Consider the following 41,272-nt stretch of genomic DNA (forward strand, 5'->3'; position numbering starts at 1 on the left):
AGTTGGTCACCAGGGCACCCACCCCCGGGACGCACACCTGTCCGCCGTGGGTGTGGCCGGCCAGGATCACATCGGCCCCGTGGGTGACAAACGAGTTGAGCACACGCTGATACGGGGCGTGAGCGACGCCGATGTGCAGTGCGGGTGCGGCGGTGTCGGACTCGAAGGAATCGGCGTCCTCCTGCCCGTCCAGGAGGCCGGTGAGCAGATCGAGACGGTCCCGTCCGATGTGCGGATCGTCGACCCCGAAGAACCCGATCCGCGTCCCGCGAATGGTGATCTCATCCACCCGGTTGTTGAGTGAGCGCCATCCCAGCGCCTCGGTGAAAAAGCGCTCGAGCCGCGGGGTATCGAGATCCTTGGAGCGGCGCGGTGCCGAGGCCCCTGAGGAGGAGGGTCCACGGAAATATCGCAGCCAGTTTTTCCGCACCGGACCGTAGTAGTCGTTGGAACCGTTGACGTAGACGCCGGGAACCCCACCAAACTCGGCAAAGGCCAGCTCGATCCCACGGATTCCGTCGGCATGGCCGAGATTATCGCCGGTGTCCACCACGAGGTCGGGCTGTTCGGCTGCCAGCGAGCGCACCCAGGCCTGCTTATCGCGCTGCCAGGGGGCCATATGCAGATCCGAGAGGTGCAGGATCTTGATCGGTTCGCTTCCCGCCGGAAGCACCGGGATCTCGACCCGACGCAGCGTGAACAGGCGCCGTTCCACCAGGCTCGCCCACGCAAAACACCCCGCGGCCGCGACGGCCAACACCCCCACCAGGGGAGTAATTCTGCCGGTCCGTCGGGCCATCGGGGTGCTCCTTGCTAACAGCTCTGCTTGGTTACGGTGATGGAGGCCGGCGTATTGGCCGGGTTCACCATCGTATTGGCGGCGGGGATCTGTGCGGTCACCTTACCGTCACCGGGCGGCGCGGTCGGGTCGGCCACACACTTCTGATCCACGCTGGTGAAGCCGATGCCCTGGAGGGCCGACTTCGCCTGATCGCCGGTCATGTTCGACAGATCCGGAACACTCTTCCCGGTGCCGTCACTGGGGCGGATGGTGATCGTGTTCCCCGAGGTGACGTTGGTGCCGGCGGCCGGGTCGGTACCCGCCACCATTCCCGCGGCCACACTCGAGAGAACCGGGTCACCCACCTGCACGTTGAATCCGGCGGCGGTGAGCGCGGCGGTGGCGTCGGCGACGCTCTGACCGCTCACATCCGGGACCGGGCTCTGCTGGGTCTTGGTCAGCGAGGCATCCGGCTTCGGGAAGGCGTCTCCACCGAACTTGCCGATGGTCGCGGTGGTGATCCCGGCAAACGCGCGGAACTTTGCCTGGAAGGCGCTGGTACCGTTTGCCTGCACGTTATACATCGAGGACTTGCGGCCGGTGCCGGGCATACCCTGCACGTTTCCGATCCAGAACGAGGTCACGGCCTTGGTGGTTCCACCGGTGATCCAGGTGTCATACGCGTCATCCGCGGTACCGGTCTTACCGAACTGCGGGGCACCGGGGACAACCGCGTTGGCGGCGGTTCCACCGGGACCAAACACGGCCTGCATGGCGTAGGCCGCGGTGTTGGCAACCTCGGGGGTTACCGCCTGGTCGCAGCTGGACTTCGGCACGGCCATGTCCTTACCGCCCGGGCCCACGATCTTGTCGATGGCAACCGGGGTGCAGAACTTACCCTGTGCGGCAATACCCGCGAAGGCACTCGCCATGGTCAGCGGGGCGATTTCGTTCGCACCGAGGACCGAGGAGGGGAGCTTGGAGAGCTCGCCACCGTCTGCGCGGTGGACACCGAGGGACTCGGCGGTCTTACGGATGTCGCACAGGTCCAGCTTGCTGGCCATGTTCACAAACGCGGTGTTGACCGAGCGTCGGGTCGCCTCATAAGGGGTGATTCGGCCCGATCCGCTACCGTCGTAGTTCTGGGGGTTCCAGGGCGCGGTGGTCATACGACCCCCGGGTTCACAGCTGTCCGTCCACCGGGTGTAGGACTGTCGGCTGGCGTCAACGGTGTCGTTGAGCGACTTGCCGGACTTCAGCCAGTCCAGCAGCACAAAGACCTTGTACTGCGAACCCACCTGGAATCCGTTGGAGCCACCGTAGTTGTAGTCGGTGTTGTAGTTGATGCTGGTGTGCGAACGGCTTGCCTGGCCCACCTGCTGGTCCTCGGAGAAGGTCTTGTTCTGGACCATCGCCAGCACGCGGCCGGTACCCGGCTGCACGGTCGAAGCAGCGGCACCGAGCTCAACGTTCGGCTTCTCCTCGGGAACCCAGCGATCCATCGCAGCCTGGGCGGCGTTCTGGATGTCGAGGTCGAGGGAGGTGTAGACGTCCATGCCACCGCGACGCAGGGTCGCACGCCGGTCATCCAGGGTCGCACCGAATTCGGGGCTGTTCAGGATGATGTTCTGCACGTAGTTACAGAAGTAACCGGCGTTTCCGGCGGCCTGACATCCGGTGCTCGGCGGCTTGAGGTTCGGCTCAATCGGGCTCGCCACGGCCTCATCGTGCTGAGCCTTGGTGATCTTCCCCTCCTTGAGCATCTTGTCGATGACGTAGTCGCGGCGGTCCTTGGTCAGCTTGTAGCCGTTGGCCGCACCATTCTTCTCGCTATCGGGGCGGTCGATGCGCAGACCGTTGGGGTCGTTGATGGTCGCGATCAGCGTCGCAGCCTGCTGGATGTTGACATCCTTGGCGGACACACCGAAGTAGTACTGAGAGGCTGCCTCGACACCGTAGGAGACACCACCAAAGTTGGCGATGTTGAGGTACCCGAGCAGGATCTGGTCCTTGGTGTACTTCTGCTCCACACCGATCGAATAGCGCATTTCGCGCAGCTTACGTTCGGGGGTCTGGCGGATCGCATCCTGATAGGCGGCGTCACGCTGTTCCTTATTGGTGATCTGTTCAGCGTTCTGCACCAGCACGTTCTTCACGTACTGCTGGGTGATCGAGGATCCGCCCTGGGTGCCGGATGACTTCACAAAGTTTGACAGAACGGCACGGGTGGTACCGATCAGGTCCACGCCGCCGTGATCGTAGAAGCGCGGGTCCTCGGTGGAAACCGCGGCGTCCTTAAAGTATTGGGAGACTTCGTCCCAGCCCACCTGCTGGCGGTTCTGGTCGTAGAAGGTGGCCAGCAGCTGGTGGCTGCCGTCCGAGGCGGTCGCGTAGATGTTTGTACGCTCCATCGGCGGATCAATGTCCAGGAAAGCCGGGAGCCCATCGAATGCGTTGATCGCACCCTTGGTGGACATGCCGGTCACGGCGAGGGCGGGGGTGACCGCTGCGGTCACGAGGATCCCCGCGGCGACGCTGAGACCGATGAAGCCCATCAGGCTACCCAGGACACCGCTACCGGTACGTTTTTCTTGAGGCATAGGATTCAGTTTAAGCGACATTGCTGAAAGAATCCCTATCCGGGTCCCGAACTTCATACTTATTAAGGAGAAACATGAATCGCTGGGAGTACCTCACCACGCCGCTCATGATCCACAACACGGCCGCGATCCTCAACAACTGGGGTAAGCAGGGCTGGGAGCTGGTTCAGGTGGTGAACGGACCCGAGGGTGGCCTGGTTGCCTACCTCAAGCGTCCGCTGATCGAGGAGGGGGCACAGGCATGAGCACCATCGCCGACCGTTTCGCCGAACTGGGTCTGAGCCTGCCCGAGGTCGCCGCTCCGGTGGCTGCCTATGTGCCCGCGGTGACCGAGGGAAACCTCGTATTCACCTCGGGACAGCTGCCGTTTGTCTCCGGCGCACTGCCCGAGACGGGCAAGGTGGGCGAAGGAGATGGGCTGGTCAGCCCCGAGATCGCTGCCGAGTATGCCGGCATTGCGGTGCTCAACGCGCTGGCAGCCGTGCAGGCGCAGATCGGTTCGCTGGATCGGATCACCCGGATCGTCAAGATCAACGGCTTCGTCGCCTCGGACCCCGAATTCTTTGGCCAGCCCGCCGTGATCAACGGAGCCTCGACCCTGATTGGCGAGATCTTCGGTGAGCGCGGGCAGCATGCTCGGGCCGCTGTTGGTGTTGCGGTACTGCCGCTGAATGCCCCGGTTGAGGTCGAGATCGTGGTGGCTTTCGAGTAGTTCCCCACACACCAGACGAGTGGCACTCGACCTCGGGGCCGAGTGCCACTCGTTTTGGGGCGAAGTGGATATTAGATACGCGGCGCTAGCGGGCGGCCACGTCCGCCGAGATGATCCGCATGACCGTGGTATCGGCGAGCGTGGTGGTGTCACCCACCTCACGCCCCTCGGCCAGGTCGCGCAGCAGGCGGCGCATGATCTTACCCGAACGGGTTTTGGGCAGCTCGGCCACCACAAAGATGTCGCGGGGACGAGCGATCGGGCCGATGAGCGTGGACACGTGTGACTTTAGTGCCGCCGACACCGCCGCGTGGTCCGCAGTTTCCTCGGCCTGGCTCTCCTTGAGGATCACAAACGCCACCACCGCCTGACCGGTGGTCTCATCGGTTGCCCCCACCACGGCAGATTCGGCGACAAACGGGTGTGCCACCAGTGCCGACTCGATTTCGGCGGTGGAGAGCCGGTGTCCGGACACGTTCATCACATCGTCCACACGCCCGAGCAGCCAGACGTCACCGTCGGCATCCAGGCGTGCGCCATCGCCGGCGAAGTAGGCGTTGGGGAACGTGCTCCAGTAGGTCTCCCGGAATCGATCCGGGTCGCCCCAGATGCCGCGCAGCATGCTGGGCCAGGGTTCGGTGATGGCCAGCAGGCCGCCGCTTCCCGGCGGGACCGGGGTCCCGTTTTCCTCAAGTACCGAAACCTCGATACCGGGGAGGGGAACCTGAGCGCTGCCGGGCTTGGTGACCGTGACGCCCGGGAGGGCCGAAATCATGATCGCACCGGTTTCGGTCTGCCACCAGGTATCCACGATCGGGGCGGTCTTGCCGCCGATGACCTTGCGGTACCACATCCAGGCCTCGGGGTTGATGGGCTCACCCACCGATCCCAGCAGGCGGATGCTGGACAGATCCGAGCGCTTGGGGATCTTCCGACCGAGCTTCATCGCGGCTCGGATCGCGGTGGGGGCGGTGTAAAACACGCTGACGCGATACTTTTCGATCAGCTCCCACCAGCGTCCGGGATTGGGGGAGTCGGGGGTTCCCTCATAGAGCACCTGGGTTGCGCCGTTGGCGAGCGGTCCATAGGTCACGTAGGTGTGTCCGGTGATCCAGCCCACATCCGCGGTGCACCAGTACACGTCGGTTTCGGGGTGGATATCAAAAACATTGCGGTGGGTATACGCGGCCTGGGTCAGGTACCCACCCGAGGTGTGCAGGATGCCCTTGGGTGCACCCGTGGTCCCCGAGGTGTAGAGGATGAACAGCGGGTTTTCCGCGGGGAACGCCTCGGGCTCGTGCACGCTGGATGCCGCCGGGACGCGCTCATGCCACCAGTGGTCCCGGCCCTCGGTCCACTCGATCTGATTGCCGCCGCGGCCCACCACAAGGACATTGCGGACGGTTTGCTGCGTGGGAAGGTCGCCGCGGGCCTCCAGAGCCGCGTCCACGGCGGGCTTGAGCGGTGAGACCTTGCCCTTGCGATAGCCTCCATCGGCGGTGATGATCAGGGTCGCCGCCGCGTCGTCCACGCGGGCACGAATGCTGTCGGCGCTGAAGCCGCCGAAGATGACCGAGTGCACGGCGCCCAGGCGGGCCACCGCGAGCATCGAGACGATGGCTTCGGGAATCATCGGCAGATAGATGGCCACCCGGTCGCCGGCACGGACGCCGAGATCGGTGAGGACATTTGCCGCGCGCTTAACCTCATCGGTCAGCTCGGCATAGGAAATCGCCCGGGTATCGCCGGGCTCGCCCTCCCAGTAGAGCGCGATCCGATCGCCATTGCCCGCCTCCACGTGCCGGTCCAGGCAGTTGTAGGCCACGTTGAGCGTGCCATCCTCGAACCACTTGGCAAACGGCGGGTTTTCCCAGTTCAGCACCGAGGTGAAGGGGCGCTGCCAACTGATCAGCTCGCGTGCCTGATCCGCCCAGAACCCCAACCTGTCTGCCTGAGCGCGAGCGTAGAGCGTCTCATCTGCATTTGCCTGCGCGACAAACTCCGGAGTGGGCTCGAATCGACGGGTTTCGGTGAGCAGATTATCAATCTGGGCATTCATGACGGCTAAATCGCTCCTTTGCGATGACGTGTTCCCACCTCGATGTGGGCCATGCACACACAGCGTACTCCGAAAAAACGGGTGCTCAGAACGTGTCCGCAGAATCCATCAAAAAGTTTTTTTGATGTGGATTCGGTTACGTTCCGCGGAATCATGCGGGAGTGCCCCTCGTGTCCCCCGAACTGGTGTCATCCACTTGGTGGACAGGGGTCGTCAAATCGACGTCGAGGGCGTACACTAAATCCAGGCCGAAATTCTTATTTCGAGCGTGCAGCGCACAACGGATTCCCCCCAATCCAGTGTCGCTTGCGGCGGCATCCATTCCCCCCAATGGATGCCGCCCTTTTATTTTTCCGGCGGGTTTTTCCGCGTCTTGCCGCCGCTGGGCAGTTGTCCACAGCTCGGATGGCTGTAGCGAGTAATCCACAGAACTCGAGCGCCCGGCGACTCCTGGCTTCGTCAAACCTACGCTCGTGGCATGACAGCACTCAGCGAAGTTTCGAGCCGCCCGCCCTCGCCCATCCTCGAGCAGGAGGCGCGGGCGCTGGACCAGCGCGTGGGCCTTGCTCGGCATTTCGGAACGCTGGCCACCCCACTCCTGCGCGCCGGGGTCAGCGATATCTTTCTGTCCGCGGAGGCCGGGGCCTGGTATGACCGGGGCGGAGGTCTAGAACCCGCGGATCACGACGTCCATCCGGAGGCCGAGGTGCGTGCCCTGGCCGTTCGGCTCATCGCGCTCGGCGGACGCCACATCGACGAGGTGACACCCTGCGTGGATGTCCGGCTCCCCGGGGGTGTGCGTGTCCACGCGGTGCTCCCGCCCGTGGCACCCCACGGCACTCAACTCAGCGTGCGGGTGCCCGCACTGAACCCGATCTCCCTGGACGGGTTGGCCGGGGCGGGGTTCTTTGGCCCCGACGGCACACAGGATGCATCGCCACTCATCATCGATCTGCTGCGTGAGCGCCGGAACATCCTGATCAGCGGGCCCACGGGGTCGGGTAAAACGACCCTGCTGGCCGCCCTGATCGATGCGGCGCCCGAGACCGAACGGGTCATCGCGGTGGAAGACGTGGCCGAGTTGGGGGTGCACCGCCGGCAATTCATTTCGCTGCAGGCACGTCAGGCCAATATCGAGGGAGTCGGACACCTCGGATTGCGCAGTCTGGTGCGTGAGGCTCTGCGGATGCGGCCGGATCGCCTGATCCTGGGGGAGTGCCGTGGGGCGGAGATTCAAGACCTCTTCTCCGCGCTGAACACCGGTCACGATGGGGGAGCGGGCACGATTCATGCCAATTCTCTCGGCGATGTCCCGGCGCGATTGGAGGCGTTGGGTGCGTTGGCCGGGCTTTCCCCGGCCGCCCTGGCCAGCCAGGCGGTCAGCGCTCTGGATTTCGTCTTGCACCTGCGCGGAGACCGTCCGCGAGGGTTGGAGGCCATTGGCCACCTTGAACGCGGACCATCCGGCATGCTGCGTACCGTGACGGTGTGGAGCGCGGCCCGATGAGCGAGCGTTCATCGATAACGTCGCGAAGCTCCTGGGCGCACGCACGGGGGCGAAACGATCGTCCCGAGTATCACGACGCCTGTGCTGCAGACCTGGAGCGACTAGCCGCGCTCCTGGGGGCGGGGCTCACTCCTGCCGTCGCCTGGGCCTCGGTGGTCACCCGGGCACCCGTGCCGCACTCGGATGCGTCGAACGGAGGCACCGCACGCCGCTCTGGGTTTGCGGCGGTCTTTCGGACGAGGGGGGCCGAGAGCTCTGGTATGGCCGGGCTCCGACGCGGGCACCCCTCGGCCCTACGGGCGGTACAGCGAGCGCTGGACATGGGCCAGGACCCGGCCTCCGCCCTCCTGGCGGTGGGGAACCGGGGACACCCTGCCCGTGGAAGGGAAAGGGAAAGGGGAAGTGGAGGTGGAGGTGGGGACAGCGGCGGCGAGCGAACGGGGAGCACGGGGCACCGTGGGCGCAAACTTCGGCGCGCGGCCCGTCCAGATTCCGGCGTCGATACCTCCCTCCCCTGGGCTCACCTGGCCGCCACATGGTCGGTATCCGCTCAGACCGGCGCACCGCTTGCCGAGGGAGTACGCGAGCTTGCGGCGGCCCTCCGGGCGCGTGCCCGACTGGGGCGCGCCTGTGCGGCCGAAGCCGCGGGGCCTCGCTCAAGCGCAAGGCTGGTGTGTTGGCTACCCGTGATTTCGACCCTGTTTGGTGAGGCCCTGGGATTCTCGCTTCTCGATACCCTCACCGGAACGGCACCCGGTCAGGTTCTGTTGGGGTTCGGGGTTGGCCTCAGCGCGATCACCGCAGTGTGGATCGGGTCACTGATTCGACGCGCACTGCGCGTCCCGCCCGAACCCGATGTGATCTTCGAACTCACGGCAACTGGCCTAGCCGCCGGCCTGAGCCCGGTGTCTGCACGGGAATGCGCGGAGCGTGCGCTGACTCGCTGCGGGCTCCCCGTCCCCGCGGACGCTCTCCGCTCGCTGCACGAGACACTGAGTCTCGCGGGGAGGGTCGGGATCGCCGCTCACGCCCTGCTGCGAGCCGAGGCTCAGTCTCTGCGTGATCGTCGCTCGTCCGATCTCCTCCGCGGGGTGAACCGTCTGGGCACCCGATTGCTGATTCCCCTCGGAGCGGGAGCACTGCCCGCATTCTTCTGTCTGGGTGTGGCCCCAATGATGCTTACCCTGCTCCACGACAGCCTCGGTACCGTGATCACCTGACCCCACCGGGAGCGGCCCCGGCGCTCTACTGCCCCTCGTCCGGGGCTGATATTTCGCGGATTTGGGCCCAACTTTTACCAATCGGAGACAACGCATAGACACGTTATGGCCGCACCCATAGGGTGTGAGTCATGAAGTGGACGCAACCCTGGTATGTGGCCTATGCACTCGTGGGCATGATGATGCTCGGGGTTGCACCGATCTTTATCCCGCTGAGCGTGGAAGACGGGGGTAAAAACGGCGCGACCCTCGTCGGTGTGGTCGTGGCAGCCTTTTATGCGGGTGGGCTCTTGGCTCCGGTTTTGGGATCGCTAGCCGATCGTAAGGGACTCCAGCGCGGCGTTTTCCTGTGGTCTTTCCCGGTTATGGCGCTGGCCATGATCGGGTTCGCATTCGCGTCCAATGTCTGGATCTGGGTGCCCCTGGCGCTGATCTTCGGCGGGGCCGGTTCCCTGGCGGGAACCGTGGCCGGCCTCTTCATTGTCGAGGCGCGGCCGATGAAGGAGTGGAATAACCGGTTGAGCTGGTTCCGGCTCGCCTACGGGGTGGGGCAGGTTGTGGGCCTCATCATCGCCGCGCTCGCCGCCACCCAGTTGCGGTTCGGGTGGATCCTCTCGGCGGTGCTGCTCGCCACGGGCTTTTTCCTGGGGAGGGCTCAACTGCCCCGGCTGAAACCCGCCGCCCCCGCGCAGCCATCCACCCGCACGAGTGGCGTGGCCGCACTGGTGCGCGGAAAGATCGGGGTGTTTCTGCTCACCTGGCTGCTGACGATGATGGGTGTCCAGACATTCTTCAACGTTGTTCCCCTGGTCATGCGGGACGCGTTTGCCGTTACCCCCTCGATGTCGTCGATCCTTTTCCTGATCGGTGCCGCGCTGGGCACCCTCTGCTATCCGCTTGCGGGGACCGTTGCCAATAAGACGGGACCGGGCGCGGTACTTCTGCTGGGGGTCGGTGCGAGCATCATCGCGTTTGGATCGATGGCGATCGCCGCGATGGGAGATGTCCCCGGTAAGGCGGTGATCGGGTCGGCCGCCCTGGTTGTCGCGGCGACCGCCTACTCGTTTGAGGTTGTTGCCGCGACCCTCATGGTGGTGAAGATTTACCCGGGGCCCGAGGGCTCGGCGATGGGGCTGCTGAACGGAATCATCGCACTGGGAGCGGTCCTGGGCGCGCTCGTGCCCTCGTTCCTGGCGCAGGCCTTTGGCTACTCGGCCCTACCCGCCTTCGCGTGCGGTGTGCTGGTGCTGGCGGCGCTTGTGGGGCTTCCCCTCTACCGGCGCTCGACCTGGCGGGGCGCAGCACCCGCCCCCACCGGGGTGGATTCCACGAGCACCCGCTAATCCGTCATGCTCTTCTCGGCCCCTGTCATGGCACCCTGTCGAAAGTGAATAAGGCGCGGTCAACGCGCCCAAAAGATTCCTCCACAGCCTGGCTTTTTGACGGTGTTCTCCACCGATTGATTCGTCTTTTCCCGCTCCTGGGCGGCCCGCACAAGACTGGAATCAATCAACCGAGAGGAACCATCATGAACACCCACCCCGCTGCATATGCCCCATCTGTTCAGGCGCCCATTCATCCACCGATACACACCGGCCACCGTGTGCCGGGGCTCGGGTCCCCACCAGAACACCCGGTGCGGGGGTGGCACCGGCTCCGTACCGGTTTTCGTCGATCTCTGGTCGATGAGACCGGCGCGGTGACCGCCGAGTATGCAATCACCACCATGGCCGCCGTGGCCTTTGCCGGGCTCTTGGTGGTGATCATTCGCAGCGGCGAGGTCCGTGAGCTTTTGACGAATCTGGTCCGCGCGGCGCTCCAGATTCCGAGCTAGCTCATGCTCGCGCACAACCGTGTGTCTCCCACAACGCACGAGGGGGCCTCGCCTCTGGCGGGCGAGCCTCCATCCATGCCTGATCGCCAGCCTGTGCCCGACCGCCGTCCCTCGGCGAAGCGCCGCCTGCGCGGTGAGCGGGGGAGTATCAGCGCCGAGTTCGCGCTTGTGATGCCGGCGGTACTGGTGCTCCTCGCGCTGTCCCTGGGGGTGCTTGCTGCCGGCACCACTCGCGGGCGACTCTGGGACGTGGCGGGGCAGTCGGCCCGATCCTTCGCACGCGGAGACCCTGAGGAGAGTATCGCGGCGCAGGCGCACACGCTCCTTCCCGGAGTGGCGGTGTCCCTCGCGGGGCAGGAAAACCTGGTGTGTGCAACGGCGGGGATTCCGGTGAGCGGTGTGGTGGGGCGTTTTCTCCCGCTGCGATTGGAGGCCCGGGTATGCACCCTCCGCGAGGAGTAGCGAGCCTCGGGTGGGTGCGCGCCGTCCGGTCCGAGCGAGGTTCGGGCACCGTGCTGGGGCTTGCCCTGTTCTGCATGATCCTGCTGTGTGCGAGTGTGTCCATTCCCTCTGCGCTCTCTCTGGAGACGCGGGCGGAGGTACGGGCACTGGCAGATTCGGTCGCCCTATCGGGTGCACGGGTCCTCGCCGGTTTGGCTTCTGGGGACCCCTGCGATGCCGCGCGGCGCGTTGCCGAGGCCAACGGAGTCACGCTGAGCGGTTGCCGGGTGGGGGAGGCCGATCTTCGTGTCACGGTGACACGGCAGGTTGCCGGGGTGACGGTGCGGAGTGTTGCATTCGCGGGTTTTCTCACGGACGACACACGGGATTAAAGAAACCGGACACGTGCCGTCGGCGAACACCCTATATAAGAGGTATGGATCGGATTGCCTGTCTTCTCGATCCGCTCGCACGCCCGGGAACACGCGGAATCCCGGCGGGATGGGCAACACGCCAGAACGCTTCCAACGCGGTGGGGGAATGGCAACAATCTCGGTGACGTTAGCCGTCGTGGAACCCTCCGAAATTCGCCGCCTCAACACACTCATGTATAAATAGGAGGATCATAGGGGTGTTCCATCAAGTGCCAATACGGCCCGCACACGGTCTAGGTGTGTATGGTGTGCCTGACGAAAGGAGCCGGGTGTCCAACACGAAAAAGCTGGTCATCGTAGAGTCGCCGACCAAGATGAAGTCGATCGCCGGGTATCTCGGAGACGGTTATGAAGTCTTGAGCTCGGTAGGCCACATCCGAGACCTTGCCGAACCCAAAAACCTGCCTGCCGAGCTCAAAAAGGGCGGCATGGGCAAGTTTGCCGTGGACGTCGACAACGGCTTCGAACCCTACTACGTGGTGTCCGATACCAAGAAGAAGACCGTCGCCGACCTCAAGCGTGCGCTGAAGGATGCCGACGAGCTCCTGCTCGCAACTGATGAGGACCGCGAGGGAGAGGCCATCGCCTGGCACCTGCTGCAGGTCCTCAAGCCCAAGGTTCCGGTACGCCGCATGGTGTTCCACGAAATCACCAAGGACGCCATTCTGGCGGCCAAGGACAACACCCGTGATCTCGATGTTGCACTCGTGGACGCGCAGGAAACCCGACGTATCCTGGACCGCATTTACGGCTATGAGGTGTCGCCGGTGCTGTGGCGCAAGGTGGGCCCGAGCCTGTCCGCCGGTCGAGTGCAGTCCGCGGCCACCCGCCTGATTGTCGAGCGAGAGAAAGAACGTCGCGCGTTTGTCTCCGCCGACTACTGGGACATCGCCGTCCAGGTTGCCGCTGCCGAAGACCCCACCCGGTTCGAGGCGCGACTGGTTCGCCTCGACGGTGAGCGCATCGCCAGCGGTCGCGATTTCTCCGATCGTGGTGTCCTGACCGGTAGCGCCCGCCAGCTCGATGCCGCCAGTGCCGCCAAGCTTGCCGACGCGCTCCAGGCACCGGAGACCATCACCCGGGTGTCCAAGCTGGAAACCAAGCCGTATTCGCGTCGTCCGGCTGCGCCGTTCACCACGTCGACCCTGCAGCAGGAGGCCGCACGTAAGCTGCGCTTCTCCGCACGTCAGACCATGAGCGTGGCACAGTCGCTGTACGAAAACGGGTACATCACCTATATGCGTACCGACTCGCCGTCGCTGAGCTCGCAGGCGATCAACGCCGCCCGCGATCAGGCGACCAGCCTGTATGGTGCCGACAGCATCCCGGACAAGCCCCGCCTGTACTCGGGCAAGTCGAAGAACGCCCAGGAGGCCCACGAGGCGATCCGTCCCTCGGGAGATCACTTCCGGACTCCCGCGTCGCTCAAGTCCTCGCTCAGCGGAAATGACTTCCGCCTGTACGAGCTGATCTGGAAGCGCACCGTGGCATCGCAGATGGCCGATGCCAAGGGGCAGACCGCGACCGTGACCCTGGCGGCCACCGTCGAGGGCCAGGAAGCCGAGTTCACCGCGAGTGGAACCGTCATCACCTTCCGCGGTTTCCTCCAGGCATACGAAGAGGGTCAGGACGAGCAGCGCGGGGGCGACGCCGCCGCCAAGGAAGCGAAGCTTCCGCAGCTGACCGAGGGCCAGACCGTGGCCTTGGAAGAGGTCGAAGCCAAGGGGCACGAAACGACTCCGCCGCCGCGCTTTACCGAGGCGAGCCTCGTGAAGACGCTGGAAGAGCTGGGCATCGGGCGTCCCTCAACCTACGCACAGACCATCGCCACGATCATGGATCGCGGTTATGTGAGTCAGCGTGGTCAGGCACTCATCCCCACCTGGATCGCCTTCTCGGTGATCCGACTGTTGGAAGACCACTTTGGCAGCCTGGTGGAATACGACTTCACCGCCTCGATGGAGGGCGACCTCGACCGCATTGCCGCCGGTGAGCAGGACCGCACCGACTGGCTGAAGTCGTTCTACTTCGGTGGCGACAGCCGTGAGGGTCTGCGTCAGGTCATCGACAACCTCGGCGAAATTGATGCGCGTGAGATCAACTCGATCCACCTCACCGACAACATCACGCTGCGTATTGGCCGCTACGGTCCGTACCTCGAGGTGCGCGAGGAGGGTGCCGATCCCGAGGCCACCCCGCGTCGAGTGAACATCCCCGAGGATCTGGCCCCCGACGAGCTCACCGCCGAGAAGGCACAGGAGCTGATTGATGCGCCGGTGCTCACCGATCGCATCGTGGGTGTGAATCCCGAAAATGGCAAGGAAATCGTTGCCAAGGACGGCCGTTTCGGTCCGTATGTGAGCGAGGTTGATCCCGAACCCGAGCCCGAGGTGAACCCGGCGACCGGCGAGGTCGTTGAAGCCCCCAAGAAGAGCACCAAAAAGGCCGCCGCAGCCCCCAAGCCGCGTACCGCGTCGCTGTTCAAGAGCATGTCGCTGGACACGATCGACCTGGCCACCGCACTTCAACTGCTGGATCTTCCCCGGGTCATCGGTACCGATCCCGAAAGCGGTGAGGAGATTCTCGCTCAGAACGGCCGGTTCGGACCGTACATGAAGAAGGGAAGCGAAACCCGTTCGCTGACCTCCGAGGATCAGATCTTCGACATCGACCTGGCCGGTGCCCTGGAAATCTATGCGCAGCCCAAGTACGGCGCGCGTCGAGCATCCAGTGCGCTCAAGGAGTTCGCCGAGGACCCCGAAAGCGGAAAGCCGATCAAGGTCAAGGATGGCCGTTTCGGTCCGTATGTGACCGATGGCACAACCAACGCGACCATTCCCAAGGCCGAATCGGTCGAGGAGATCACATTCGAACGCGCGGTCGAGCTGCTCGCACTCAAGCGTGCGAAGGGTCCGGCAACCCCGCGCAAGACCGCGGCGAAGAAGGCCCCCGCAAAGAAGGCACCGGCGAAGAAGGCTCCGGCGAAGAAGGCTGCCACCACCAAGGCGGCCACAACAAAAACCGCCGCTGCCAAGACAACCGCGGCCAAGTCGACCACTGCGAAGACCACCGCTGCCAAGACCACGGCGGCAAAGTCCACCGCGGCAAAGTCCACCGCAGCAAAGTCCACCGCGGCAAAATCGACTGCGGCTAAGTCGACTACCGCTAAGTCGACTACCGCCAAGTCAACCACCGCTAAGTCGACCACCGCTAAGTCGACCGCCGCGGCAGCCGCAGCGGACACGGAGGCCTAGTGGCATCCCGAGGACTGTTCATCACCTTCGAGGGTGGGGACGGAAGCGGGAAAACCACCCAGGCCGAGCTGCTTGATGCGTGGCTGCGTGAGCGTGGGGAGACCACCCTGCGCTCACGCGAGCCCGGCGGCACCGAGGTGGGCGAGCAGCTGCGCGAGATTGTGCTGCACCACCGGGGGGAGATTTCCTCCCGTGCCGAGGCGTTGCTCTACGCGGCCGACCGTGCACAGCACATCGACACCAAGATTCGGCCCGCGCTGGAACGTGGCGAGATCGTCCTGCAGGACCGCTATATCGACTCGTCCCTCGCCTACCAGGGTGCCGGTCGCGCACTCGGTGTCGACGAGGTACGCGCGCTCTCGGTGTGGGCAAGTGGGGACCTCTGGCCCAACCTGACCATCCTGCTGGACCTCGATCCGGACAGCGCCCGTGAACGCCTCGACAGCGCTCGCACCCGCTTCGACCGGCTCGAAGCCGAAAAGAGTGCGTTCCACGGACGCGTGCGCACGGTGTTTCTTGAACTCGCGGCGGCCGAACCCGAACGGTTCCTGGTCTTGGACGCGACGCTGTCGATTGAGGACCTTGCCACCCGAATTCGTGAGCGAGTTTCGGCCCTGCTGGCTGCCTAACCAACCTTCGCTTGTCCGGATGCGGGGCGGCCGAGGCCGATCCCCGCTCCGTACCTCGATGGCAGGCATACACGCGCGGACATGCCCGCGCAGCCCACGTTCGGCCTCGGCCCGGTAGGCTGGGAACATGTCGGTGTGGGATGAAATTGTGGGGCAACCCGAAGCGGTAGCGACCCTGCGCGCGGCCGCCGGGGGAACTGCGGACGGTGGCAACACCATGACCCATGCCTGGCTGATCACCGGACCTCCAGGATCGGGACGCTCCAACCTCGCCTATGCCTTCGCGACCGCGCTGCTGAGTACCCACGTGGACGGCGACCCGGACACGATCGCGCAGGTCACCGCGCGCAGCCACCCGGATCTCACCGCGCTGTCCACCACCGCGATGACCATCAAGATCGAGGACGTGCGCGAAACCGTGCGGCGCTCCTACTATGCACCCTCGATTTCCCGCTATCGCGTGGTCATCGTAGAGGACGCCGACCGGATGATCGAGCGCACCTCCAACACCCTGCTCAAGGCACTCGAGGAACCGCCCGCGGAAACCGTGTGGATCCTTTGCGCACCCAGCGAGGCCGACCTGCTGCCCACCATCCGCTCCCGCGTCCGCTCGGTCCGGCTGCGCACACCCTCGGTGGCCGATATCGCCGAGCTACTGCACACCCGCGACGGCATCGATCGCGACCTGGCCGAGCAGAGCGCACGCCTGGCCCAGAGCCACATCGGCATGGCCCGCCGTCTCGCCACCGACGCGGATGCGCGCGCACGACGCGAAGATACCCTGCGCTCGGTCCTGGACATTCGCGACGTGTCCGATGCCGTGGTGATGGCGCAGCGGCTGGTGGATATCGCCGGTGCCGATGCTAAGGCCTACACCGGAGAACGGGACGAGCAGGAGCGCGAGCGTGTGCTGCGCTCACTCGGTGTTGAACCGGGAGGCACGATCCCGCCGGCGCTGCGGGCACCACTTCGCGACCTCGAAAACGACCAGAAACGACGGGCCAAGCGCGGCCTGATCGACGGCGTCGATAGAATCCTCACCGACCTGCTCTCGCTCTATCGTGACCTGCTGATGCAACAGCTCGGCCGGGTCGAGGGGCTGATCAACACCGAACTGGTCCGCGAAATCCGTGAGGTGGCGCAGTCCTCCACCCCGGAGACAACGCTGCAGACGATGGAGGCCATCCGGGAGGCGCGTGAGCGTATCGGTGCCAACATCACCCCCACACTCGCCCTTGAAGCCATGCTTGTGACCGCGATCCGCTAACCATCCGTGCCGCCCGGAACGGACAACCCAAGGAGTCTCGTGCCTCAACCCAACCAAACCCGCCGCCGTGTACTGGGCGCGCTTGCCCTGGTGGTTTCCGCCGGGCTGACCCTCACCGGCTGTGTCACCGCGTTCCTACCGAGCCCGGCCGGCCAGAGCGCACCCAGCCCGCTGCCCGCGACCGAGGTGGCCGAGAACCTGCGTCCGTTCTACGGGCAGGAGGTGAGCTGGCGTGCGTGTGGGTCCAAACTGACCTGCGCCGATATCAAGACCCCGATGAACTGGGAGGATCCCGGTGCCGGTGATTTGACCCTGAGCCTGGTGCGCGCGGCGGCCAGCGGTTCGGACCGGATCGGGTCGCTGTTGGTGAACCCCGGCGGTCCCGGTGGATCGGGCGTGGAGCTGGTCAAGGACAGTCTCGATTTTGCCGTGGATAAAACCCTGCAGTCGCGCTTTGACGTGATCGGTTTCGATCCGCGCGGAGTGGGCAAGTCCTCCCCGGTGAAGTGCCTCTCGGATCAGGACACCGACAAATTCCTGTTTGACACGACTCAGCCGCGTCCCGGGCAGGATGGCTGGCTCGAGGCCGCCCGCACCCAGGCCCGCGACTATGGTGAGGCGTGTAAGAAGAACACCGGTGCGGAGCTGGAGTTCGTCACCACGGTCAACTCGGCCCGCGATATGGATCTGATCCGCTCGCTGGTGGGGGATCCCAAACTCAACTATCTGGGATATTCCTACGGCACCTTTCTCGGGGCCACCTATGCGCAGCTGTATCCGAAGAACACCGGCCGACTCGTGCTGGATGGGGCCATCGACCCGGCCGTGAGCAGCACCGAGGTGTCGGCCACCCAGGCCGCGGGCTTTGAGAGTGCGCTGCGCGCCTACCTGGCGGACTGCCTGACCGGCTCGAAGTGTCCGTTCCGTGGGGATGTGGAATCGGCGATGACCACGATCTCGAACCTGCTCGAATCGGTGGATGCCAGCCCGCTGACGGGGAAGGACGGCCGCAAGGTGGGTTCCTCGACGCTGATGACCGCGATCATCTTCCCGCTGTACTCACCGAATAACTGGAGCGCCCTGAGCGACCTGTTCACCTCGGTCATGGCCGGGGACGCAGACTATGCACTCTACCTTGCGGACATGTACTTCGACCGCGACGCCTCAGGAAAGTACACCTCCAACTCCAACGACGCATTCAACGCGTATAACTGCCGCGACTATCCCTCAAACGATGACCCTGCGGTCATGGAGCAGGAGGCGGCGAAGATCGAGGCGCGTGCACCGATCTTTGGAAAGTACATGAGCTACGGCGATGTCCTGTGTGCTAACTGGCCGTATCCCGACGGTGCCGAGCGTGGTCCGATCCATGCGCCGGGTTCGCCGGACATCCTGGTCATCGGTACCACGAACGACCCGGCCACCCCGTATGCGTGGGCGCAGTCGCTCGCGAAGCAGCTGGATAAGGGGCACCTGGTGACCTATAAGGGTGAGGGGCACACCGCCTATAACAAGGGCAGTCAGTGCATTAACACCACCGTGGATGACTTCTTCATCACCGGAAAGGTTCCGTCCTCGGATCCGCAGTGCTCCTAAACGCACGATAATGCGGGCGGCCTCCCTCGGGAAGCCGCCCGCATTTTGGTGTGCGAGAGTTAGGCGGCCGGGGCGAACCGGAGGATCGCCGCAACCCCGGTGTTATCCGGCATGTCCGCGGCCCGTACGGCCCAGACTCGGCCGCCGCTGAGCAGCGCCCGACGCACCACCTCGTCGATCACACCGTAGGCATCTGGAGAGTCTCCGCGATCCAGGACCACGGCACCCGATTCCTCGTCTACGGTCCCGGGCAGGATGTAGTCGATGTCGACCACGAGGGTTTCCACGGCCCCGAAGGTCGCGGCGCGTGCGATCGTGTCGATCTCGGTGGAGGTGCGATCCGCCGAGACCAGCGCGTCGAAGCGTTCCCGTTCGGCCGCCACTCGCTCGGCGTAGTAGCGATCGAGGATAGGGCGCACCCGCGCGTCGAGGTCGGCGGGGGTCAGCGTGTCCGGGTTGCCCTCGATGACCTCGCGGCTGAGGGCGGGATAGCTGTTGACCGAGGGATAGATACCCAGCAGGGGTTCGGTGGCGGCGAGGATCAGCGGGGTGTTGCGTCCGGTCAGGAACGGGCGCAGCGCCTTATCCACGGCCCGGGCATACTGTCGGAGCCGAACCTTTTTGCCCTCCGACCCCTCGATCTTGCCGTTGGGGGAGCGTCCCGAGATCGAGGGCACCGCCAGCGCGTCGATGGCGTCGGTGGGAAGGTTGGGAACATCGAGGACATGGGCGGGAGCATCCGCGGTGACCTCGATCAGCCGGGCCGAGTTTTGTGACAGGGCGAGGACAAATGCCGTGTGCGGGAAGGTGACCGCGCGCAGCAGCGGCTTCAGATGGAAGCGGTCGGAGATTTCCACCGCATTAGCCAGGTGGTTGGGCAGTCGGTAGGTGCGCAGCGAGGTGGGGGTGATGTAGGCGGCGATGCTGTGTGAGAGGTGCCGCCAGAAAAAAGCATCACCGAGCAGATCATTGATCTGCTCGGTGAGTCCGGCCAGGAGCTCGCGCCCCTCAGCGCCGGAATGCGTGGCGCGTAGCTGCTCGAGGGCGGCCTTGGCGAGATTTTCAAACTCGACCGGCGCGGATTCGTTTTGGGCGGGAACCGGGCTCGTTCGCATGAAGAGTGAGATGCTGCCGGGTTCACGTGCGGTGGCGAGGGTGACAATCTCGGCCTGGGTTGGAATATCGGTGTGTATCAACGGGGGTACTCCACTTCTCTCGAACCGGGGGCGATGAGGCGAATACAGGAGCCGCATTGCCCGTGTCCTGGCACTCTATGTGCCCAAGCTGCGTGATACAAGACCCCGACCTGGATCCATCGGTCTAAAGGGTGTAGACTGGCGAGGTTCCCACGAGAGGAACGCCCGGATTCACCGGAACATCACCCACAACTATTGAAGGAATGGAAATCATGCAGCCGCTGAGTGAACGGGATATCCGAGCCGCATTCGTCAACACCAGCCAGAGCGAGCGTAAGGCCATCGCTCTGCCCGCCGAGCTCGACCAGATCGACTGGGCGGCACTGACCTACCTCGGCTGGCGGGACCCCAAATCGCCGACCCTGGGATTCATGATCGCCGAGGTGGATGGCGAACCCGTAGGCGTATTGCTGCGCCAGACCGAGGCGCGCACGCGCACTCGGCCGCAGTGCGCCTGGTGTGAGGACGTGCACCTGCCCAACGAGGTTGTGTTCTTCTCCGCCCGCCGCGGCGGCAAGGCCGGACGCGCGGGTAACACCGTGGGAACCCTGGTGTGCGAGAGCTTCGAGTGCAATCGCAACGTGCGAGCGCTGCCGACCCTGGCCTATGTGGGCTTTGATCGGGATGCCGAACGCGAGCGTCGAATCGGCGTGCTGGCCGAACGGGTGGCGAGCTTCGCCCGGCGCATTCGCGACTCCGAGTAGGAGCGAACGGCGCCTATCAACCGCGGAGCACGTCGGCAACGGTAGGGGCCAGCGCGTGAGCGAGCTCGAGCGCAAGGAGCGGACCGCCCGCCGAGGCGCGTTCGGCGGCGAGGGTGTGCAGGTGGGCCCCGGCCGCGGCGATCCGCGCCAGCGAGGAGTGAGTGCCAGCCGAAGCCGCAAGCGCCCCGATGGCCCCGGCCAGAACATCCCCCGTGCCCGCACTGGCAAGCCAGGGTGTGGCCGCGGGGAGGATGAGCGCCGCCTCGCCGGGAGCGGCCGCCACCGTGTGCGCCCCCTTGAGGAGGACGCTGACACCCCAGCGTTCGGCGGCGCAGCTGGCGGCGAGTTCGGGATGAGCCTCGATCCAGGAGCGCAGGCCCGCCTGGGTGGTGGGGATGCCCTCATGGCGTCGCTCATCCGGATGGTCCAGGAACAGTCCGGCGAGTTCGCCGGCGTGCGGGGTGAGCAGGATCCGGGCCCCGGGATGATGGGCGACCAGCCCGATTGCCCCGGCATCCAGGATGCTTGGGATCCCGGCCTCCACCGCTTCGGCGAGGGCATGCGCATCGGCTCCCTCGGGATCCAGCTGTTCCATCCCCGACCCGATCAGCAGCGCCTGCACGCGCCCTGCGCCCAGCACCGCCTCGGGACGCCGAGCCAAAACCGCGTGCCCCACCGAGTCTGGACCCACATAGCGCACCATCCCCACCCCGGTGTGTAGGGCGGCTTCAACCCCGAGTATGGCGGCGCCGGGATAGCGGACCGATCCGGTCCGGATGCCGAGCACGCCGCGGCGATACTTGTCGTCGGCCGCGGTGGGGATTCGAATCTGTTCGCGGGTGTCCACGAGGTGCCAGGGGATGCCGGTATCGGTCATGGTGTCCTCTCCCGTGCTACGTCACAAACCTGTGTCACACACGCTAGCGCACCGGGGTGGTGTTCGCGGGAATGCGTCGGCGGCGGCCGGAGGGATACTCCGGCCGCCGCCTGTGTGCGGGCACGGAGAGCGAGGCGCTCCCCATGCCCGGGGAATTGATTTAGCCGGCCATGCCGCGCACGCGTCCAAGCTCACGACGAGCCAGGAAGAGCGAACCCACTCCGCCGATCACCAGCAGCAGCGCGATCAGGGTCAGCGGACCCGCGGGGGCGCCGGTCTCACCCAGGGCGCGTGCGCCGCTGGCCGAGGTGCCGGAGGCCGGGGTGACCGAACCATCCACGACCGGTCCGGTCGAGATCGGGGTGCCCACGCCGGGGGTACCGTTGGTGGGCTGGCTTCCCGGCACGGTCACCGGGTGCAGGGCCGTGAACTTGCCCGAGCCCTCGGACTGGAACACACGAACGTAGTCCACCAGCATTTCGGCCGGGAACTTGGTGTCCTTATCCGGGCTGCCGGGCCAGTCGCCACCCACGGCGAGGTTCAGGATGATGTAGAACTCCTGGTCGAAGACCCACGCCTGGTTCAGGGTGTTCTCCACGTGGTCGCGGGTCACCGTGTACACATCGTGACCGTCCAGACGGAAGGTGATCTTCTCGCTGTTCCAGTCGGCCGACCATACGTGGAAGTCCTTGCTCAGGTTGGTCTTGTCCGGCAGGGTGAACGCGCCACCCTGGCCGCCCATGCCCGAGTATCCCGGACCGTGAACGGTTCCGTGGGTCTCCTCGGGGGCGTGACCGAGCACCTCCATGATGTCGATCTCACCGTTGGCGGGCCACGGGCGGCCCTCCAGGAACGAGGTGCCCATCATCCAGAACGCGGGCCACAGGCCCTTGCCCTCGGGAACCTTGACGCGAGCCTCAAAGCGGCCGTACTGGGCGGATACCTTATGCGAGGTGTTCAGACGTCCGGAGGAGTAGAACTTGGCGCCGTGGAAGTCCTCCACCTTGGCCTCGATCAGCAGGTTGCCCTTGCCATCGTGGCGCACGTTGTTGGTGTCGGCGGTGTAGAGCTGCAGCTCGGCGTTATTGTTGTCGCCGGGGTTGGCGGTGTGGTCCAGGGTCCACTTCTTGTCATCCGCGGCGGTTCCGGCGGCGCCGTCAAACTCGTCGCTCCAGACCAGCTTCAGGTTGTCGAAGTCGGGGTCGGTGGGGCCGGCGGGCGGGAAGATCGGGTCTCCACCGGTGCCGTAAACGCGGAACTCATAGAGCGAGAAGCCGTACTTGTTGCCACCCCAGCCCACGGTGCGCTCGGTCATGTTGACCTGAACGTAGCGGCCGGCGGTGGTGTCGATGTTGATGACCTCCTTGCCTCCGGTACCACCCACGGTCTTATAGACGGTGGTCCAGGGGCCGGTGGGGGAGTCGGCCACCTCGATCGAGTACGACTTGGCAAAGGCGGGGTCCCAACGCAGGACGATCTGTGAGATCTCGGCCTGGGCGGCGAGGTCTACCTGGACCCAGGCGTTGTCGGACCAGTCTTTTTCGGCCACGGCCCAGCGGGTTGCCAGGTCCTGATCGAAGAGCTTGTCCGGGGTGCAGTCCACACACTGCGGGTCGTTCTGGCTCGAGGAGGCGGTGCCGGTCTTCTTGTAGCTCAGCAGGACTCCGGGGCCCTCGCCTTCGCCGTGCTGCGGGGGCAGTTCCTCGCGCTCGGATCCGTACACGTTGAAGTGCCAGAGCGAGACGCCGAACTGGCTCGAACGCTCGGTGGAGGTCATGCGCACAAAGCGGGTGCGCGGGTGCTTATCGCTGGTGATCACATCGCGTCCACCGTCGCTGCCGGTCACCGACTCGTACGGGAACCAGGTCCAGCCGTTGAGTGAGGTTTCCAGGACGTAGCCGCGAGCGTAGGAGGTTTCCCAGTCCAGCTCAACGGCGTCCAGCAGGAAGGTGGCACCGAGGTCCACGGTGATCCACTGGCCATCGGCGGCCTGGCTGGACCAGCGGGTCTTGGGGTTGCCATCGGTGGCGTTCTTGGGGGCGAGGTCGCCGTTTTCGGTGGTCGACGCGGATGCCTTGGCGTCGCGCGAGACCAGGGTGCCCAGCTCGGTTTCCACGGGCTCGGTGGGGCCGGGGGTGCCGGGTCCACCGGGGTTGGGTGTCGGGGTGGGGATCCCGGGCAGCGGGGCACACGAGTGACCCCAACCATCCACGGTATACAGCGAGATGCCGTAGTCGGATCCGCGCTTGTCACCGGTCACCTTGAGGTGGCGGATCGCGCCGATGTCGGCGAGCTTGTCCAGGGTCTGCGCTCCGGCGCCGGTTGCGGTGCCGGTGGCCAGGGTCTGCCAGGTCTTGTCGTCGGTGGATCCCGAGACCGTGTACTCGGAGGCGAAGGCCCCCTCCCAGTTCAGGTCCACCCTGTCGATGACGCAGGTTGCGGCCAGGTCGATCTGGACCGATTCACCGTCTCGGTACTCGCTGGACCAGCGGGTTGCAGGGTTGCCGTCGGTGACGTTGGAGGCGGGGTTATTGCCCTCGATTGAGGTGGCCTTGGCCGTTTTTCCCGCGGTCACAATTGTTGAGACCTCTGCGGCGGCTGCGGGGATCGCCAGCGCAAAGGTTCCGGTTCCTACCATGGAGAGTCCGAGTGCGCCGGCGATAACCGCTCGGACGCGGCTCGGTGGGGACGATAAACGCATCAACATACTCCTTCGTGTGTTGGTTCGCTCGCTGCTTGGGGGCGGCTCCGACCGTCGGAATTAGCGAGCGTTAACTTACTAACAGAACAGTAAGTATCCACACAAGGCAAATGTGTAAAATCACCCCTGAATGAGGGGTAAGTGTTTCCTGATTAATCGCTGAGTGCCGTGACGAACCCGGTGTGCCCGGATGTTGCCACTGCGATTCCCTCGCTGACCGCGCGTTTTGCGTACCGAGCCTCGAGGGATTCGCTCGTCGCGGTGGGGTCTGTCTGCGGAATCGTTTCCGGTGAGAGCCCGCGCGCGCTGGCACCGGGCCAGATCACCGCGGTGACGTTGTGGGTGGGCTCGGGGAGCTGGGCACCGAGGATCACGAAGCGCTGGTCCAGGTTGGCCGAGGACACCCGGTCGATGGTATCGATTCCACGCTCTCCCAGCAGCATCACCAGATCGGGGCGCTGGGACAGCTGGGCGGAGACCAATTCGTCGGCGGACTGATCGGCGGAACCGCTCGGATCACACACCGTGAGGGTCGCATGAATTGTGGCTGCCCGCTCCTGCAGGGCGGCGAGGAGGGCTGGGTGATCGCTGCCGGAGCCGATCAGGAGAATATGAAGCCCCGAGGGTACGTTGGCGTCGGCATCACTGTCGGTGATGGGGGCGACGGTGGCACCGGGGGCTGGAAGGTGTGAATCTGAGGGCTGGGCGTCGTGGGGTGTCCCGGTGGAGAGGGCGTCCGAGCCGGGCCGAGCATCGGCGCTGGCCGATACCGAAACGGTGGGGCTGGCGGCGTTGGGGTTTCCCGCGCAGCCGGTGAGTGCGAGTCCCAGACTCAGTGCGAGCCCCAGGCCCAGGATGAGGGCCCGACTCGCTGCGAGGGCCCGACTCTGTTCGAGGGCCCGACTCAATGCGAGGCCCGCGCCAAGGGTACTGGACCGTTTGCCTCGGGCGGCGAAGCGCTGAACCCGTGAGTAGCGGGGATCCGCTGCGTGCGCGGTGGCAGTCGCGGGAGCGCCAGCGGAGCGGGGCTGAGTGTGCACGGGGTTCCTTCGGGGGTAAACGGTGGTAACCGCGGGCTCGAAATGTTCTCGAGCCCGCGGTCACCGACGGGGATACTAGGCGGCGTTTTCGCGTCGCATGAAGCGGATCACGGCACCCATGATCAGCAGCAGCGCGGCACCACCGGCCAGCGGGAGTGTCAGGTCAAAACCGGTGTGGGCGAGGTTCTCGCCGTGGCCGGCGGCCGCACCGGCCGACGCCGACGGGGTTGCCGAGGAGGTGGCACCCGGCGTCGCCGAGGCAGACGGGGTGCTGCCCGGCTGAGTGGGGTCGGTGCCGGGCTCGGTCGGGTCGGTTCCCGGGGTGGTCGGATCCGTGCCCGGGGTGGTCGGGTCGGTGCCCGGCTCGGTCGGGTTCGGGGTCGGCTCTGCGGCGGCCAGGACGGTGATGGTCCGGGTGAAGGTCGCCTCGTTGCCCGCGGCGTCGGTCACCGTGTACACCAGGGTGTAGACGCCGGGAACCCTGGTGTTCACCGATCCGGAGACGGTGATCTTCGAGGAAACATCGCCATCCTCCTGATCGAAGGCGGTGATCCCGGCCATCGGGTCAAAGTCCTCACCCGCGTGAATCTCGGATTCGGTCGGGGCGGTGATCACCGGGGCCGCGGTGTCCACGCGCTTCAGGGTGACCGAGTCGACCACGCTGTTCACGGGCTTCTCGTCGCCGAAGGCCTGGCTGCGCATGGTCTTGACGGTGATGGCGTTGCGGGTGATGTCGATCGAGGAGTAGTTACGAACCTTCTCCTGGTTGATGACCGAGGCCCACCAGGCGGTGGGGTTGGTGACGTTGTAGTACTTGGAACCACTGGCCGAGTTGGCGGTCACGTACAGGACCTCACCCGGGTTGGCGGTCACCTGGGGTGCGGCGGCGGCCTCATCGGGGTTTGCGACCACGCCATCCTTGATCAGGTAGGTGCGGGTGTAGGAGTGGTCGTGACCCTGCAGAACCAGGTCCACGCCGAGGTCGGAGATGACCTTGGGCAGCGCGGCGCGCAGGTTGATGATCTGCGAGCTATTCCAGTGCGAGGCTACCGAGTAGATCGAGTGGTGGAAGGCCACAACCTTCCAGGTTGCCTTGTCGCCCTGCTCGGCGACGGTCTTGCGCAGGAACGCCTCGTGGGCGGCGTAGTCGCTGCTGTTGGAGTTCAGCACCATGAACAGGACACCCTTGTGCATGAACCAGTAGTCGCCGCCCGAGGAGGTGGCCGAGGTGGCCTTGCCGGCGTTGGGGTCGAGGTTGGGAACGTTGTAGTGCTGTTCGTAGGCCTTGGATCCGACGTCGTGGTTTCCGTTGACCGGAACCAGCGGGATCGAGCGCAGCTGCTCGGGAGCGAGGAAGGACTCGTACTGTGCCTCGTTGGCGGCGGTCTCGACCTGGTCGCCGGCGGAGAAGAGCATCTCGGCGTTGGGGTGAGCGGCCTGAGCTACGTTGATGGTGTCTACCCAGCCGGCCTCGTCGTTCTTGGTGTTGCCGGAGGCACCGATCTGCGGGTCGCCGAAGAACAGGAAGTTGTAGTCACCCGAGAAGGACTGGGTGCGGAACGAGTAGGTCTTGGACCAGCCGTTTGCGTCGCTGCCGACCCGGTACACGTACTCGGTGTTCTCGGTCAGGCCGGTGATGTCGGCGAAGCGGTTGTATTCCTTGCTGGTGGTCTGGGCACCCTTCGCGGGGAAGGTGCTGGCGACGGCGGCGGGGAAGTCGGCACCGGTCTGCGCGGCGCGGGTGGCGACCTGGGCCACCTGGGCGGTGTCGATGTCCGAGTACCAGGCGAGGCCGCGACCGGACTCGTTGGAACCGACACTCAGCACGATGTCGCTGAGCTTGGCGGGGGCCGCGGAGTCCGAGGGTGCGGGGGTCGAGGTGGGCTCGGGGGCCGCGGCGACCAGCGAGGTCAGGTCGAAGTAGATGTCGGAGCTGGCGGCACGGTCCTGGTACAGCGCCACGGCGATGGTGTTTTCGCCGGCCTTGAGGGCGGTGGCGGGGACGGTGAATTCGCGGGTCACCGGGTCACCGGCGTTGACACCCGCGTACATCAGGTTGCGCTCGGCCTCGGGGGCCGCCTCGATCTTCGCATCGGATTCCTCGACCAGTCCGGCAACCTTGGTGCCGTTGACAAAGATCTGGACGGCGTCATCGAAGGTGACGTTTCCGGTGAGCTTGGCGGTACCGGCGAGCTGCTGTGCGCTGAGCTGGAAGCTGGAGCGGAAGTGGTAGGTCTTGACATCCGGTGCGGCAACGCCGTCGATGTACTGGTTGAGCAGCGTCGACGCGGTGTACGGGCCGATGCCGGTGGCCTTGCCGTTCTTGGCGCCGAAGCTTCCGGCGGCACTCTTCCAGGCGGTGTCGTTGAAGCCGGCGCGGGTCCACACCAGGCGATCCGCGCTGCCTTCGGCGGGATCGGTGTTGTTTTCCGAGTAGCGCCAGGTGGTTGCGCTGGTCATCAGCGGGGCCTCCGGGGCGGCGACCGCGGCGGTTGCGCCGACGGTTGCCAGTCCGGCCAGAAGCGAGAACGCGCCGAGGGTGGCGAGTGCGCGACGGGCGCGTCCGGGACGACGCGAGCCGGGAAGGCTCTCGTGCGTGGGGGTGTCCATTTCAATCTCCAGGTGTGAGGGAATGTGCGCACGGGGCGGGGTTCCCCGGCATCTCGTGGAGGCTAACGATCGGGAGTTGAATGGGGATGAACGGCGGGTGACCCGCCAGTCCGAAAACTGGGAATCTGCCCCCTAAAAGGGCTAAGTAATCGCCGGGGTCATGCGGATGCTCGGAGTTTGCCGGAAGTTAACCCTGAATTCGGTGCGCCCGTTCGGTGCGTCGGTTCACCCTGAGCTTCGTTATGTTTTCTCGGCCGAGGCCGACTACCAAACACTCGTTCTCAGACACCGGCCGCATGTGATCCGGGAAACGAGCAAGGATGGGGCTATGCGTACATGGTTTGGTTTTGGTTCGACTCGGTCAGGCGTTCGTTCGGGCACCGCGCTCGCCGCGGCGGGCATTCTCTTGCTGACGGGATGTGCGACCGGACCCAAGCCCGACGCAACCGCCGAGTCCTCGCCGACCGCGACGCCCGACGCCCGAGTGGTTTCCGAGCCGCCAGTGGATCCGGCCGCGACCGAATCGCCCGAGGTCCCCGCTACCTCCGGTGAGCGCCGGGTCGAGTTCACGGTGACCGGCGATGCCGGCACCGCGCTGATCCGCAACGTAGTGGTCCGCACCGAAACCGATGCGGATGTCGATGCCACCACGCGCGCCCTGCCGTGGAGCGAGTCCACGACGCTGAGTGCCGCGGATGCTGGGGCGTTCCACAAGCTGGTGCTCTTCGCCAAGAACTTCGACGGTTCCCGCGGTAACCTCACCTGCGAGATCAGGATCGACGGTGAGATCGTGGCCACGCAGCACACCAGCGGGTACCAGCCGGTGACCTGCCTGTACCTTTCGCGCTAGCTCACCTCGGGGAACTCGATCACCACCTTGCCCTTGGCTCGGCGTGATTCCAGTCGGGCAAACGCGTCGGCATAGTGCTCCACGGTGAACACGCTGTCGATGGTGAGGCGCAGGCTACCCGCATCCACCAGCTGAGCGAGCTCGGCTAGGCCGCGCCCATCGGGGTACATGAAGAGAAACTCGTAGCGCGCGCCGAGTTGTCGTGCTCGTGCCCGAACGGAACGGCTCCGCCAGCGCAGCACCGTGCTCACGAGGAATCTGCGAATGCCACCCAGGTCTCGATCCACGCTCCCCGGCGTGACCGGACCGCTGATCGACACCACGCGGCCGCCGGGAGCAATCGCCTCGAGTGCGTCCTCCAGGCCCGGTCCGCCCACCATGTCGAAGATCGCGGCATACTTTTCGGCCCGGTCCGAGACCCGCTGGGTGCGATAGTTGATGACCTGGTCCGCGCCCATCGACCGGACCAGGGCCTCGCCGTGCTCCGAGGCCGTGGTGGTCACATGGGCACCGCGCAGTTTGGCAAGCTGGATGGCCAGGAGGCCCACCCCTCCCGCGCCGCCGGTAATGAGAAGCCGTTCCCCGGGCTGGACATTGAGGAAGCGCTCGCCGAGGGCCTGCTGCGCGGTAAGTCCGGCCAGGGGGAGGGCGGCTGCGGTGGTTGCCGGAACCGTGCGCGGGGCTTGGGCGACCAGGCTCTGGTCAACCGCCACCCACTCGCCGAGGGCGCCGAGGCGGAGTTTGTCCACCCGAGTGAGGACGCGATCGCCCGCCGCAAAGTGGGTCACCGCGGAGCCGACCGCGGCGACCGTCCCGGCGAGCTCATTCCCGGCCACCTGGGGGAAGACGTAGCCGCCGAGGGCCCGAGTTGTTCCCGCGCGTTGAATCGCGTCGATGGGGTTGAGCCCGACGGCGCGGGTGCGAATCAGCACCTCGCTTGGGCCCGGGGTCGGGGCCGTGACCTCGGTAAGGGCCGTGACCTCGGGTCCTCCGTGCCGGGTGTAGACGACTGCACGCATGTTTGTTTCTCTCCTGTCGACCGCGGCACCCTTCGTGAGCACTGCTAACATTAACCAGGATAGAGGAGATGTTAGCGATGTCAACATTAGGTACCACGCCCTACCATCGGGATGCGCTCAAGGAGCAACTCATCGCGATCGCCGCCGACCGGGTGGATGCCGGTGAACGAGATGTCTCGCTGCGCGAAATTGCCCGGACCGCGGGTGTTTCCACCGCCGCCCCCTATCGTCATTTCTCGGATCGAGGGGACCTACTGCTCCATGTGGCGGCGCGCGGGTTTGATGCATTGACGGCCGCACTCACCGCGGTCCCGGGTGAACCCGCGGATCTGGCTGCATTGGCCACGGCATACGTTGAATTCGCCCGCGCCTTTCCCGGTCGCTATGAGCTCATGTTCAGTCGGCCGTGCGCGGGGAGTGAGCTTGTCCATGAAAGCTCGGCCCGCACGATGGCGGCATTTGTCGAGCGGGCGGGTCTCGATGGGCAGGACCCGTCGGTCGCGCTCGCCTACTGGTCACTCGTTCACGGGCTGACAGGCCTGTTGGCTGCGGGCAAGGTTCGGGCGCTTCCGGGCGCCCCTGTCGCGGCTGTCGCGGGGAAGGATGGCGATGTGCGCGAGGATGCGGCGGTGCGCGCGGTGATTGCCGCGGTTGTGAGCGTGATGCGCGGCTAAGCTCGCTGTTTTCTCGGTCGCCTAGTCTCGAATGCCGCGCAGGACGATGGCCCCGAGGGTGCGCGCCTGCTGCTGCCAGTCACTGTCGGGGTTCATCTGCCACAGGCCGGCTAGTGCCAGCAGGACATCGTGCGGATCGGTGCCCGCGCGCACGGTGCCCTGTTCGATCGCCGCATTCAGGAGGAGGGTGAGTGCGCCGGCAATCTGGTTGTAGACCTCGGCAAAGTGCGCATCGCTGGAGTAGGCGGCGGCCTGGAGGGCGTCGGCGAGCCCGCGCTTGGTCATTGCGTACCGGGCGAGCCGGTCGATCCACAGTCTCAGGGCAGCATCCGCCGTATGCTCGGCGAGGTATTCGCTTGCGCTGGCGGCGACACTGTCAACCTCGTGCTGGTAGACCGCGAGGGTGAGGGCCTCGATGGTGGGGAAGTTGCGGTGCAGGGTGGCGTTGCCCACGCCCGCGCGCTGTGCGATCGCATTCATCGAAATCTGCCCGGATTCGGCCAGGGCACGGGTCGCGGCGCCGAGAATGGCGTCGCGATTTTGCCGCGCGTCGGCGCGCAACTTGGGGCTGTTTTCGGGAATGGTGAACTCCAGGCTTGCTAAGTGGGGAACTGTCCACTTATGCTGTAAAGGTAAGTGGACAGTTCCCCACTCTATCAAGTGGGCCCAGAATAAACCAGGAGTAACCGTGTCAATTCATACCGAAATCAGCCCCGCCGAAGCCGCCGACCGTCTGGCCATCCGCGAGCTCTTCGACGCCTACGCCACCGCCGCCGACCGCCGGGATGCCGAGGGGCAGAAGGCGCTGTTCGCCGAGAACAGCCGCTTTATCGTGTTCATGGATGGCCCCGGCAGTGAGGCCAGCTATGCCCTCGATGGACGCGAAGCGCTGACCCCGGTATTCGCCGACCTGAACCGCTATGAGGCCACCACCCACTTCAACGGTCAGAGCACCGTCACCCTGAGCGGCGACTCGGCGACCGGCGAGAGCTACACCCTGGCGCACCACCTGTACACCGAGGACGGCGTGCGCACCATCATGATCGCCTCGCTGCGCTACCTCGACACGTTCACCAAAATTGATGGTGTCTGGTACTTCGCCGAGCGTAATCTCGTTGTTGACTGGACCGAAACCCGCCCGTCGGCAGCCTAGTCACAAGCATCAAGAACGGTTGGGACATTTTGGGGGAGCGCATGAGCGACGCGACAACGAGCGAACAAAACACCCGTGCAGGTTTTGGCCTGCAGCGCATGCTGGGACGGGACCCCGGTCAGCGTGGTCGCGTCGCCACCCCGCTCGAACTCCTGTTTGACCTGACCTTTGTGGTTGCCTTCGGCCAGGCGGGGAACCTGCTGGCTCACCTGCTGGCCGAGGGTCATACCACCGCGGCGATCGGCGGTTTCGCCTACGCGATCTGCGCGATCGTGTTTGCCTGGATCAACTTCACCTGGTTCGCCTCGGCCTTTGACACCGATGACTGGGCCTTCCGGGTCACCACCATGGTGCAGATGGTTGGGGTCCTGGTGCTGGCCCTGGGCCTGCCGGCGATGTTCCACTCGATCGATGTGGGGCACGGCCTGGATAACGGAGTCATGGTTGCCGGCTACGTGATCATGCGGATCGCGATGATTGTGCAGTGGTTGCGCGCGGCGAAGCACGATCCGCGCTATCGCAAGGCGAGTCTGGCGAACGCGGTGTTTATTACCGTGGCTCAGATCGGCTGGGTTGCCCTGATCTTCGCCGATCCAACGGTCACCGTGATTCTGATCTGCTCGATGCTGCTGTTCGCGCTGGAATTTGGCGGGCCGCTGATTATCCAGCACCGCGAGGGCGGCACCCCCTGGCATGCGCACCACATCGCCGAGCGCTACGGGCTGCTGGCGATTATCGCGCTGGGGGAGGGCCTGATCGGCACGATCGCCTCGGTTTCGGCGGTGCTGGAAACCCAGGGGTGGACCCTGGAGGCCGTGCTGCTGGCCCTCGCCGGCACCGGACTGACCTTTGCCCTGTGGTGGGCCTACTTTGTGGCACCGTCGGGTGAGGTGCTGCATCATCACCGTGAGCGCGGCCTGCTCTGGGGCTACGGGCACATCGCAATCTTCGCCTCGATCGCCGCGGTGGGTGCGGGCCTACATGTGGCCGCCTATGTGGTGGAGGGCGAGGCGACAATCGGGCCTGTCGGTGCCCTGTTGGCCACCGCGATTCCGGTGGCGGTGTTCCTGATCGGCGACTTCCTGCTGCACAGCTATCTGATTCGCCAGTTTGACCCGTTCTACATTTGGCTGCTCCTGGGATCCTGCGTTGCGTTGGCCCTCGCGGTGTACTCGGCCGCGCTCGGTGTCTCGATCGGCTGGAGCCTGCTCCTGGTGGTGCTGGCCCCGGTGATCGTGATCGTCGGCTACGAGGTGGGTGGGCATCAGCGCCTGGCCAACAGCCTGGATCGCGCACTCGGATAGCCGCGATTGCCCCGAGCCGAATGCTCAGGGCAATTGTGCGTTGTCATCCCGAGGGCTACGGCGCAGGCACGCGGCTCGGGCGTTGTTTTGACGTTAGCGAGCGTGCCCGAAATACATCAGTTCCCAGATCGCCGGACGCGTGTGTTCTTCAACCAGGGTGTCGCCACGGAAATGCTGTACGCCGCAGGTGCCGGTGAAGCGCAGGTATGCTCCGTCGAAACGGACCACCTTCGCCGCGAGCCGCTTCACTCCCGTGATTCCGTCAATCATGCGCTCGCGGGTGAGGTCTCGCTCGCGGGTAAACGAGACAACGTAGCGGTCATCCCCGTCTTGATAGGTGTAGCGGGTGATCGCAGCAACCGGCTTTTTTGTGTGTTCATCGATGTACACGCCCTCGGTTTCGAAGCTGACATGGCGGGCATCATCGGCGATGATCTCTCCGTCTTTCGCCAGCATGAAGATGGGGATCGCCTCGTAGCCGTAGCGTTCGTGCGCGGTAATGTACGAGGCGATGACCGTGTAGGGGCCGGCTTCTCCGCGTGCCCAATACCAGTCGTGGACGATATCGAGAAGGCTCGCGTTGCCCCAGTTGTGGTCGTGATAGCCGACGCCGGTTGTGGTGTGGGTTTCGCCTTCGACCGCGTAGGTCACCTCGACGGTTCCCTGTGGAACCGAGGGGAGCCAGGAAAACTCCTTCGCTCGGTCTTCACCGAACAGCATGTAGCCGGTTTCGGGACGCCAGGAGGGTACGGTCCCGGTGAGGGTGATGTCCACCGAGATGCCCTCAACGTCCGCGGTAATTCGGTAGGTGTGCAGATCGCCGGTGAATCGGTTGTTGCCGATTTTTACGTCTGCGCCGTTGGGGGACGCCGACCACTGATCCGGCGCAAAGTGCACAATTTTTGTGAAGCTGCGCCCGTCTGCGAGGTCAAGGTTTACCCGGATGATCGGATCGAGCGGATGCTGGGGAGTGCTGAGGTCCTTGTTCATGAACACCACAACGAGTTTTGCCCCGTCTTCGAGGTGGGCGTCAAAGTACCACCACTCATAGGTGCCCGTGCGGTTATCGGTCCGGGCGCCGTCCTCCCAGACGGCGATATTTTTCGGAGACAGGCCAAGACGCGTGTAGTCGGCGGGGGTTCCGGCGGTAACTGCCAGTTTTTGCTGGGACATGGGGTTCCCTTTCTGTTGCAATCGGTATGACGTTGGGGAGGGCGCGAGTGGCCTCAACCGGTGTGCATGGCGAGAGCTCGCTGAGGCGTCCTCTTCGGGTTATGAGGCGAAGCGTCGAACGAGCGTGGTCACCGAGGTGCGCAGTTCATCCGGCCCGGTTCCGGTAGCGAGGTGGGTGAGGATGAGCCCCTGGATGCTGGAACTCAGGATGAGTGCTGTCGCATGATCACCCACGTAGTTCTCCAGGAGATCCGCCAGGTGCCCGTCGAGTTCGCGGATCACGGGGCGGAGGGATTCATCGTGGCTGGACGCGAGGATCATGGCGAATACGGCGACCGTGTCCTGTCGTGATTCCCCGGTGAGTGTCAGCGCGTAGTTGCCGGCGAGCTCGGGGAGGCTGCCGGGGGTCTCGTGATGTGCCTCGACAAGCGCGCGGAACGCGAGTCCGATGCGAGAGCCCGCGTGGTCGAATGCCGACTGGCGCAGCTCCGCGATCCCCGGGAAGTGGTAGGTGACCGAGGCGAGGGAGACCCCTGCCTGCGCGGCAACGGCGCGGTGGGTGAGGAGTCCCGCGCCGCTCTCCGCGATCACGGTGACTGCCGCGTCCAGGAGGAGCTCGCGGCGTGCCTTTCCTCGTTCGAGGCGACCATCTTTTTTCTCGTTCACAACCCGTCCTAACAATCAGTACAAAAGTACTGTAACATTCGATTGGTTCAAAAGAAAGGTCACGATACGAAGGTTTTGATGGTTTTCGACCACCCGTATGGTGCGGACGCATCCGAGAACATCCCACACCGACGCAGCTTTTCGGCGGCAATCGCCGCCGCCGCTCGGCGGGGGCAGGAAAAAGCGAGCCACGAGGTGGATCTGATCGACCTGCACGCGGACGGATTCGATCCGGTCATGCACGAATCCGACCTGGCCGCCTGGCGACAGGCCTCGGTGGTTGATGAGCGGGTTGCGGACTACCAGGCGCGCCTGCGCGCCGCTGACCACCCCGGACCTGGTGTATCGCTGGCTCTTTGGAAACCCGATCACGAAGATTTTGTTCCGGGGAACGTTCCGCAAGATTGGCGTGAAGAATCTGCGCTGGCTGAACCACACCAACCCGGCCGGGAAAACCCCGGAACAGCGGGAGCGGATCCTGCAGCACACCGAGGAGCGATTCGCTGCCCTGTGACTTTCATGCCGGGTGCGGTTAACGCAAAATGCCCGGTAAGCACGTGAGGTTCTTACCAGGCATTCAGTGGAGCCGCCTGCGGGAATCGAACCCGCGACCTTTTCATTACGAGTGAAACGCTCTACCGACTGAGCTAAGGCGGCCGGACGGTGCACACGCACCGTTCCGGGAACGAGCTTAGCGTCTCATCCGGTAATTCAAAAAACGCAACCCCGCGGGCGTCGCAATTTCGCTCCCGATAGGATCGCTTCTATGGACGATCAGCAGACCGAGCCGGACACCTCGACCATCGCCGAACCTCCGCGCAGGGTGTGGTGGCAGCGTCCGCTTCCGCTCGGGCTGCTCGCCGGTGGGCTCGCGCTCGCTGTTATCGCCGCCGGGGCAGTGTCCGGCTCGATCGCCCGAACCCCCGATGCTCCTCGCGCGTCGGCCGAGGCCGCCATCCCGAGCGCCGCTCCCACACCGGAGGTCCCCGAGCGTCCGGTGCCCCAGCAAACGGTGCCGGCATTTGCCCGAACCTGCTCGGTGGAAAACCTGATCCACGACCCTCGTCTGGGCACCTTCCAGGCTCAGGTGTATAACGCCGACACCGGCGAGATCCTCTTTGAGCGCGACCAGGACACCCCGCGCGCGACCGCGAGCTCGATGAAGATTCTCACCGCCGCGGCCGCCCTGAACGTGTTGGGCCCGGAATACCGGGCCACCACGCGGGTCGTGAGCGGCCCTGATGCCGGCACGATCGTACTGGTGGGCGGCGGAGACCTGACCCTCAGCCGCCTGCCCTCCGGGTCCGAACCGGTCTACACCGGTGCCGCCCACCTGGACGACCTGGCCAAGAAGGTCACCGCCGCGCGCACCGCCGCGGGAATCCGTGAGCCGGTGCGCCGAATTCTGCTGGATACCACCTACTTTGGCGGCCCAACCTGGGATCCCAGCTGGCCCGCGACCGAGCGTCGTGCGGGTTGGCTCTCGCATATCACCGCGCTCCAGGTGGATGCCGACCGTGCCGATCCCAAGGTGTTCCTCTCGCCCCGCGGGGAGGACCCGGTGGGCCGGGCCGGAGACGCCTTCGCGGCCTTCTTCCCCGGAGCCTCGACCTCGACGGGGACCGCGGCGGCCGGGGCAACAGAGCTGGCCAGCGTTCAGTCGGCACCGCTCTCGGCTCTCATCCCGCTCATGCTGGTTCCCTCCGATAACACCCTGGCCGAAATGCTGGGTCGGCAGGTAGCGATCAAGATGGGGACCGGCAACACCATGTCTGCCGTCTCGCAGGCGATTCCGGAGGCGCTGAAACCCTATGGGTTGGACACCTCGAACCTGACCATCGCCGACACCTCCGGGATGAGCCCGAAGAACGCGGTCCCCCCGTCGTATCTCGCCGGTCTGTACATGAAGGTTGGAGCGCGCGAGGCGAACCTCGGCTATATCCGGGATGGGCTCGCGGTGGCCGGACAGACCGGCACCCTGGGCTACAGCAATCGTTTCACCGGTCCCAACGCGGTCGCTCGCGGCCACATCTGGGGGAAAACCGGATCGATCACCAGCGCCTATACACTCGGCGGTTTTATCGATGCGGCCGATGGCAGCACACTGACCTTTGTGATCTATGCCACCGGACGGGTGTCCGAATCTGCCCGGCAGGGGATCGATACGGTGGCGACCGCGTTCTACCGCTGCGGCAACTCGCTTTCAAACTACTGACCCGATCCTGGCCTGCCGTGTTTCCGGGACGTAACGCCACGTTTCTGGGCTGGAACCGGAAAGACTTCGCCACTAGGGTGGTATCACCTGGCTGAAGGGGGACACATGTCTCGGGCACTGCTGATCGTTGATGTACAAAACGATTTCACCGAGGGTGGTGCGCTTGCGGTTTCCGGGGGCGCGGCCCTCGCTCGAAACGTGAGTGACCACATCGAGTCCCATCCGGGTGCGTACACACTCGTGGTTGCCTCGCGAGACTGGCACGATGCCACCAACAGCAATGGCGGACACTTCGCCCCGGCGGGGGAGGCTCCGAACTTTGTGACGACCTGGCCGGTGCACTGCGTCGCCGACACCGATGGTGCCGACTACCACCCCGAGTTGCGTCTGCCCGAGCACACCGTGCACGTCTATAAGGGGCGCGGTATCCCGGCGTACTCGCTGTTCGAAGGGGCTGCCGGTGCCAAGAATGCCGCCGACCCGGCCGATACACGAGGCATCCCCGAGCTGTTGCGGGAATCCGGCATCACCGCGGTGGATGTGGTGGGAATCGCCACCGACCACTGCGTCCGAGCCAGCGCGCTGGATGCACTGAGCGCCGAATTCGACGTGCGCGTGCTCACCGACCTGGTTGCGGGAGTCGATGCCGACGCCAGCGCCCGAGCCCTGGATGAGCTGCGCTCTGGTGGCGCGGTCCTTGCCCACTCCGGTGAGGTGACGGACGCGTGAACCCCCGACACGGTTCGGACCGGCCCCTCGATGAGAGGGACCCGAACCGCGAGCCCGATCGCACCCCCACCCATGCGATTCCGATCATCACCCCCGAGATCCTTGCCGCCCACGCGGTAGTTCACGAGGAACCCGTCGCCGCAAAAACTACGGATCGCCCTGTGCCCGGTTCTCGGGTACCGCGCTGGTTGCGGATACTGCTGCCCGCGGTCCTGATCATCCTCTGGGTTGCCGGCGGCGCGATCGGTGGGCCCTACTTTGGCAAGGTCAGCGAGGTCTCCACCAACAACCAGATCAGCTATCTTCCGGCCAGCGCCGACGCGACCAAGGTGGCCGCCGCGCTGCCCGGGTTCAGCGAGTCCGATGCGATTCCCGCGGTCCTGGTGTTCGCCCGGGATTCCGTCCTGAGCGAGGCCGACCGCGCCCTCATCTCCGAGCGTGCGGCCGCGATCAAGGACACCAAGGGCATCTCGGAGACGCCGTCGCCGGCAATCTTTAGCGAGGATGGCAAGGCGGCGACCGTCTTTGTGCCGATCGATAGCGCCGATGCGAGCGATACGGTCTCGGCGCTGCGCACCACACTGTCCAAGGACCTGCCGTCCGGCCTGTCCGCCTATGTCACAGGCCCGGCCGGATTCACCACCGACCTGGTGGGTGCCTTTGCCGGGATCGACGGCCTGCTGCTGTTGGTTGCGCTCGCCGCGGTGTTTGTGATCCTGGTCATCGTCTACCGCTCACCGTTGCTTCCGATCCTGGTCCTGGCGGCCTCGATGTTTGCGCTGTGCACCGCGCTGCTCACCGTGTGGTGGCTGGCCAAGGCGAATATCGTCCTGCTCAATGGGCAGGTGCAGGGGATCCTGTTCATCCTGGTGATCGGTGCCGCCACCGACTATGCCCTGCTGTATGTGTCGCGCTATCGGGAGGCGCTGCGGGATCATCAGTCGCGCTGGGATGCCACGATGGTTGCGCTACGCGGCAGCATCGAACCGATCCTGGCCTCGGGCGGTACCGTGATCGCGGGTCTGCTGTGCCTGCTGCTGAGCGATCTGAACAACAACCGCGCGCTGGGACCGGTGGCCGCCATCGGCATCCTATTCTCGGTACTCTCGGCCCTCACCTTCCTCCCGGCGCTGCTGCTGATGTCGGGGCGAGTCGCGTTCTGGCCGCGAAACACCCGATTCGGCAGTGCCCATCCGGTGCTCGCGGGACCGGACGCCCGCGGATGGTGGCCGAAGGTGGGCCGCGCGGTGACCAAGCGTCCGCGCCTGATCTGGATCGGCTGCACCGTAGTGCTCCTGGCCGCCTGGGTCGGGATCCCGCACCTAAATGCCACCGGCGTTCCGCAGAGCGCGCTGGTTCTCAACGAGTCACCCGCGCGCGACGGGCAGAAGGTGCTCGCCGAGCACTTCCCCGGCGGATCGGGAAGCCCGATTCAGGTGCTGGCCCCCACCGCGCGCGCAGCCGAGGTCATCGAAACCCTCACCAAAAACGACGGCCTGGGCCAGGTGCAGGCGCTCGCCAGTGCCTCCCCGAGTGGAACCGCCGCAGCCACCGTGCAGAACGGGACGGCGGTGTTCACCGCCCCCGGTAATCCGGCCGCGCCGAACACCGTGGAGGCGACCGTCTCCGATGGCCACATCCTGCTTCAGGCCACCCTGAACGCCGAACCCGATTCGGACGCCGCCGAGAAACTGGTGCGCGACCTGCGCACCGAGCTTGATGGTGGCAACGATCCGGTCCGGGTGGGTGGAACAACCGCGACCGCGATCGACACCAACGACGCGGCCACCCACGACCGCAACCTGATCATCCCGATTGTGCTCGTGGTGATCCTGTTGATTCTGATGCTCCTGCTGCGCTCGATCCTGGCCCCGATCATCCTGATCGCCACCGTGGTGCTCTCATTCGGCACGGCGCTCGGCGTTTCCGCCTGGGTGTTTGACGGGGTGTTCAAGTTCCCCGGGGCCGAACCCGCGGTTCCGCTCTACGGGTTTGTGTTCCTGGTGGCACTTGGCATCGACTACAACATCTTCCTAATGACCCGGGTGCGCGAGGAATCCAAGCGCTTCGGCACGAGACCGGGCATCCTGCGCGGGCTCTCGGTCACCGGCGGGGTGATCACCTCGGCGGGTATTGTGCTGGCGGCCACGTTTGCGGCACTCGGGGTGATCCCAATTCTGTTCCTGGCGCAGATCGCCTTCATCGTGGCGTTCGGTGTGCTGTTGGACACCCTGATCGTGCGCTCGCTCCTGGTCCCCGCCCTGGCTTATGACATCGGCCCAAAGATCTGGTGGCCCAGCAAGCTCTCACGCGAACCCAGTCCGCGTGAGGTGACCGAGTAACCACGACGGCCCGGCTTCCCTGGGGAAGCCGGGCCGTTTGGCTGAGTGCCTACCGGTTCAGCCAGGCGAGCATGGCCTCGTTGACCTCGTCGGCGTGGGTCCAGAGCAGGCCGTGCGGTGCACCCTCAATTTCCACGTACTCGGCCGCGGGCAGTGCGGCGGCGAACGCGCGACCGGTTGCCTCGACGGGGAGGATGCGGTCGGCGCTGCCGTGCAGGATCAGGGTCGGCACGGTGATCGCCGGCAGATCGGCGCGGAAGTCGGTGCCCCAGGTAAGCGGTGCGGCGGCAGCGGCGATGAATCCAGCCCCGGCGGCCACGTTCCAGCTGTCGCGGACGGCCTCCTCGCTGATCCGGGACCCGAGGAACTCATCCAGATTGTAGAAGTCGTTGTAGAACGCGGTGAAGTAGGCGAACCGATCGGCACGGACGGTGGCCGACACGTCCTCGAAGAAGCTCGCCGGTACGGCACCGCCGGGGTTGTCCTCGGTCTGGGTCAGGAAGGGTTCAAGCGAACCAAAGAAGCCGGCCTTGGCCACCCGGTCGCTGCCATAGCGAGACAGGTAACGGGCCACCTCGCCGCTGCCCATCGAGAACCCGATCAGGATTGCCCCGCGCAGGTCCAGGGACTCCATCAGCACGTTGAGGTCGGCGGCGAAGGTGTCGTAGTCGTATCCGATTGCGGGCTGGCTCGATCGTCCGAAGCCGCGACGGTCATAGGTGATCACGCGATAGCCGGCGTCCAAGAGCGCAACCGACTGCTTTTCCCAGGACGTTCCCGAAAGGGGGTAACCGTGGATCAGGACCACGGGGGTGCCGGTGCCACGATCCTCATAGTGCAGCTCGATGTCGATGTTGTTTTCGGTGCCGACGGTAATGCGGGCCATGATGTGCTCCTTGGGTTCCGATGCGAGAATGATCATTCTCGCTGCTGAGATCGACTATAGAGAATGATCGTTCTCAATGCAAGTACAATGAATGCATGACCTCCGAATCTGTTGCCGAAACAATCGTCAATACCGCCGATCGGCTCTACTACGAGCGGGGAATTACCGCCGTGGGAATGGCCGAGCTGCGTGATGAGGCCGGGGTGTCGCTGCGCCGCCTCTACTCGGAGTTCCCGGCGAAGGATGCGATTGTGCGTGCGGTGCTGGAAAAGCGGCACCTCCAGTGGAGTGATGGCGTTGAGGCACGTATGTCCGAGGCGGGGACCCCCCGTGAGCGACTCCTGGCCGTCTATGACTACCTGGCAGACTGGTTCTGTGAGGACGGTTTTCGCGGATGTGGATTCATCAATGCCTTTGGGGAGCTCGGGGGAGAGGATGCCGAGGTGCGCCGGATCGTCCGCGAGCACAAGGAGTCGTTCCAGCGTCGATTGGCCGAGATTGTGGACGACCTGGGTGCACCCACGCTTCTGGCGGCACAGCTCGCGCTGCTGGCCGAGGGGGCGCAGACCACCGCGGCCATCGCCGGATCGGGGGAGGCTGCGGGTCAGGCTCGTGCGGCGGCCGAGGTCTTGATCGACCATGCACTGAGTGCCGCCTAGTGATGCTCCCGAAAACATGCGGAAGTGGGGCGCGACACGCCATCAGGCGGGCCGGATTTGCCCGAACCCTGGAACCTGCGTAAAGTAATACTCATCACCCCAAAGGTGCGGCTCGCTAGAGCGGCCGGCCTCAAGCGGAA

At 65.2% G+C, this 41,272-nt stretch carries 35 protein-coding genes, 1 tRNA gene and 1 pseudogene (1 of these 37 running past the window's edge); 23 read left to right on the forward strand and 14 right to left on the reverse strand.

From position 1 onward, the window contains the following. Both D9V34_RS16945 and D9V34_RS16950 read right to left on the reverse strand, forming a co-directional pair. Positions 1-799, reverse strand: the 5' portion of a protein-coding gene (locus tag D9V34_RS16945; RefSeq protein ID WP_121689644.1) for a metallophosphoesterase. Its footprint begins 161 nt before the window's first position; 799 of the gene's 960 nt are visible here — the first part of the coding sequence; it begins with the start codon at positions 797-799; its stop codon lies beyond the left edge, outside the window. Positions 800-813: 14 nt separating this feature from the next. Next, complete coding sequence (locus tag D9V34_RS16950; RefSeq protein ID WP_183092026.1) at positions 814-3,381, reverse strand: transglycosylase domain-containing protein; 2,568 nt, start codon at positions 3,379-3,381, stop codon at positions 814-816. A 74-nt stretch (positions 3,382-3,455) separates the two neighbouring features. On the opposite strand from D9V34_RS16950, the gene sp36 reads away from it, so the two are divergent. Further along, positions 3,456-3,626 (forward strand): Sp36 family protein, encoded by a 171-nt coding sequence (gene sp36 / locus D9V34_RS16955; RefSeq protein ID WP_121689646.1) that lies wholly within the window; start codon positions 3,456-3,458, stop codon positions 3,624-3,626. Next, on the forward strand, positions 3,623-4,093 hold the full coding sequence (locus D9V34_RS16960; RefSeq protein WP_121689647.1) for a RidA family protein: 471 nt from the start codon (positions 3,623-3,625) through the stop codon (positions 4,091-4,093). The genes sp36 and D9V34_RS16960 overlap by 4 nt, the downstream gene beginning before the upstream one ends. An 85-nt stretch (positions 4,094-4,178) precedes the next feature. On the opposite strand, the gene acs is transcribed toward D9V34_RS16960, so the two are convergent. Further along, the gene (gene acs / locus D9V34_RS16965; RefSeq protein ID WP_121689648.1) at positions 4,179-6,152 is read right to left on the reverse strand and encodes an acetate--CoA ligase; all 1,974 of its coding nucleotides are present in this window, start codon (positions 6,150-6,152) and stop codon (positions 4,179-4,181) included. Positions 6,153-6,630: 478 nt separating this feature from the next. On the opposite strand from acs, the gene D9V34_RS16970 reads away from it, so the two are divergent. The 10 genes from D9V34_RS16970 (at position 6,631) to D9V34_RS17015 (ending at position 18,334) form a co-directional block, all read left to right on the forward strand. Then, complete coding sequence (locus tag D9V34_RS16970; protein WP_121689649.1) at positions 6,631-7,659, forward strand: TadA family conjugal transfer-associated ATPase; 1,029 nt, start codon at positions 6,631-6,633, stop codon at positions 7,657-7,659. Positions 7,660-8,345: 686 nt separating this feature from the next. Next, entirely contained in the window at positions 8,346-8,879 is a 534-nt protein-coding gene (locus D9V34_RS16975) for a hypothetical protein (RefSeq protein WP_121689650.1), read from the forward strand. Positions 8,880-9,010: 131 nt separating this feature from the next. Further along, positions 9,011-10,222, forward strand: a complete 1,212-nt coding sequence (locus D9V34_RS16980) for an MFS transporter (RefSeq protein WP_121689651.1) — start codon at positions 9,011-9,013, stop codon at positions 10,220-10,222. 293 nt (positions 10,223-10,515) lie between these two features. After that, positions 10,516-10,713, forward strand: a complete 198-nt coding sequence (locus D9V34_RS18215; protein WP_245992074.1) for a DUF4244 domain-containing protein — start codon at positions 10,516-10,518, stop codon at positions 10,711-10,713. A gap of 75 nt (positions 10,714-10,788) precedes the next feature. Continuing rightward, complete coding sequence (locus D9V34_RS16990; RefSeq protein WP_121689653.1) at positions 10,789-11,175, forward strand: TadE family type IV pilus minor pilin; 387 nt, start codon at positions 10,789-10,791, stop codon at positions 11,173-11,175. Continuing rightward, on the forward strand, positions 11,154-11,546 hold the full coding sequence (locus D9V34_RS18320; protein WP_121689654.1) for an Rv3654c family TadE-like protein: 393 nt from the start codon (positions 11,154-11,156) through the stop codon (positions 11,544-11,546). The genes D9V34_RS16990 and D9V34_RS18320 overlap by 22 nt, the downstream gene beginning before the upstream one ends. A 311-nt stretch (positions 11,547-11,857) precedes the next feature. Continuing rightward, on the forward strand, positions 11,858-14,842 hold the full coding sequence (gene topA / locus D9V34_RS17000; RefSeq protein WP_121689655.1) for a type I DNA topoisomerase: 2,985 nt from the start codon (positions 11,858-11,860) through the stop codon (positions 14,840-14,842). Then, a complete protein-coding gene (gene tmk, locus D9V34_RS17005) occupies positions 14,842-15,471 on the forward strand; it encodes a dTMP kinase (protein ID WP_121689656.1) in 630 nt (209 codons plus the stop codon). Before topA ends, tmk begins: the two co-directional genes overlap by 1 nt. A gap of 127 nt (positions 15,472-15,598) precedes the next feature. After that, positions 15,599-16,738 (forward strand): DNA polymerase III subunit delta', encoded by a 1,140-nt coding sequence (locus D9V34_RS17010; protein ID WP_121689657.1) that lies wholly within the window; start codon positions 15,599-15,601, stop codon positions 16,736-16,738. A 39-nt stretch (positions 16,739-16,777) separates the two neighbouring features. Beyond that, positions 16,778-18,334 (forward strand): alpha/beta hydrolase, encoded by a 1,557-nt coding sequence (locus tag D9V34_RS17015; RefSeq protein ID WP_121689658.1) that lies wholly within the window; start codon positions 16,778-16,780, stop codon positions 18,332-18,334. A 59-nt stretch (positions 18,335-18,393) separates the two neighbouring features. Here the strand turns inward: D9V34_RS17015 and D9V34_RS17020 are convergent, their stop codons facing one another. Continuing rightward, positions 18,394-19,530 carry a baeRF11 domain-containing protein gene (locus tag D9V34_RS17020; RefSeq protein ID WP_121689659.1) on the reverse strand — a complete coding sequence of 379 codons (1,137 nt, stop codon included), beginning with the start codon at positions 19,528-19,530 and terminating at the stop codon, positions 18,394-18,396. A gap of 212 nt (positions 19,531-19,742) precedes the next feature. Between D9V34_RS17020 and D9V34_RS17025 the strand changes: the two genes are divergently transcribed. Next, complete coding sequence (locus D9V34_RS17025) at positions 19,743-20,234, forward strand: FBP domain-containing protein (protein WP_121689679.1); 492 nt, start codon at positions 19,743-19,745, stop codon at positions 20,232-20,234. A gap of 16 nt (positions 20,235-20,250) precedes the next feature. Here the strand turns inward: D9V34_RS17025 and D9V34_RS17030 are convergent, their stop codons facing one another. From D9V34_RS17030 to D9V34_RS17045, 4 genes are all read right to left on the reverse strand, one after another. Then, complete coding sequence (locus D9V34_RS17030) at positions 20,251-21,111, reverse strand: ADP-dependent NAD(P)H-hydrate dehydratase (RefSeq protein WP_121689660.1); 861 nt, start codon at positions 21,109-21,111, stop codon at positions 20,251-20,253. Positions 21,112-21,271: 160 nt separating this feature from the next. Beyond that, positions 21,272-23,812 (reverse strand): discoidin domain-containing protein, encoded by a 2,541-nt coding sequence (locus D9V34_RS17035; protein ID WP_183092028.1) that lies wholly within the window; start codon positions 23,810-23,812, stop codon positions 21,272-21,274. Between the two features lie 152 nt (positions 23,813-23,964). Continuing rightward, positions 23,965-24,852: a hypothetical protein gene (locus D9V34_RS17040; protein WP_147441721.1), complete on the reverse strand. Its 888-nt coding sequence runs from the start codon at positions 24,850-24,852 to the stop codon at positions 23,965-23,967. A 75-nt stretch (positions 24,853-24,927) separates the two neighbouring features. Beyond that, positions 24,928-27,462: an immunoglobulin-like domain-containing protein gene (locus D9V34_RS17045; RefSeq protein ID WP_121689663.1), complete on the reverse strand. Its 2,535-nt coding sequence runs from the start codon at positions 27,460-27,462 to the stop codon at positions 24,928-24,930. A 328-nt stretch (positions 27,463-27,790) separates the two neighbouring features. Here D9V34_RS17045 and D9V34_RS17050 point away from each other — a divergent pair, with 328 nt between their 5' ends. After that, positions 27,791-28,312, forward strand: a complete 522-nt coding sequence (locus D9V34_RS17050; RefSeq protein ID WP_121689664.1) for a hypothetical protein — start codon at positions 27,791-27,793, stop codon at positions 28,310-28,312. Here D9V34_RS17050 and D9V34_RS17055 read toward each other — a convergent pair. Next, positions 28,309-29,331, reverse strand: coding sequence for an NADP-dependent oxidoreductase (locus D9V34_RS17055; protein WP_121689665.1), 1,023 nt, complete (start codon positions 29,329-29,331; stop codon positions 28,309-28,311). The two genes, D9V34_RS17050 and D9V34_RS17055, sit on opposite strands and share 4 nt — an antisense overlap. A 77-nt stretch (positions 29,332-29,408) precedes the next feature. On the opposite strand from D9V34_RS17055, the gene D9V34_RS17060 reads away from it, so the two are divergent. Further along, complete coding sequence (locus D9V34_RS17060) at positions 29,409-30,005, forward strand: TetR/AcrR family transcriptional regulator (protein ID WP_183092029.1); 597 nt, start codon at positions 29,409-29,411, stop codon at positions 30,003-30,005. Between the two features lie 21 nt (positions 30,006-30,026). Here D9V34_RS17060 and D9V34_RS17065 read toward each other — a convergent pair whose 3' ends face one another. Next, the gene (locus tag D9V34_RS17065) at positions 30,027-30,566 is read right to left on the reverse strand and encodes a TetR/AcrR family transcriptional regulator (protein ID WP_183092030.1); all 540 of its coding nucleotides are present in this window, start codon (positions 30,564-30,566) and stop codon (positions 30,027-30,029) included. A 127-nt stretch (positions 30,567-30,693) separates the two neighbouring features. Between D9V34_RS17065 and D9V34_RS17070 the strand changes: the two genes are divergently transcribed. Together D9V34_RS17070 and D9V34_RS17075 are read left to right on the forward strand one after the other, a co-directional pair. Then, positions 30,694-31,158, forward strand: a complete 465-nt coding sequence (locus tag D9V34_RS17070) for a nuclear transport factor 2 family protein (RefSeq protein ID WP_121689668.1) — start codon at positions 30,694-30,696, stop codon at positions 31,156-31,158. 41 nt (positions 31,159-31,199) lie between these two features. Next, complete coding sequence (locus D9V34_RS17075; protein WP_220700620.1) at positions 31,200-32,462, forward strand: low temperature requirement protein A; 1,263 nt, start codon at positions 31,200-31,202, stop codon at positions 32,460-32,462. Between the two features lie 93 nt (positions 32,463-32,555). On the opposite strand, the gene D9V34_RS17080 is transcribed toward D9V34_RS17075, so the two are convergent. Next, positions 32,556-33,635: a lipocalin-like domain-containing protein gene (locus D9V34_RS17080; RefSeq protein WP_121689669.1), complete on the reverse strand. Its 1,080-nt coding sequence runs from the start codon at positions 33,633-33,635 to the stop codon at positions 32,556-32,558. Between the two features lie 99 nt (positions 33,636-33,734). Next, on the reverse strand, positions 33,735-34,301 hold the full coding sequence (locus tag D9V34_RS17085) for a TetR/AcrR family transcriptional regulator (protein WP_183092031.1): 567 nt from the start codon (positions 34,299-34,301) through the stop codon (positions 33,735-33,737). Between the two features lie 78 nt (positions 34,302-34,379). On the opposite strand from D9V34_RS17085, the pseudogene D9V34_RS18325 reads away from it, so the two are divergent. Both D9V34_RS18325 and D9V34_RS18220 read left to right on the forward strand, forming a co-directional pair. Continuing rightward, a pseudogene (locus tag D9V34_RS18325) lies at positions 34,380-34,571 on the forward strand (NAD(P)H-dependent oxidoreductase); the annotation flags it as partial. Between the two features lie 22 nt (positions 34,572-34,593). Further along, positions 34,594-34,815, forward strand: coding sequence for a hypothetical protein (locus D9V34_RS18220; RefSeq protein ID WP_245992072.1), 222 nt, complete (start codon positions 34,594-34,596; stop codon positions 34,813-34,815). Between the two features lie 67 nt (positions 34,816-34,882). On the opposite strand, the gene D9V34_RS17095 is transcribed toward D9V34_RS18220, so the two are convergent. Next, positions 34,883-34,958, reverse strand: a tRNA-Thr gene (locus D9V34_RS17095). 109 nt (positions 34,959-35,067) lie between these two features. On the opposite strand from D9V34_RS17095, the gene dacB reads away from it, so the two are divergent. The 3 genes from dacB (at position 35,068) to D9V34_RS17110 (ending at position 39,587) form a co-directional block, all read left to right on the forward strand. Further along, a complete protein-coding gene (gene dacB / locus D9V34_RS17100) occupies positions 35,068-36,516 on the forward strand; it encodes a D-alanyl-D-alanine carboxypeptidase/D-alanyl-D-alanine endopeptidase (protein WP_121689671.1) in 1,449 nt (482 codons plus the stop codon). A gap of 105 nt (positions 36,517-36,621) precedes the next feature. Continuing rightward, positions 36,622-37,245 carry an isochorismatase family protein gene (locus tag D9V34_RS17105; protein ID WP_121689672.1) on the forward strand — a complete coding sequence of 208 codons (624 nt, stop codon included), beginning with the start codon at positions 36,622-36,624 and terminating at the stop codon, positions 37,243-37,245. A gap of 161 nt (positions 37,246-37,406) precedes the next feature. Continuing rightward, positions 37,407-39,587 carry an MMPL family transporter gene (locus tag D9V34_RS17110; protein WP_245992075.1) on the forward strand — a complete coding sequence of 727 codons (2,181 nt, stop codon included), beginning with the start codon at positions 37,407-37,409 and terminating at the stop codon, positions 39,585-39,587. 49 nt (positions 39,588-39,636) lie between these two features. Here the strand turns inward: D9V34_RS17110 and D9V34_RS17115 are convergent, their stop codons facing one another. Continuing rightward, a complete protein-coding gene (locus D9V34_RS17115; RefSeq protein ID WP_121689682.1) occupies positions 39,637-40,473 on the reverse strand; it encodes an alpha/beta fold hydrolase in 837 nt (278 codons plus the stop codon). Between the two features lie 95 nt (positions 40,474-40,568). Here D9V34_RS17115 and D9V34_RS17120 point away from each other — a divergent pair, with 95 nt between their 5' ends. Next, positions 40,569-41,132 (forward strand): TetR/AcrR family transcriptional regulator, encoded by a 564-nt coding sequence (locus D9V34_RS17120; protein WP_121689673.1) that lies wholly within the window; start codon positions 40,569-40,571, stop codon positions 41,130-41,132. The last annotated feature ends 140 nt before the right edge of the window (positions 41,133-41,272 follow it).

It is taken from the genome of Mycetocola lacteus, from assembly GCF_003667575.1.
Lineage (GTDB): Bacteria > Actinomycetota > Actinomycetes > Actinomycetales > Microbacteriaceae > Mycetocola > Mycetocola lacteus.

Excerpts from the sequence above, each read along its gene's own strand:
- D9V34_RS16980 (WP_121689651.1), top strand. The coding sequence starts at position 9,011 with ATGAAGTGGACGCAACCCTGGTATGTGGCCTATGCACTCGTGGGCATG.
- D9V34_RS17060 (WP_183092029.1), top strand. The coding sequence starts at position 29,409 with ATGTCAACATTAGGTACCACGCCCTACCATCGGGATGCGCTCAAGGAG.
- D9V34_RS16950 (WP_183092026.1), bottom strand. The coding sequence starts at position 3,381 with ATGCCTCAAGAAAAACGTACCGGTAGCGGTGTCCTGGGTAGCCTGATG.
- D9V34_RS16960 (WP_121689647.1), top strand. The coding sequence starts at position 3,623 with ATGAGCACCATCGCCGACCGTTTCGCCGAACTGGGTCTGAGCCTGCCC.
- D9V34_RS17055 (WP_121689665.1), bottom strand. The coding sequence starts at position 29,331 with ATGCGTGCAGTCGTCTACACCCGGCACGGAGGACCCGAGGTCACGGCC.
- D9V34_RS17035 (WP_183092028.1), bottom strand. The coding sequence starts at position 23,812 with ATGCGTTTATCGTCCCCACCGAGCCGCGTCCGAGCGGTTATCGCCGGC.
- D9V34_RS17025 (WP_121689679.1), top strand. The coding sequence starts at position 19,743 with ATGCAGCCGCTGAGTGAACGGGATATCCGAGCCGCATTCGTCAACACC.
- dacB (WP_121689671.1), top strand. The coding sequence starts at position 35,068 with ATGGACGATCAGCAGACCGAGCCGGACACCTCGACCATCGCCGAACCT.
- D9V34_RS17105 (WP_121689672.1), top strand. The coding sequence starts at position 36,622 with ATGTCTCGGGCACTGCTGATCGTTGATGTACAAAACGATTTCACCGAG.
- D9V34_RS18320 (WP_121689654.1), top strand. The coding sequence starts at position 11,154 with ATGCACCCTCCGCGAGGAGTAGCGAGCCTCGGGTGGGTGCGCGCCGTC.
- D9V34_RS17120 (WP_121689673.1), top strand. The coding sequence starts at position 40,569 with ATGACCTCCGAATCTGTTGCCGAAACAATCGTCAATACCGCCGATCGG.
- acs (WP_121689648.1), bottom strand. The coding sequence starts at position 6,152 with ATGAATGCCCAGATTGATAATCTGCTCACCGAAACCCGTCGATTCGAG.
- D9V34_RS17045 (WP_121689663.1), bottom strand. The coding sequence starts at position 27,462 with ATGGACACCCCCACGCACGAGAGCCTTCCCGGCTCGCGTCGTCCCGGA.
- D9V34_RS17050 (WP_121689664.1), top strand. The coding sequence starts at position 27,791 with ATGCGTACATGGTTTGGTTTTGGTTCGACTCGGTCAGGCGTTCGTTCG.
- sp36 (WP_121689646.1), top strand. The coding sequence starts at position 3,456 with ATGAATCGCTGGGAGTACCTCACCACGCCGCTCATGATCCACAACACG.
- D9V34_RS17075 (WP_220700620.1), top strand. The coding sequence starts at position 31,200 with ATGAGCGACGCGACAACGAGCGAACAAAACACCCGTGCAGGTTTTGGC.
- D9V34_RS16970 (WP_121689649.1), top strand. The coding sequence starts at position 6,631 with ATGACAGCACTCAGCGAAGTTTCGAGCCGCCCGCCCTCGCCCATCCTC.
- D9V34_RS17030 (WP_121689660.1), bottom strand. The coding sequence starts at position 21,111 with ATGACCGATACCGGCATCCCCTGGCACCTCGTGGACACCCGCGAACAG.
- D9V34_RS17115 (WP_121689682.1), bottom strand. The coding sequence starts at position 40,473 with ATGGCCCGCATTACCGTCGGCACCGAAAACAACATCGACATCGAGCTG.
- D9V34_RS17080 (WP_121689669.1), bottom strand. The coding sequence starts at position 33,635 with ATGTCCCAGCAAAAACTGGCAGTTACCGCCGGAACCCCCGCCGACTAC.
- D9V34_RS16990 (WP_121689653.1), top strand. The coding sequence starts at position 10,789 with ATGCCTGATCGCCAGCCTGTGCCCGACCGCCGTCCCTCGGCGAAGCGC.
- D9V34_RS17010 (WP_121689657.1), top strand. The coding sequence starts at position 15,599 with ATGTCGGTGTGGGATGAAATTGTGGGGCAACCCGAAGCGGTAGCGACC.